At 73.2% G+C, this 55,055-nt stretch carries 54 protein-coding genes and 1 other RNA gene (1 of these 55 running past the window's edge); 24 read left to right on the forward strand and 31 right to left on the reverse strand.

Annotated features, from left to right (window positions below; translation table 11 throughout):
• Positions 1-248: 248 nt before the first annotated feature.
• The 6 genes from npdG to AB0E02_RS05180 all read right to left on the reverse strand — a co-directional run bounded on the left by npdG (position 249) and on the right by AB0E02_RS05180 (position 5,961).
• Entirely contained in the window at positions 249-980 is a 732-nt protein-coding gene (gene npdG, locus AB0E02_RS05155; protein WP_362136153.1) for an NADPH-dependent F420 reductase, read from the reverse strand.
• 78 nt (positions 981-1,058) lie between these two features.
• Entirely contained in the window at positions 1,059-1,934 is an 876-nt protein-coding gene (locus AB0E02_RS05160) for a carbohydrate ABC transporter permease (RefSeq protein ID WP_362136155.1), read from the reverse strand.
• Positions 1,931-2,791, reverse strand: coding sequence for a sugar ABC transporter permease (locus tag AB0E02_RS05165; RefSeq protein ID WP_362136775.1), 861 nt, complete (start codon positions 2,789-2,791; stop codon positions 1,931-1,933). The genes AB0E02_RS05160 and AB0E02_RS05165 overlap by 4 nt, the downstream gene beginning before the upstream one ends.
• Before the next feature lie 122 nt (positions 2,792-2,913).
• Complete coding sequence (locus AB0E02_RS05170; RefSeq protein WP_362136157.1) at positions 2,914-4,266, reverse strand: sugar ABC transporter substrate-binding protein; 1,353 nt, start codon at positions 4,264-4,266, stop codon at positions 2,914-2,916.
• Positions 4,263-5,060, reverse strand: coding sequence for a sialidase family protein (locus tag AB0E02_RS05175; protein WP_362136159.1), 798 nt, complete (start codon positions 5,058-5,060; stop codon positions 4,263-4,265). The genes AB0E02_RS05170 and AB0E02_RS05175 overlap by 4 nt, the downstream gene beginning before the upstream one ends.
• Positions 5,061-5,277: 217 nt before the next feature.
• Positions 5,278-5,961 (reverse strand): FadR/GntR family transcriptional regulator, encoded by a 684-nt coding sequence (locus AB0E02_RS05180; RefSeq protein WP_362136161.1) that lies wholly within the window; start codon positions 5,959-5,961, stop codon positions 5,278-5,280.
• Between the two features lie 212 nt (positions 5,962-6,173).
• Here AB0E02_RS05180 and AB0E02_RS05185 point away from each other — a divergent pair, with 212 nt between their 5' ends.
• The 3 genes from AB0E02_RS05185 to AB0E02_RS05195 all read left to right on the forward strand — a co-directional run bounded on the left by AB0E02_RS05185 (position 6,174) and on the right by AB0E02_RS05195 (position 9,404).
• Positions 6,174-7,199, forward strand: coding sequence for a dihydrodipicolinate synthase family protein (locus AB0E02_RS05185; protein ID WP_362136163.1), 1,026 nt, complete (start codon positions 6,174-6,176; stop codon positions 7,197-7,199).
• A 42-nt stretch (positions 7,200-7,241) separates the two neighbouring features.
• The gene (locus tag AB0E02_RS05190; protein ID WP_362136165.1) at positions 7,242-7,937 is read left to right on the forward strand and encodes a hypothetical protein; all 696 of its coding nucleotides are present in this window, start codon (positions 7,242-7,244) and stop codon (positions 7,935-7,937) included.
• Positions 7,938-8,165: 228 nt separating this feature from the next.
• Complete coding sequence (locus tag AB0E02_RS05195; RefSeq protein ID WP_362136777.1) at positions 8,166-9,404, forward strand: MFS transporter; 1,239 nt, start codon at positions 8,166-8,168, stop codon at positions 9,402-9,404.
• 21 nt (positions 9,405-9,425) lie between these two features.
• Here AB0E02_RS05195 and AB0E02_RS05200 read toward each other — a convergent pair whose 3' ends face one another.
• Positions 9,426-9,659 (reverse strand): hypothetical protein, encoded by a 234-nt coding sequence (locus AB0E02_RS05200; RefSeq protein ID WP_362136167.1) that lies wholly within the window; start codon positions 9,657-9,659, stop codon positions 9,426-9,428.
• Positions 9,660-9,725: 66 nt separating this feature from the next.
• Between AB0E02_RS05200 and map the strand changes: the two genes are divergently transcribed.
• Complete coding sequence (gene map, locus AB0E02_RS05205; protein ID WP_362136169.1) at positions 9,726-10,583, forward strand: type I methionyl aminopeptidase; 858 nt, start codon at positions 9,726-9,728, stop codon at positions 10,581-10,583.
• A 171-nt stretch (positions 10,584-10,754) separates the two neighbouring features.
• The gene (locus tag AB0E02_RS05210; RefSeq protein ID WP_362136171.1) at positions 10,755-11,462 is read left to right on the forward strand and encodes a biliverdin-producing heme oxygenase; all 708 of its coding nucleotides are present in this window, start codon (positions 10,755-10,757) and stop codon (positions 11,460-11,462) included.
• Between the two features lie 30 nt (positions 11,463-11,492).
• Here the strand turns inward: AB0E02_RS05210 and AB0E02_RS05215 are convergent, their stop codons facing one another.
• A complete protein-coding gene (locus AB0E02_RS05215) occupies positions 11,493-12,158 on the reverse strand; it encodes a PhzF family phenazine biosynthesis protein (RefSeq protein ID WP_362136173.1) in 666 nt (221 codons plus the stop codon).
• Positions 12,159-12,590: 432 nt separating this feature from the next.
• On the opposite strand from AB0E02_RS05215, the gene efeO reads away from it, so the two are divergent.
• From efeO to AB0E02_RS05235, 4 genes are all read left to right on the forward strand, one after another.
• On the forward strand, positions 12,591-13,742 hold the full coding sequence (gene efeO, locus AB0E02_RS05220) for an iron uptake system protein EfeO (RefSeq protein ID WP_362136175.1): 1,152 nt from the start codon (positions 12,591-12,593) through the stop codon (positions 13,740-13,742).
• Positions 13,743-13,788: 46 nt separating this feature from the next.
• Entirely contained in the window at positions 13,789-15,114 is a 1,326-nt protein-coding gene (efeB, locus tag AB0E02_RS05225) for an iron uptake transporter deferrochelatase/peroxidase subunit (protein ID WP_362136779.1), read from the forward strand.
• 64 nt (positions 15,115-15,178) lie between these two features.
• Positions 15,179-16,171 (forward strand): iron uptake transporter permease EfeU, encoded by a 993-nt coding sequence (gene efeU / locus AB0E02_RS05230; RefSeq protein ID WP_362136177.1) that lies wholly within the window; start codon positions 15,179-15,181, stop codon positions 16,169-16,171.
• Positions 16,158-17,033, forward strand: coding sequence for a hypothetical protein (locus AB0E02_RS05235; RefSeq protein ID WP_362136179.1), 876 nt, complete (start codon positions 16,158-16,160; stop codon positions 17,031-17,033). The genes efeU and AB0E02_RS05235 overlap by 14 nt, the downstream gene beginning before the upstream one ends.
• Before the next feature lie 122 nt (positions 17,034-17,155).
• On the opposite strand, the gene AB0E02_RS05240 is transcribed toward AB0E02_RS05235, so the two are convergent.
• Both AB0E02_RS05240 and AB0E02_RS05245 read right to left on the reverse strand, forming a co-directional pair.
• Entirely contained in the window at positions 17,156-17,908 is a 753-nt protein-coding gene (locus AB0E02_RS05240) for a bifunctional DNA primase/polymerase (RefSeq protein WP_362136181.1), read from the reverse strand.
• A 163-nt stretch (positions 17,909-18,071) separates the two neighbouring features.
• The gene (locus AB0E02_RS05245) at positions 18,072-18,701 is read right to left on the reverse strand and encodes a TetR/AcrR family transcriptional regulator (protein WP_362136183.1); all 630 of its coding nucleotides are present in this window, start codon (positions 18,699-18,701) and stop codon (positions 18,072-18,074) included.
• Between the two features lie 125 nt (positions 18,702-18,826).
• Between AB0E02_RS05245 and AB0E02_RS05250 the strand changes: the two genes are divergently transcribed.
• Positions 18,827-19,006 carry a DUF6243 family protein gene (locus tag AB0E02_RS05250; RefSeq protein ID WP_362136185.1) on the forward strand — a complete coding sequence of 60 codons (180 nt, stop codon included), beginning with the start codon at positions 18,827-18,829 and terminating at the stop codon, positions 19,004-19,006.
• Positions 19,007-19,027: 21 nt separating this feature from the next.
• On the opposite strand, the gene AB0E02_RS05255 is transcribed toward AB0E02_RS05250, so the two are convergent.
• From AB0E02_RS05255 to AB0E02_RS05270, 4 genes are all read right to left on the reverse strand, one after another.
• Complete coding sequence (locus AB0E02_RS05255) at positions 19,028-19,984, reverse strand: small ribosomal subunit Rsm22 family protein (RefSeq protein WP_362136187.1); 957 nt, start codon at positions 19,982-19,984, stop codon at positions 19,028-19,030.
• 283 nt (positions 19,985-20,267) lie between these two features.
• Positions 20,268-21,350 (reverse strand): serine hydrolase domain-containing protein, encoded by a 1,083-nt coding sequence (locus AB0E02_RS05260; RefSeq protein ID WP_362136781.1) that lies wholly within the window; start codon positions 21,348-21,350, stop codon positions 20,268-20,270.
• A 41-nt stretch (positions 21,351-21,391) separates the two neighbouring features.
• Complete coding sequence (locus tag AB0E02_RS05265) at positions 21,392-22,711, reverse strand: multidrug effflux MFS transporter (RefSeq protein WP_362136189.1); 1,320 nt, start codon at positions 22,709-22,711, stop codon at positions 21,392-21,394.
• Positions 22,712-22,815: 104 nt separating this feature from the next.
• Entirely contained in the window at positions 22,816-24,447 is a 1,632-nt protein-coding gene (locus tag AB0E02_RS05270; protein ID WP_362136191.1) for an alkaline phosphatase D family protein, read from the reverse strand.
• A 175-nt stretch (positions 24,448-24,622) separates the two neighbouring features.
• Between AB0E02_RS05270 and AB0E02_RS05275 the strand changes: the two genes are divergently transcribed.
• The 3 genes from AB0E02_RS05275 (at position 24,623) to AB0E02_RS05285 (ending at position 27,810) form a co-directional block, all read left to right on the forward strand.
• Entirely contained in the window at positions 24,623-25,561 is a 939-nt protein-coding gene (locus AB0E02_RS05275; protein ID WP_362136193.1) for a DUF4429 domain-containing protein, read from the forward strand.
• A gap of 52 nt (positions 25,562-25,613) precedes the next feature.
• Complete coding sequence (locus AB0E02_RS05280) at positions 25,614-26,549, forward strand: SDR family oxidoreductase (RefSeq protein WP_201807941.1); 936 nt, start codon at positions 25,614-25,616, stop codon at positions 26,547-26,549.
• Between the two features lie 220 nt (positions 26,550-26,769).
• Complete coding sequence (locus AB0E02_RS05285; protein ID WP_362136196.1) at positions 26,770-27,810, forward strand: peptidase; 1,041 nt, start codon at positions 26,770-26,772, stop codon at positions 27,808-27,810.
• A gap of 19 nt (positions 27,811-27,829) precedes the next feature.
• On the opposite strand, the gene AB0E02_RS05290 is transcribed toward AB0E02_RS05285, so the two are convergent.
• Complete coding sequence (locus AB0E02_RS05290; RefSeq protein WP_362136198.1) at positions 27,830-28,108, reverse strand: hypothetical protein; 279 nt, start codon at positions 28,106-28,108, stop codon at positions 27,830-27,832.
• A gap of 147 nt (positions 28,109-28,255) precedes the next feature.
• Positions 28,256-29,830 (reverse strand): S53 family peptidase, encoded by a 1,575-nt coding sequence (locus AB0E02_RS05295; protein WP_362136200.1) that lies wholly within the window; start codon positions 29,828-29,830, stop codon positions 28,256-28,258.
• A gap of 149 nt (positions 29,831-29,979) precedes the next feature.
• Between AB0E02_RS05295 and AB0E02_RS05300 the strand changes: the two genes are divergently transcribed.
• The gene (locus tag AB0E02_RS05300) at positions 29,980-30,558 is read left to right on the forward strand and encodes a dihydrofolate reductase family protein (RefSeq protein WP_362136202.1); all 579 of its coding nucleotides are present in this window, start codon (positions 29,980-29,982) and stop codon (positions 30,556-30,558) included.
• Positions 30,559-30,579: 21 nt separating this feature from the next.
• On the opposite strand, the gene AB0E02_RS05305 is transcribed toward AB0E02_RS05300, so the two are convergent.
• The 6 genes from AB0E02_RS05305 to rnpB all read right to left on the reverse strand — a co-directional run bounded on the left by AB0E02_RS05305 (position 30,580) and on the right by rnpB (position 34,871).
• Positions 30,580-31,335: a transporter substrate-binding domain-containing protein gene (locus AB0E02_RS05305; protein WP_362136204.1), complete on the reverse strand. Its 756-nt coding sequence runs from the start codon at positions 31,333-31,335 to the stop codon at positions 30,580-30,582.
• Between the two features lie 347 nt (positions 31,336-31,682).
• A complete protein-coding gene (locus AB0E02_RS05310) occupies positions 31,683-32,411 on the reverse strand; it encodes a hypothetical protein (RefSeq protein WP_362136206.1) in 729 nt (242 codons plus the stop codon).
• On the reverse strand, positions 32,408-32,902 hold the full coding sequence (locus AB0E02_RS05315) for a hypothetical protein (protein ID WP_362136208.1): 495 nt from the start codon (positions 32,900-32,902) through the stop codon (positions 32,408-32,410). Before AB0E02_RS05315 ends, AB0E02_RS05310 begins: the two co-directional genes overlap by 4 nt.
• Positions 32,903-33,038: 136 nt before the next feature.
• Positions 33,039-33,728 carry a DUF429 domain-containing protein gene (locus tag AB0E02_RS05320; protein ID WP_362136210.1) on the reverse strand — a complete coding sequence of 230 codons (690 nt, stop codon included), beginning with the start codon at positions 33,726-33,728 and terminating at the stop codon, positions 33,039-33,041.
• A gap of 1 nt (position 33,729) precedes the next feature.
• Positions 33,730-34,422 carry a protein-L-isoaspartate O-methyltransferase gene (locus AB0E02_RS05325; RefSeq protein WP_362136212.1) on the reverse strand — a complete coding sequence of 231 codons (693 nt, stop codon included), beginning with the start codon at positions 34,420-34,422 and terminating at the stop codon, positions 33,730-33,732.
• A gap of 46 nt (positions 34,423-34,468) precedes the next feature.
• Positions 34,469-34,871: RNase P RNA component class A (gene rnpB / locus AB0E02_RS05330), an RNA gene on the reverse strand.
• A gap of 199 nt (positions 34,872-35,070) precedes the next feature.
• Between rnpB and AB0E02_RS05335 the strand changes: the two genes are divergently transcribed.
• Positions 35,071-35,880, forward strand: coding sequence for a MerR family transcriptional regulator (locus AB0E02_RS05335; RefSeq protein WP_362136214.1), 810 nt, complete (start codon positions 35,071-35,073; stop codon positions 35,878-35,880).
• Positions 35,881-35,912: 32 nt separating this feature from the next.
• Positions 35,913-36,572, forward strand: a complete 660-nt coding sequence (locus AB0E02_RS05340; protein ID WP_362136216.1) for a hypothetical protein — start codon at positions 35,913-35,915, stop codon at positions 36,570-36,572.
• Between the two features lie 109 nt (positions 36,573-36,681).
• Here AB0E02_RS05340 and AB0E02_RS05345 read toward each other — a convergent pair whose 3' ends face one another.
• Entirely contained in the window at positions 36,682-38,163 is a 1,482-nt protein-coding gene (locus tag AB0E02_RS05345; RefSeq protein ID WP_362136218.1) for an RNB domain-containing ribonuclease, read from the reverse strand.
• Positions 38,164-38,611: 448 nt separating this feature from the next.
• Here AB0E02_RS05345 and yaaA point away from each other — a divergent pair, with 448 nt between their 5' ends.
• Positions 38,612-39,409, forward strand: coding sequence for a peroxide stress protein YaaA (gene yaaA / locus AB0E02_RS05350; RefSeq protein WP_362136220.1), 798 nt, complete (start codon positions 38,612-38,614; stop codon positions 39,407-39,409).
• Between the two features lie 155 nt (positions 39,410-39,564).
• Entirely contained in the window at positions 39,565-40,221 is a 657-nt protein-coding gene (gene eda, locus AB0E02_RS05355; protein ID WP_362136783.1) for a bifunctional 4-hydroxy-2-oxoglutarate aldolase/2-dehydro-3-deoxy-phosphogluconate aldolase, read from the forward strand.
• A 132-nt stretch (positions 40,222-40,353) separates the two neighbouring features.
• Here eda and AB0E02_RS05360 read toward each other — a convergent pair whose 3' ends face one another.
• The 3 genes from AB0E02_RS05360 to AB0E02_RS05370 are packed head-to-tail and all read right to left on the reverse strand — an operon-like array spanning position 40,354 to position 43,220.
• Entirely contained in the window at positions 40,354-41,598 is a 1,245-nt protein-coding gene (locus AB0E02_RS05360; RefSeq protein WP_362136222.1) for a bifunctional RNase H/acid phosphatase, read from the reverse strand.
• A gap of 3 nt (positions 41,599-41,601) precedes the next feature.
• Positions 41,602-42,345 carry a C4-type zinc ribbon domain-containing protein gene (locus AB0E02_RS05365; protein ID WP_199816404.1) on the reverse strand — a complete coding sequence of 248 codons (744 nt, stop codon included), beginning with the start codon at positions 42,343-42,345 and terminating at the stop codon, positions 41,602-41,604.
• Positions 42,342-43,220, reverse strand: coding sequence for a Nif3-like dinuclear metal center hexameric protein (locus AB0E02_RS05370; protein ID WP_362136224.1), 879 nt, complete (start codon positions 43,218-43,220; stop codon positions 42,342-42,344). Before AB0E02_RS05370 ends, AB0E02_RS05365 begins: the two co-directional genes overlap by 4 nt.
• 231 nt (positions 43,221-43,451) lie before the next feature.
• Here AB0E02_RS05370 and AB0E02_RS05375 point away from each other — a divergent pair, with 231 nt between their 5' ends.
• Together AB0E02_RS05375 and AB0E02_RS05380 are read left to right on the forward strand one after the other, a co-directional pair.
• Positions 43,452-44,879, forward strand: a complete 1,428-nt coding sequence (locus tag AB0E02_RS05375) for a hypothetical protein (RefSeq protein ID WP_362136226.1) — start codon at positions 43,452-43,454, stop codon at positions 44,877-44,879.
• 161 nt (positions 44,880-45,040) lie between these two features.
• Positions 45,041-45,208, forward strand: coding sequence for a hypothetical protein (locus AB0E02_RS05380; protein ID WP_362136228.1), 168 nt, complete (start codon positions 45,041-45,043; stop codon positions 45,206-45,208).
• A gap of 87 nt (positions 45,209-45,295) precedes the next feature.
• On the opposite strand, the gene AB0E02_RS05385 is transcribed toward AB0E02_RS05380, so the two are convergent.
• From AB0E02_RS05385 to AB0E02_RS05395, 3 genes are all read right to left on the reverse strand, one after another.
• Positions 45,296-46,279: a 3-oxoacyl-ACP reductase gene (locus tag AB0E02_RS05385; protein WP_362136230.1), complete on the reverse strand. Its 984-nt coding sequence runs from the start codon at positions 46,277-46,279 to the stop codon at positions 45,296-45,298.
• Positions 46,280-46,383: 104 nt separating this feature from the next.
• Positions 46,384-47,460: a Zn-dependent alcohol dehydrogenase gene (locus AB0E02_RS05390; RefSeq protein ID WP_362136232.1), complete on the reverse strand. Its 1,077-nt coding sequence runs from the start codon at positions 47,458-47,460 to the stop codon at positions 46,384-46,386.
• Between the two features lie 195 nt (positions 47,461-47,655).
• A complete protein-coding gene (locus AB0E02_RS05395; protein WP_362136234.1) occupies positions 47,656-48,531 on the reverse strand; it encodes a MaoC/PaaZ C-terminal domain-containing protein in 876 nt (291 codons plus the stop codon).
• 716 nt (positions 48,532-49,247) lie between these two features.
• Here AB0E02_RS05395 and AB0E02_RS05400 point away from each other — a divergent pair.
• The 4 genes from AB0E02_RS05400 to AB0E02_RS05415 are packed head-to-tail and all read left to right on the forward strand — an operon-like array spanning position 49,248 to position 53,012.
• A complete protein-coding gene (locus AB0E02_RS05400) occupies positions 49,248-50,210 on the forward strand; it encodes an ABC transporter ATP-binding protein (RefSeq protein WP_362136786.1) in 963 nt (320 codons plus the stop codon).
• Complete coding sequence (locus AB0E02_RS05405; protein WP_362136236.1) at positions 50,210-50,938, forward strand: ABC transporter permease; 729 nt, start codon at positions 50,210-50,212, stop codon at positions 50,936-50,938. Before AB0E02_RS05400 ends, AB0E02_RS05405 begins: the two co-directional genes overlap by 1 nt.
• Before the next feature lie 38 nt (positions 50,939-50,976).
• On the forward strand, positions 50,977-52,410 hold the full coding sequence (locus AB0E02_RS05410) for a histidine kinase (protein ID WP_362136238.1): 1,434 nt from the start codon (positions 50,977-50,979) through the stop codon (positions 52,408-52,410).
• The gene (locus AB0E02_RS05415) at positions 52,407-53,012 is read left to right on the forward strand and encodes a response regulator transcription factor (RefSeq protein WP_362136240.1); all 606 of its coding nucleotides are present in this window, start codon (positions 52,407-52,409) and stop codon (positions 53,010-53,012) included. The genes AB0E02_RS05410 and AB0E02_RS05415 overlap by 4 nt, the downstream gene beginning before the upstream one ends.
• Positions 53,013-53,053: 41 nt before the next feature.
• On the opposite strand, the gene AB0E02_RS05420 is transcribed toward AB0E02_RS05415, so the two are convergent.
• Both AB0E02_RS05420 and AB0E02_RS05425 read right to left on the reverse strand, forming a co-directional pair.
• Positions 53,054-53,449 carry a hypothetical protein gene (locus AB0E02_RS05420; RefSeq protein ID WP_362136242.1) on the reverse strand — a complete coding sequence of 132 codons (396 nt, stop codon included), beginning with the start codon at positions 53,447-53,449 and terminating at the stop codon, positions 53,054-53,056.
• Between the two features lie 238 nt (positions 53,450-53,687).
• Positions 53,688-55,055 carry the 3' portion of an MFS transporter gene (locus tag AB0E02_RS05425; protein ID WP_362136244.1) on the reverse strand. The gene runs 81 nt beyond the window's last position, so 1,368 of the gene's 1,449 nt are visible here — the last part of the coding sequence; its start codon lies off the right edge, out of view; the stop codon is at positions 53,688-53,690.

Raw genomic sequence — 55,055 nt, forward strand, 5'->3', positions numbered from 1 at the left:
GTGTGGACGTAAAGCGTCAGCAGTCCACACAACCGGCCCCGGAGGCCCGTCACCGCACCCGAAACACCACCCGCCCGCCGCAGGCGCAACGGCGATCAAGCCCCGCGGCGAGAAGGATGGGTACGTGCGGGGCGCCGCAAAGCGCAACGGCGAGAAGCCCCGCGGCGTCGCAGACGGCTACGTGCGCGGCGCCGCAAAGCGCAACGGCGAGCAACCCCCGCGGCGCCGCAGCCAACCACGTGGGGGGATCAAACGTCCGTAAGACGGACCCCCGCATGCGCCTTGTAGCGGCGGTTTACCGAGATCAGGTTCGCCACCAGTGACTCCACCTGGTGCGCATTGCGCAGGCGGCCCGCGAAGACGCCGCGCATGCCGGGGATGCGGGCGGCCAGGGCCTGGACCAGGTCCGTGTCGGCGCGGGACTCGCCGAGGACCATCACGTCGGTGTCGATCTGTTCGACCTCGGGGTCCTGGAGCAGCACCGCGGACAGGTGGTGGAAGGCCGCGGTGACCCGGGAGTCGGGCAGCAGCGCGGCGGCCTGCTCGGCCGCGCTGCCTTCCTCCGGCTTCAGCGCGTAGGCGCCCTTCTTGTCGAAGCCCAGCGGGTTGACGCAGTCGATCACGAGCTTGCCGGCCAGCGGCTCGCGCAGGGCCTGGAGCGTCTTGGCGTGGCCCTCCCACGGCACGGCGACGATCAGGACGTCGCTGCGGCGCGCGCACTCCGCGTTCTCCGCGCCCTCGATGCCGAGGCCGAGTTCCGAGGCGGCGGTCTGGGCGCGCTCGGCGGCCCGGGAGCCGATGATCACCTTCTGGCCGGCCCGGCCGAGCCGGTAGGCCAGGCCGCGGCCCTGGTCACCGGTGCCGCCGAGGACACCGACCACGAGACCGGACACGTCCGGGAGGTCCCACGGGTCGCGCCGGAGAGCGGCCTTGGCGCGGGTCGCGGCGTTCGGGGACTGGGCATCGTCAGGAGTAGTCATGACAGCGATCCTGTCACGCGGGTGCGGCCGGGCGCGGGCCGGTGAGCGGGTGATGCCGCGGTCGCCGGCCCGCCGGGATCACGCCTTGACGCTGCCCTCCGTCAGCCCCGTGCGCCAGTACCGCTGCAGGACGGTCATCAGCACCATCAGCGGCACCACGGAGAGGAACGCGCCGCCCACCGTGTACTGGTAGAGCACCGGCTGCCGGTCCGCGTAGCCGGTCCAGCTGGTCAGGCCCAGCTGGATGGGGTAGAGGTCGGAGTCGGAGAGCATGACCAGCGGCAGGAAGTAGTTGTTCCAGATGTGGACGAACTGGAAGAGGAAGACGGTGACCAGTGCCGGGGTCATCAGCCGCAGGCCCACGCCCGCGAAGATCCGGGCCTCTCCCGCACCGTCGATCCGGGCCGCCTCCAGCAGCGAGTCGGGGACCGCGGCGGTCGCGTAGATCCGGCAGAGGTAGACGCCGAAGGGGCTGACCACGCTCGGGATCAGCACCGCCCAGTAGGTGTTGGCCAGGCCCATCGCGCTGAAGAGGAAGTAGAGCGGGAGGGCGAGCGCGGTGCCGGGGATGAGGACGCCGGCGAGGACGAGGTTGAAGACCGCCTCCCGGCCGGGGAAGGGGAATTTGGCCAGCGCGTAACCGGCCGCGGCGGACAGCAGGGTGGCGCAGACCGCGCCGATCCCGGCGTAGAGCAGGGAGTTGGCGAACCAGCGGGCGTAGATGCCGTGGTCGTAGGTGAGGACGTCGGCGAGGTGGCCGAGGGGGTCGGGGTGGCCGGCGAACCAGAAGCCGAAGGTGCCGAAGAGTTCGGCGCTGTTCTTGGTGGTGGAGACGACCAGCCAGTAGACGGGCACCAGGAAGTACAGCGCGGCGACGGTCAGCAGGGAGGCGGTGATGATCCGGTAGCGGACCGGCGGCAGGGTCGTGCGGGGGCGGGCGGTGGGTCGGTTCATCGGCGTCGCTCCTTCGCCCGCCCGCCGACCAGCCGCAGGAAGCCGAACGACAGCACGCACGCCACCAGCGCGAGCAGCACCGCCTCGGCCGCCGCCACGTGCGGGTCGTTGCCGACGAACGCCTCGCTGTAGGCGTGCAGGTTGGGGGTGAAGCCGGAGTCGATGGACGAGGCGAGCGGGCGCAGCACCATCGGCTCGGCGAACAGCTGGAGGGTGCCGATGATGCTGAAGACGGTGGTGAGGACGAGCGCGGGCCGGATGAGCGGGAGCTTGACGTGCCGGGCGACCTGCCAGGCGGAGGCGCCGTCGATCCGGGCCGCCTCGTACAGCTCGCCGGGTACGGACTTCAGCTGGGCGATCAGCACCAGCATGTTGTAGCCGGTGAACTGCCAGGTGACGATGTTGGCGATGGACCACAGGACGGTGCTGCGGGAGAGGAAGTCGACGTCCCAGCCGGCCGCGTCGGCGATCTTCACCAGCGGGCTGATGCCGGGGACGTAGAGGAAGCCCCAGAGGATCGAGGCGATCACACCGGGCACGCCGTAGGGCAGGAAGAAGGCGCTGCGGAAGAAGGCGATGCCGCGGGCGCTCGCGCTCTCCAGGAGCAGTGCGAGGGCGGTGGCGAGCGCGATCATCAGCGGGATCTGTACGGCGCCGAAGAGCAGCACCCGGCCGAAGCCGGCCAGGAACCGCTCGTCGGCGAGGGCGTGCGCGTAGTTGGCGAGGCCGGCGAACGCCTCGTGTTCGTGGCCGCCGAGGCCGAGCGGGCCGGTGCGTTCGGTGCGGTGCAGGCTCTGCTGGACGGCGTATCCGATGGGCGCGAGGAAGCAGAGGCCGAAGAGGGCGAGGAAGGGCAGGACGAAGCCGGCGGCGGCGCGGGCGTTGCGGGCCTCGGTGCGGGAGACCCGGCGCCGGCGGCGGCCGGGTGGGTGCGGCCGCCGGGTGGTGTCCGGCGCGGTGCGGCCGAGGGTGTCCCGGCTCACCCGCCGCTCTCCACCTTCAGGCCCTTGCCCTGGAGGTCGGACAGCGTCTGGCGCTGCACCTTGGTGAGGGCCGCGCGGAACGAGCTGCCGTCGGCGAGGGCGTCGGTGAAGGCGTCGCCGAGCCGCTGGTAGAGGGTGTCCACGCCGGGGCCCCACCGCCAGCTGGTGTCGACGTGCGCACCGGCGTCGGCGAAGACCTTGCTGTACGCCTGGCCGCCGAAGAAGGTCTTGTCGGCGTCGAGGGCGTCGGTGGCGTAGCCGTGCTTGGCGCTGGGGAAGCCGTAGCCGCCGGCGATCAGGAGGGCGATCGATGCGGGGTCGGTGTTGAGCCAGACGGCGAAGTCGAGGGCGTCCTTGGGGTAGCTCGCCTTGGCGAAGACGGCGGTGGTGGAGCCGCCCCAGTTGGCGAAGACCCGGTCGCCGGCCTTCCACTGGGGCAGCGGCGCGGCCCGCCATTTACCCTTGGTGCCCGGTGCGTTGCCGACCAGCAGGGCATCGCCCCAACTGGCGCCCACCCAGGCGGTGATGGCGCCGGTCTGGAGGTCCTTGTACCAGGCGTTCTGGCGGTCCGGGATGGTCTTGACGAGCTTCTGCTTGACCAGGGATTCCCAGTAGTCGGCGACCCGGCGGGTGGGTTCGTCGTCGATGTGCACGATCCAGGTGTCGCCGTGGGTCGCGTACCACTTGGCGCCGGCCTGCCAGGCGAGGCCGGCGAAGCGGTTGCCGTTGGTGGGGGCGAAGGTCTCGATCCAGGCGCCCTTCTTGCGGATCACCTTGGCGGCGGCCTCGTACTCGTCCCACGTCCCGGGAGCCTTCAGGCCCCACGTGTCGAAGAGGTCCTGGCGGACGAAGAGTCCCATCGGGCCGGAGGCCTGCGGGATGGCGTAGATGCCCTTGCCGAAGACGGACTGCTGCCACTGCCAGCCGAAGAACTTGTCCTTATGGCGGGCGGCGCCGAGCGGGGCGAGGTCGAGCAGCCCGTTGTCGAGGAGGAAGCTGGGGACGACGGGGAACTCGATCTGGCCGAGGTCGGGCGGGTTGCCGGCCTTGATGGCGGCGTGCATCTTGGCGTACTGCTCGCCGTTGACGGCCGACACCTTCTCGACCTTGACCTGGACGTCGGGGTTCTTGCGGTTCCACAGGTCGACGGGTTTGTCGATGCCCGGCACCCAGGACCAGAAGGTCAGCGTGATCTTCTGGCCCTTCTTGCGCTCCCGGGGCGCGTCGGCGTCGCCGTCCCCGCCGTCGCCGCAGCCGGCGAGCGCGAGGCCGGCGGCGAGCGCGGCCGCCCCGCCGAGGACCGTTCTGCGGGGCGTACGGGGCAGATGGGGCACGGGGTTGCGGGTCATGCCGGCTCCTCCACGGGGATGCGGCGGAAGGTGATCGTCGAGTACGCGCTGAAGTCGCCGGTCCCGTAGCGGAGTCCGACGGTGTCGCGGTCGAGGCGGCCGGCCGCGCGGCTGAGCCGAGCTGCGGCGAAGCGGGTCAGGCCGGCGAACGGGGTGAGCAGGGTCTCGCCGCCGTCCGCCGGCACGGTGCCGGCGCGGTGCCGGGCGGCGGCCGCCTCGCTGCGGCGGTTCAAGTGAACGGTGCCGTAGGGGAGTTCGGCGGCGGTGGTCTCGTCGGGGGCGACGGTGGGGTGGGGGTCGCCGTCGACGACACCGGTCCGCCAGGTCGCGTCGTCGTCGCTGTGCCGGGGGTGGACTCCGTTGTAGCGGGGCTCGATACCGGTGTCCGCAGGGTTGCCGGCGTACGGGCCGTGGCGCAGCCGCGGGGCGTGGCCGGGGCCGGTGGCGTACCAGCGCCGGTCCGGCTGTTCGACCTGGTCGGTGAGGTCGTGGGGCGGGCTCCAGGTCGCGCCGTCGTCGTCGCTGTGCCGGAGCGGTAAGCGGCGGCCGTCGGCGGGCGGGAGCTCGCCGGTGGTGCCGTTGCGGGCGGCGGCCTGGAGCGGGTCCCCGGTGCGGCTGCCGTAGGTGGGCCGCTTGAGGACGGTGTCGAGGTCGCTGGAGTCGGCGGGCGAGGAGACCCGGTCCTCGGTGAAGGCCGGCGCCGCCCCGGAGCGCGCGCGGGCCACGGCGGGGATCCGGAGGCTGGTGTGCCGCTCGGTCCCGGCCCGGTACGGCGCCGAGCTCTCGTACGCCATGGGTCACCCCCAGGGGGCAAGGACGTAGGATGTCCCTTGTCCTGGGGACCATAGGGAGCGCCCAACTGACCGTCAAGGCAGCGCACATGACGCATTCCCCGTGCCGGCGACGGGACGGCTGACGGGGCGTGACATCGCGGTGAACGGGCGGGCCCGGGACGGGGTCCTGCGTCGCCCGCCCGCACCACCGGGGCCGGGGCCGGGCCCGCGCCCTGCGCTATTCGGCCAGCCGGCGCCGGATGCCGTCGAAGTGCCGGTGCATGGCCTCCACGGCGCGGTCGCCGTCGCCGGCCTCCAGCGCGTCGACGATCTCCTTGTGCTGGCGGTAGGTCAGCTCCGGGTCCGGGCGGTCGTCGGAGAGGTCCTCGCGCACCCGGCGCAGCGCCGCCCAGAAGGCGTCCAGCACCTCGCTCAGCAGGTGGTTGCCCATCGAGCGGTACAGGGCGAGGTGGAAGGCCCGGTCGGTGGCGCTCTGCACCATGCCGCCGCGCGCCTCCTCCGCCATCCGTTGCACCAGGCCCTTGAGGACGGTGAGGTCCTCGGCGGGCAGCCGGCGGGCGACGGCGGCGATCAGGCCGGCCTCCAGCGCCTCGCGGACCTCCATCAGTTCGTACAGGCTCGGCTCGCCCTGGTGGTGGCGGACCGCGGCGCGGAAGGCGACGCCCTCGACGAACGGCTCCAGGGTGAGCGGGCCGACGTAGGTGCCGAAGCCGTGCCGGATCTCGACGATGCGCATGGCCTGCAGCGCCTTGAGCGCCTCGCGCACCGAGTTGCGGCTGACGTCGAGCAGGTCGACCAGTTCGGCCTCGGTGGGCAGCGGATCGCCCGGGACCAGTCTGCGGCGCAGGATCAACTGCTTGATCCGGCCCTGCACTTCCTCGGCCATCGTCCCTCGTGCCATGGCGTTCTCCCTCTCCCGCACGCACCACTGCCGCGCCGCCGACCCTCTGCCGCGCCGCCGGCCCTCCCCCAAGCTCTTGGGGAGCAGGGGGCTCCCGTCCCGCCCGCCCGCGCCGGGGCCGCGGATCCTTCCGACCGCTTGTGAACAGGTCTATTGTGCTCTGACATAGGACATCCCATGTCCTATGTGTTCACGACCACCCGGAGCCCGCCATGGCCCAGCCCACCCCCCTCCGCGGCCCTCTCCAAAGCCCTCTCCCCAGCACTCTTCGCGGCCCTTTGCGCGGCGTGATCCCCCCGGTCTGCACCCCGCTCGACCCGCGGGGCGAGGTCGACACCGCCTCCCTGACGCGCCTGGTGCACCACCTCCTCGCCGCCGGGGTGCACGGACTCTTCGCCCTCGGCTCCACCGGCGAGGTCGCCTACCTCACCGACGACCGACGGGCCACCGCCCTGGAGACCGTCATCAAGGCTGCGGACGGCCGGGTCCCGGTCCTCGCCGGCGTCATCGACACGACCACCCCCCGGGTCCTGGACCACGCCCGCGCCGCCGCCACGCTCGGTGCCGACGCCCTGGTCGCCACCGCGCCCTTCTACACCCGCACCCACCCCCGGGAGATCGCCGCCCACTTCCGCCATCTGCGCGCGGCCGTGGACCGCCCGCTGTTCGCCTACGACATCCCGATGGCCGTGCCCAGCAGGCTCACCCCCACCGTGGTGCGCGAGCTGGCCGAGGACGGCACGCTGGCCGGGCTGAAGGACAGCAGCGGCGACGAGGGCGCACTGCGCCGGCTGCTCGTCGCACTCGGCGGCCGCGCCGGCCGGCGTACCGGCCCGGCCCCCGGCTTCACCGTCCTCACCGGCTCCGAACTGACCGTGGACGGCGCCCTGTTGGCGGGCGCCGACGGCGTCGTCCCGGGGCTCGGCAACGTCGATCCGGCCGGTTACGTACGCCTCTACGAGGCGGCGCGGGCCGGCGACTGGGAGCGCGCGGCCGCCGAACAGGAGCGCCTGGTCGCGCTGTTCGGGATGATCGACGCCGGCCCGGAGGCCGAGATGGGGCGCAGCTCCTCGGCGCTCGGCGCCTTCAAGGCGGCGCTGCGGCTCCTGGGCGTCATCGAGCACGGCACCACCGCCTTCCCCCAGCTGCCGCTGAGCGAGGAGTCGCTCCGGGAGGTGGGACGTCGGCTGACGGCCGCCGGTCTGGCTCCGGTGGCCCGTACGGGTGACATCGGTTGAAAGGACAATCAGGTAGCGGGGCGCTGGGGCAGGATCCGGGCCATGGATGCCGTACGGGTCGCCCTGCTGCGTGAGGTGCTCGCCGGGACCGAGTGGATCCAGGCCACCCGGCGGTTCGCGGGGTCGCTGCGCACCGCCGTCGCCCCGCACGGCGGCGGACTGCTGCTGGTCGGCGGCGCCGGGTACGAGCCCTGGCATCTGGCCGCCCATCTGGACGACGAGGCCGCCTGGTCGGGGCTGCCGGAGCTGTCGCCGACCCTGGTGCGGCAGCGCGTTCCTCCCGGTGCCCCGGCCCATCTGGCCGTCGGGCCGGGCCGGCTGGCCGCGGCCGGGCGGGGCGAGACGCTGCTGGTCGTCGCGCCGGAGCAGCCGGGCGCCGAGCTGCTGGAACGGGTGCACGACGCCCGCCGCAACGGCGCCACGGTGCTCGCCCTGGACGGCGGCGACCGCGATCTGCACGCACTCGCGCACGACGCCCTGACCGCGTCGGCGCCCCTGCCCGGCGGCTGCTCCGGCGGCAGCCCGGACGACACCCCCGGCACCGCCCCCGGCACCGGCCCCGGCCCCGATCCCGAGGACGTCGCCTCCCACGGCCTCGACCTCGATACGGTCCAGCACCTGGTGAGTGCGGCCGCCGGCGAGAACAGCCTGCCCGCGCCCCGCGGCCGTCGCCGCTTCCGCGACCGCCTGGCCCGGCTCGCCGACGAGCTGACCGCTCCTCCGCCGCCGCGCTGGTAGCCGGGCGGGGACGAGGGGCGCCCTCCGCCCTCCGCGGGCCGGCCGCGTCGCCCACCCCACCCGGCTCCGCCGCCGAAAATCCTTTGCGGGCCCGCTTCCCGCGCCGCACGATGAACCCTCGTGACCACCGAGGATCCTCCACTCCCGCCCGCGCCGGCCTCCCGGCGGCGGCTCGCCTCCCTGCTGCCGGACCTGGCCCCCTGGCGGTCCTCGCGCGACTTCCGGCTGATGTGGTGCGCCGGCGCGATCACGGTCTTCGGCAGCTTCCTGACGTTCGTGGCACTGCCGCTCCAGCTCAAGCAGCTGACCGGTTCCACCGTCGCGGTCGGGGCGCTGGGCGCGGTGGAGCTGGTCCCGCTGATCGTCTTCGGGCTCTACGGCGGTGCGCTGGCCGACGCCGTGGACCGCCGCCGGCTGATCGTGTGGAGCGAGGCCGCGCTGGGCCTGATCGCGGTGGGACTGCTGGGCAACAGCCTGCTGCCGCATCCGGCGGTCTGGCCGCTCTATGTCAGCGCGGCGGCGTCCAGCGCGCTGACGGGTCTGCAGCGGCCCGCGCTGGACGCGATCGTGCCGCGGATCGTCGGGCACGACCAGCTCGCCGCGGCCGCCGCGCTCAACTCGCTGCGCTGGCAGGTCGGCGCGATCGCCGGCCCGGCGCTGGCCGGCGGGTTGCTCGCCTGGGCCGGCCCGTCCTGGGCGTACGGCGTCGACGCGGCCACCTTCGCCGGCTCGCTGCTGCTTTCCGTGCGGCTGGCCCCGTCGCCCGCCGCGCACGACGCCGAGAAGCCGTCGCTGCGCGCGATCGCCGAGGGCGCGCGCTACGCCTGGTCCCGCAAGGAGCTGCCGGGCACCTACGCGATCGACCTCACCGCGATGCTCTTCGCCTTCCCGTTGGCGATCTTCCCGTTCCTCGCCGACGAGCTGCGCGCGCCCTGGGCGCTGGGCCTGATGTACGCGGCGCTGCCGGCCGGCTCCTGTCTGGTCAGCCTGACCAGCGGCTGGACCTCGCGGATCCACCGGCAGGGGCGGGCGATCGCGCTGGCGGCGGCCGGCTGGGCGCTGGCCGTCGCGGTGGCCGGGCAGCTGCGCAACGTCTGGCTGGTGCTGCTGTGCCTCACGCTGGCCGGCTCCTGCGACATGATCAGCGGCATCTTCCGTTCGGCGCTGTGGAACCAGACCATCCCCGACGAGCTGCGCGGCCGGCTGGCCGGTATCGAGGTGCTGTCGTACTCGGCGGGCCCCCAGCTGGGCCAGGTAAGGGTCGGTGGGATGGCGGCCCTGACCGGCGTGCGGGCCTCGGTGTCACTGGGCGGTCTGCTGTGCTTCGCCGGGGTCGGGCTGCTCGCGCTGGGCCTGCCGAAGCTGATGGCGTACGACGCGCGGACCGACGAGCACGCCCGCCGCATGCGGGAGCGCCGGGCCGCCGCCCCGGCCGCCGCCGACACCGGCGACGCCCTCACCGCCTAGCGGCTCACCCAGGAGGACCGGCTAGTCCTCCTCGCGGTCCCCGCCCTTGGCCGCGTCGTGCCATTTGGGGTCGGTCTCCCACTCCAGGTTCCGCTCGCGGGCGGTCTCCATGGCGTGCGCGGCCTCCTCGCGGGTGTCGTAGGGGCCGAAGCGGTCGGCGGCGCGGCACTGGGGGCCCTCCTCGACCGTGCCGTGCTTGAGGCAGTAGAACCACTCGCCCGGCTTTCCGACCGTCCGCTTCTTGAAGAGCGCCATCGCCGCCTCCTGTGGGGTGCTCCGTGCCACCATCCTGCCCGACGGGCCGCGGATACACTCGCTGGCATGTCTGGCCAGTCGCTTCTTGTCCCGGGGAAGATCTCCCCCACCCGCCCCGTCCCCGCCTCGATCCCGCGCCCCGAGTACGTCGGGAAGGACGCGCCCACGCCCTACACCGGGCCCGAGGTGCAGGACGCCGAAACGATCGAGAAGATGCGGATCGCCGGCCGGATCGCCGCCCAGGCGATGGCGGAGGCCGCCAAGCACATCCAGCCCGGTGTGACGACCGACGAACTGGACCGGGTGGCCCACGAGTTCATGTGCGACCACGGCGCCTACCCGTCCACGCTCGGCTACCGCGGTTTCCCCAAGTCGCTGTGCTCCTCGCTCAACGAGGTCATCTGCCACGGCATCCCGGACTCCACCGTCCTCAAGGACGGCGACATCGTGAACCTGGACGTGACCGCGTACATCCACGGTGTGCACGGCGACAACAACGCCACGTATCTGTGCGGTGAGGTGGACGAGGAGTCCCGGCTGCTGGTCGAGCGCACGCAGGAGGCGCTGCACCGCGCGATCAAGGCGGTCAAGCCGGGGCGTCAGATCAACATCATCGGCCGGGTCATCGAGTCCTACGCCAAGCGTTTCGGCTACGGCGTGGTCCGTGACTTCACCGGTCACGGCATCAACTCGTCGTTCCACTCCGGCCTGATCGTTCCGCACTACGACAGCCCGCACCACACCACCGACATCAAGCCCGGCATGACGTTCACCATCGAGCCGATGCTGACGCTGGGCACGCACGAGTACGACATGTGGGCGGACGGCTGGACCGTGGTCACCAAGGACCGCAAGCGGACCGCGCAGTTCGAGCACACCCTGGTGGTCACGGAGACCGGCACGGAGATCCTCACCCTTCCCTGACCGCGGGCCCGCGGGCGGGGCGGCCCCGGCCTGGTGGCCGCCTCGCGCCCGGGGCGTCGGCCTGGCAGAATTTTTACCGACAGTGCGTCGGAAACGCCCCTACACTGCTTTACCGACACCGAGTCGGTAAAGCTGCCGGCCGTTCGCGCCCCTCGGCCCCGGAGGTCCGTCATGGAACCGTCCAGCCCGGCCCCGCACCCCTCTCCCGTCGCGCCCGCCCCGCGCGCTCCGTCCGCCCCGTTCTCGACGGTGATCCGGACCGCGTCCCACGCACAGCACACCGAGGCCGAGAACTCCTCGTTCATGAGCGACCTGCTCGGCGGCAGGCTCGGCGTCACGGCGTACCGGCGCTACACCGAGCAGCTGTGGTTCGTCTACCGCGCCCTGGAGGACGCCACCGGGGTGCTCGCCGGCGACCCGGTGGCGGGCCCGTTCCTCCGTCCCGAACTGGCCCGCACCCCCGAGCTGGAACGCGATCTCGCCCACCTCGGCGGCCCGTCCTGGCGCACCGGCCTGCGGCCGCTGCCGGCCACCGCCGCCTACGCCGCCCGCGTCACGGAATGCGCCCGCACCTGGCCGGCCGGCTATGTGGCGCACCACTACACCCGCTACCTCGGCGACCTCTCCGGCGGCCAGATCATCCGCGGCACCGCCGAGAAGACCTGGGGCTTCGCGCGCAAGGGCGACGGCGTCCGCTTCTACGTCTTCGAGGGCATCGCCAACCCGGCGGCCTTCAAGCGCAGTTACCGCGCCCTGCTGGACGCCCTGCCGGTGGACGAGGTCGAGAAGCAGCGCGTGGTCGAGGAGTGCCGTCGCGCCTTCCGCCTGAACAGCGCGGTCTTCCAGGCCCTGGGTGAGGAGTTCCCGCTCAGCGCGTAGCAGGAGCAACGCGCGGGCGGTGGCCCGTAGTTACGCCGCCAGGCGCCGCACCCGGCCGCCGACGGCGATGGTGCCGTCCGGGTGGACCCGGGTGAAGATCTGCGAGGCCGCGCCCTGATGGAACGTCAACGGCCGGGCGAGTTGGTGGGTGAGGAGCAGGGCGGCGGCGCCGGTGGCCTCGTCCTCGGCGATGTCGTCGCCGCGGCGCGGGAAGCCGCGGGCGCGGACCACGCCGGCGGGTTCGTCCTGCCAGGCCCAGGCGTAGAGCCAGCCCTCCCCCGGCGGCGGGGCGGGCAGGGCGTCGACCTCGGCGGCCGAGGCGAGGCGTTCGGTGCGGCGCGGCGGCACCCATTCCGGGCGGCCGCGGACCCAGGTGAGGTCGCCCTCGAAGCGCACCGCGACCTCGCCAGCCGGCGGGCGGAGGGTGCGCGGCGGCCGGCCCTGTGCGCGCAGGAGCCAGGCCAGACCGACGAGCGGATGGCCGGCGAACGGGAGCCGGACGCTCGGGGTGTGGATGTCGACGGTGCCCCGGTCGGGGTCGTCGAGGAAGACGGTTTCGCTGAAGCCGAGCCGGGCGGCGAGGGCGGCGCGTTCGGCGGGGCCGGGGAGCGCCGCCCCGTCCCGCACCACCGCCAGTTCATTGCCCCCGGTGCCGTCCGGTCCGCAGAACACCCGGAGTACGTCGTATGCGGTCATCGGGACAGTGAACCGCGGGACCGGGCGAGACCGCGCGGACCAGGGTCCGGCGCAGTCCGGCGCAGAGCACGCGGGCGCGGGTCACGGTCGGCGGGAACGGCGTCATGGAGCACCCCCAGAGATGAGTAGTTAGGTAAGGCTAACCTAACTAATGCGTGAAGAGATCTTCGCCCCGTGGGCATCGGGGGCCAAAAGCCCCGGTCACAGGCCGTCTCGACAGTGGTCCCTTACCTTGACCGGCGCATGACCGTTCCGTGATGTGCGGCGGGCCAATCCGTGATGGGGCCGTTGCGTATGAGAGCGGGATCACTGGACAGGGCGGGCAGAAATAGGTAAGCCTCAGATAAGTTAGGGCCGCCTTAGTGGTGGCTCCGGCCATTGTTTACCGTTCCTGTGCACAGTTTCTTCGTCCTAGCCCGCTTGGAGCCCCGTATGCGAGCCCTTCGCTCCTCCGCCGTCGCCGCCCTCGCCGCGGCCACGGCCGTCACCGCCGTCGCCGGCTGCGCCGCGAAGAACGACGGCAAGGGAGGCGGCAAGGGCGCGGTCAAGGTGACCGCGACCGACTCCAGCTGTGAGCTGTCGACCAAGGAGTTCCCGGCCGGGCACGTGCAGTTCTCGGTGGAGAACAAGGGCTCCAAGGTCACCGAGGTCTACGTCTACGCCCCGGGCGACCGGATCGTGACCGAGCGGGAGAACATCGGCCCCGGCACCAACGCCGAGATCACCGCGGAGATCAAGGCCGGTTCGTACGAAATAGCCTGCAAGCCGGGCATGAAGGGCAAGGGCATCCGGCAGAAGGTGACGGTCAGTGGCAAGAGCGCGGCCGCCAAGCGCGACCCCAAGCTGGACGCCGCGGTCGCCGCGTACCGCCGTTACGTGCAGGAGCAGGCGGACCAGACCCTGCCGAAGGCCCAGAAGTTCGCCGACGCCGTCAAGGCCGGCGACGTGGAGGCCGCGAAGAAGGCCTATGCGCTGTCCCGGATCGGCTGGGAGCGCACCGAGCCGGTCGCCGAGTCGTTCGGCGACATCGACCCCAAGGTCGACGTGCGGGCCGACGGCCTCACCGGCGGCCAGAAGTGGACCGGCTGGCACAAGCTGGAGAAGTCCCTGTGGGAGGAGAAGAAGATCTCCGGGGACGACAAGAAGCTGGCCGACCAGCTGATCACCGACCTCAAGGACTGGCAGAAGCGGGTCGGCAAGGCCGAGATCACCCCGACCAGCATGGCCAACGGCGCCAAGGAACTGCTCGACGAGGTCGCCACCGGCAAGGTCACCGGTGAGGAAGAGCGCTACAGCCACACCGACCTGGTCGACTTCCAGGGCAACGTCGAGGGCGCCGAGAAGGCGTACCAGCTGCTCAAGCCGGTCGTCGCCAAGAACGAGCCGGCGCTGGCCAAGGAGCTGGACAAGCAGTTCGCGGCGATCCGCGCGCTGCTCGACGACCACCGTGACGACAAGTCCACCGACGGTTTCGTCTCGTACGACACGGTCGGCAAGGGCGACCGCAAGAAGCTCTCGGACGGCGTCAACGCGCTGGCCGAGCCGCTGTCGAAGCTGGCCGCAGCCGTGGCCACCGCCAAGTAGTCCGCCGCCGGGGCAGGGGATCAGGATGACGCAGGACGAGGACGGTATGGCAGACAAGACGGACGGGGCGACCGAGGCGGCCGCCGGGGCCCCCGCTGATGGGCAGGCCGCCGGCGGGCGGGCGCCGTCCCGGCGTTCGCTGCTCGGCTGGGGCGGTGCGGGGCTGGCGCTCGGCGCGGTGGCGGCCGGCGGTACGGCCGCGGCGCTGCGGGCCGGCAACGACGTCCAGCCGGCCGGCGCGGACGCCACCGCGGGCGCCGCGGTGGCCTTCCACGGCCCGCACCAGGCGGGTATCGCCACCGCCGTCCAGGACCGGCTGCACTTCGCCGCGTTCGACGTCACCACCGACGACCGTGACGAGCTGATCGCCCTGCTCAAGGAGTGGACGAAGGCCGCCGCCCGGATGACGGCCGGTGACGCGGTCGGTGACGGCGCGGTCGGCGGGCTGGCGGAGGCGCCGCCGGACGACACCGGTGAGGCGCTCGGTCTGCCGCCGTCCCGGCTCACCCTCACCTTCGGCATCGGCCCGTCGCTGTTCGAGAAGGACGGCAAGGACCGGTTCGGCATCAAGGACCGGCGGCCCGCGGCGCTGATCGACCTGCCGCAGTTCCCCGGCGACAACCTCGACAAGTCCCGCAGCGGCGGCGACCTGTGCGTCCAGGCGTGCGCGGACGACCCGCAGGTGGCGGTGCACGCCATCCGCAACCTCGCCCGGATCGGCTTCGGCAAGATAGCCATCCGCTGGTCGCAGCTCGGCTTCGGCAAGACGTCCTCGACGACGCCGGACGCCCAGACCCCGCGCAACATGATGGGCTTCAAGGACGGCACCCGGAACATCGCGGGCACCGACACCGCCGCGCTGGACAAGCACGTGTGGGTCAGCGACGGGGACGAGAAGGGCAAGGCCGGCTGGATGGCGGGCGGTTCGTACCTCGTCGCGCGCCGCATACGGATGCACATCGAGACCTGGGACCGCACCTCGCTCAAGGAGCAGGAGGACATCTTCGGCCGCAACAAGGGCGAGGGCGCCCCGGTCGGCCGAAAGAACGAGCGTGACGAGCCGCACCTGAAGTCGATGCTGCCGACCGCGCACGTCCGGCTCGCACACCCCGAGTCCAACTCCGGGATCCGCATCCTGCGCCGCGGCTACTCCTTCACCGACGGGACGGACGGACTGGGCCGGCTGGACGCCGGGCTGTTCTTCCTCGCCTACCAGCGCGACGTACGGCACGGTTTCGTGCCGCTGCAGCAGAAGCTGTCGCAGAACGACGCGCTCAACGAGTACATCCAGCACGTGGGCTCCGCGGTCTTCGCGGTCCCGCCGGGCGTCCGGAAGGCGGACGACTGGTGGGGCCGGGAGCTGTTCGCCTGACACCGCCACCGAAGAGATCGCCGTCCACAACGGGCGGCCGTATGAAGGAAGGGAAGGGACCGGCGTGTTCGGCAACTACCTGATCGGACTGCGCGAGGGGCTGGAGGCCAGCCTCGTCGTGTGCATCCTCATCGCCTACCTGGTCAAGACCGGCCGGCGGGAGGCGTTGCGCCCGGTCTGGCTCGGCATCTCGCTGGCCGTGGTGCTGTCGTTCGCGTTCGGTGCGGCGCTGCAGTTCGGCTCGCAGACCCTGACGTTCAAGGCGCAGGAGGCGCTCGGCGGTTCGCTGTCGATCATCGCGGTGGGTCTGGTGACGTGGATGGTCTTCTGGATGCGGCGCACCGCGCGGCACCTGAAGAAGGAGCTGCACGGCAAGCTGGACGCGGCGCTCCAGATGGGGACCGTGGCCCTGGTGGTCACCGCGTTCCTGTCGGTGGGCCGTGAGGGCCTGGAGACCGCGCTGTTCATCTGGACCGCCGCGCAGTCCGCCAACGACGGCGTACGGCCGCTGGTCGGGGCGCTGCTGGGGCTGGCGACCGCGGTGGTGCTGGGCTGGCTGTTCTACCGCGGTGCGGTGCGGATCAACCTCGCGAAGTTCTTCACCTGGACCGGCGGGATGCTGGTCGTGGTCGCGGCGGGCGTGCTGGCGTACGGCTTCCACGACCTGCAGGAGGCGGCCGTGCTGCCCGGGCTGGGCTCGCAGGCGTTCGACATCAGCGCGCAGATCCCGGCCGACAGCTGGTACGGCACCCTGCTGAAGGGTGTCTTCAACTTCCAGCCGGACCCGACCGTCCTCCAGGTCACGGTGTGGGCTCTGTATCTGATCCCCACGCTCGGCCTCTTCCTCGCCCCCGGTAGGGTGGCGCCGAATCGTGCCACCCCGGCGGCCACCCGGCCCGCCCCGGTCGCCCCGAAGGAGCCCGAGCACCATGACACGCAGGTCGCCGTTCCGGGTGCCCGCAACAGTGACGTCGGCAGCGACGGCGCTGGTGATACTGAGCGGCTGCATGACGGTGCACGGCGAGCGGGAGATGCTGCCGGCGGTGACGAAGGCTGACGGCGCCAAGGCGCTGCAGCGCTTCACGGCCGGCTTCAACAAGGCCAAGCGGCAGCTCGATCCGGAGCTCAACCCCTCGTTCGAGGGCGGCGCACTGCTCGCCCTGGACCAGGCGGGGATAAAGGCGGCGCACGCGCTGAAGCCGCAGGGCGACCCGGCCTACCCCGCCCTGGCGTTCAAGGACGCGCACTTCACGATCCCCAAGCAGGCGGGCTGGCCGAAGTACTTCATCGCCGACGCGGCCAGCAACCGCAAGGCGGCCGACGGTTCGGCCAGCCGCTGGTTCCTGGTGTTCAGCCGCAACGGCATCAAGGAGAAGTGGCGGGCGGTCTACCTGGCGGAGTTCGCCGGCAACAAGGCGCCGGAGCTGAAGACGGACCAGGACGGCTTCGCCGAGGCGGTGCCGGCCGGTGCGAAGTCCGGGCTGACGGTCGATCCGGGCAAGCTGAGCCGGACGTACGCCGACTACCTCAACACCGGCAAGGGCAGCACCTTCGCGTCCGGCCCGAACACCGACGGCTGGCGGGCCCGCCGCGCGCGGGACACCAACCAGCCGGGCGCCCGCATCCTGTGGGAGGACACCGCGGCCGACTACCCGCCGGTGGCGCTGCGGACCACGGACGGCGGCGCGCTGGTGTTCTTCTCGACCTTCTACCACCAGCAGAAGACGGTCTCCACGGGGTCGGTGATCACGGTGCCGGCCCAGTTGCAGGGCCTGATGGACGGGCCGACGAAGAAGACCAACCGGATGGCCTTCACCACCGTCTCCGCGCAGGCGGTGACGGTGCCGGCGAAGGGCTCCGGGGGCAAGGTCACGGTGCTGAACCGGCGCGAGGCCAAGACGTCGGTCAAGCCGCTGTAGGCCGGCCGGGAGCCGGCCGACGGACCCGCGTGCACGCGATACGGACAAGGGGCCGCCGGGGTGTTTCCGGCGGCCCCTTGTCCGTACGGCGGGGGTCGTGAGGGGGCGCGGGGGCGCGGCGGTCAGCGGCCGATCGGCCAGGCCGCGGTCTCGTGATAGTGCTCGCGGTCGGCGCGCTCGTTGAACTCCGCGCAGGCGTCGGTGAGCGATTCCAGCAGCGTCAGCGGGTCGGGCAGCGGGAGTTCCGGGCCGCGCAGCCAGGTCACCGCGGGCTGGTCGCCGGGGAGGGTCGAGGGCGGCAGGAGGACGTAGCTGCCGCGGCAGTGCCAGCGCAGGCCGGGATGCTCGTCCATGGTCTCGGGGTGGCAGTCCAGCTCACAGGGCCACCACTCGTCCTCGTCGTCCGGGGTGCCGCGGGTGGCGGTGAAGAACAGCATCCGGCCGTCGCCGAAGCCGCCGCCGCTGAGGGTGATCGGGCCGACCTCGATGCCGGCCGCCTCCAGTCGTCCGAGGGCGCTGCGGCCGGCCTCGACGGGCACGTCCAGGACGTCGTGGGCGATGCCGGTGGCGGTGATGAAGTTGGCCTGCGGGAGGGTCCGGACCCAGGCGGCGACCTTGTCGCGGTCGGTGGTGGCGACGGTCTGCCAGCCGAAGGAGATGGGGTGGCGTCCGGGGGTGGGACAGCCGATGCGCTCACAGGAACAGCCGTAGCCGGAGGGGTGCGCCGCCGGGGCGATCGGGAGGCCCGCATCGGCCGCGGCCAGCAGCAGGTCCTCGCGGCCGCGCGCGGCAACCGATCCCGTGTCCGTATCGCCGCCGTCCGATCCGCTCTTCGGCCGGCGCAGCCACTGGGAGAACCTGCTCTTGCGTTCCATCTATCCCCTCACTTCGAGCGGTGGTCTGGGATCAATGCTGCCACCATCCTGCGCCCGGGGTGACCGGTGTGCGGATCCGGGGTGAACGGAAGGGGTGCGAATACCGGCATTTCCGGCCATCACCGGCAGGTCGCCGCGTTCGCCGGGCGCTCGGCCGGCCGGGTCAGTCCCGCGGCCGCAGACCACGCAATGCCTGGTCGACGAGGGTGTCGACGAAGGCGTGGGTCAATTCGCCGGTGCGCATCAGCCAGCGCTGTGAGAAGGGACTCAGCACCATCTCGGCGGCCACCCGTACGTCGATGTCCGCGGCCACCTCGCCGGCCTCCTGGGCCCGCCGCAGCCGGTCGACGTAGAGCAGGATGCCGGGCTCCAACAGCCGGGTGACGAAGGTGCGGGAGAGTTCCTCGTCGCTCGCGCCGGCCGCGGCGAGGGCGCGGTAGGGGGCCTGCCAGGCGTGGTCGTTGAATTCGTCGGCGGTCGCGCGGAGCACGGTCTTGAGGTCGGCGGCGAGATCACCGGTGTCCGGGAGGCCCTTCTCGTAGTCCTCGTCGGCGCCGGCGGTGAAGGCGTCCAGGAGGACCGCGGCCTTGGAGGGCCACCAGCGGTAGATGGTCTGTTTGCCGACCCCGGCGCGGGAGGCGATGCCCTCGATCGTGAGCTTGTCGTAGCCGACCTCGCCGACCAGCGTGAGCGCGGCGTCGAAGATCGCCTGCCGGGAGCGCTCACTGCGGCGGGAGGAGTCGGGGGTCTTGGCGCCGGAGGCGCCGGCGGAGGGGGCTGAGGTGGGGGCCATGCGGTGAGTGTAGCGACAGCTAGGCGAGACGTATCGTCTTGACGAGACGATACGTCTCGTGCATCCTGGAACCCGTTACGCGAGACGAAGCGTCTCGCTACATCGGTGCAACAGAGGAGGAACCCATGAGCAAGGGCAACGGAGACGGCATGCTCGGCGTCGGCGGCACCCGCAGCAAGCTGTCGCGCGGAGCGCTGCGCGGCGGCGCGGGCGGCGGCCGGGGCGGTACGGACCGCGCCCGGACGCAGGCCCAACGGCAGGAACTGTTGCGCAAGTTCCAGGAACGAGCGGCCGGAAAAGGATGAGACCGCCCGGGCCCGGCGTGCTCAGGCGCCGGGCCAGGTGTCGCCCCAGGCGGCGTCCCGGGCCTCGCGGTACTGCGTGCCGTGCCGCTTGGTGACGGTGGTGCGCCGCAGCCCCTCGTCCGTGGTGCACAGGTCGAGGAGGACCTGTCCCTTGCGGAGCTGCGGTTTGCGGACGATCCGGGCGGGGGCGGGCTCGGCCGGCAGGACGGTCGCGGCGACGTAGGAGAACTTCTCGTCCTCGTACGGCAGCGCTCCGCCCTTGACCTGGCGATGGAGGGAGGAGCGGCTGACCCGGGCGGAGAAGTGGCACCAGTCTTCGCCGACGACGATGGGGCAGGTCCCGGCGTGCGGGCAGGGGGCGACGATCCGCAGGCCGGCCTCGATGAGCTGGTCGCGGGCCTCGCGGATGCGGAGGTAGCCGTCGGGGGTGCCCGGTTCGATCAGGACGACGGCGGTGGCGGTGGCGGCCGCGGCGACCACCGCGCGGCGGTCCTCGGGGCGGAGCTCGCCGAGCACGTAGGAGACGGTGACCAGGTCCGTGCCCTCGGGGACGGTCAGTCCCGCGCCGATGGTGCCGCGCCGCCAGGTGGTCTCCGGCAGGACGCCGGCGGCGAGTTCGGCGCCGAGGTCCAGGGCCGGCTGGGCCCAGTCCAGGACGGTGCTGTGGTGGCCCCGCCAGAGGGCGGCGGTGGCCCAGGTCGCGGCCCCGGTGCCGCCGCCGATGTCGAGGTGGGTGGCCGGGGACCAGTCCGGAACGCGGACGGCGAACGCGGTCAGCGCGGCACGGACCGCCTCGAAGGTGGCCGGCATCCGGTAGGCGGCGTAGGCGGCCACGTCCGCGCGGTCCCGCAGGACCGGGGCGTCGGTGGGGGTACGCCCCCGATAGTTGGCGATCAGCCGCTCCACGGCCTGCGCGGCCTGCTTGGGCGGCAGACCGTCGAGCAGACCGGCCAGTGCGGCGCGCAGTTCGTCGTGCATCGACGAAATTCTACGTACGTTTCCGGCTGGTCCGCCGTGGGGGTTGCTGTTCTTCCGCCTTCGGCGGGCGTGGGGGTTGGGCCGGGGGGCGCTCGGTTTCGTCGGGGTTCCGGGTGCGGTCCTCCGGGGGCGGGTTTTCGGACTGCTTCGCTTTACGCTCCGCTGGCGCTCCGCCTTCGCTCCTTATTGGGCCCTTGGAAGCGAAGCCCGAAAACCCACCCCGCCGAAGGCGGGAAAAGACAGCAACCCTCACGGCGGGCCAGCCGACAACGTGCGGCGAGCGTCAGCCGACCGCTCGCGCCAGGCACGTGGCGGCAGTGGCCCGCGGGCCACTGCCGCTGGTGCGGCGCCGTGGGTGGACCGTGTTGGCGAGCAGGATCAGGAACGTGTCGGTGGCGCGGTCCAGGACCAGGCTCGTACCGGTGAAGCCGGTGTGGCCGGCCGCGCCGCGGCCCGCCAGCTCGCCCATGAAGTACGGCTGGTCCACGACGAAGCCGAGACCCGGCGGGTCGAGCAGGGCGTCGACCGCGGCGGGCCCGAGGATCCGGGTGGTGCCGTACGCGCCGCCGTTGAGCAGGGTGCGGCACAGCACGGCCAGGTCCTGGGCGGTGGAGAACAGGCCCGCGTGGCCGGCCACCCCGCCCAGCGCCCAGGCGTTCTCGTCGTGCACCTCGCCGCGGAGCATGCCGCGGTTCGCCTTGGCCCAGGGCCGCCGCTGGTCCTCGGTCGCCGCCACGCCGTGCGCCGGCAGCGGACCGTAGCGGGTCGAGGTCATGCCGAGCGGGCCGGTGATCTGCTCGCGGACCAGCGCGTCCAGGCGGCGCCCGGTGCAGCGCTCCAGGATCAGCGCCAGGGCGATGAGGTTGAGGTCCGAGTAGCGGTGGCCGGCACCGGTGCCGCCGCTGGGGGCGGCCGCCTCCCGCCACAGCAGCGCCAGTTGGGCGGCCCGGTCGGGGTGGTCGTAGAAGGGGAGCTCGGGGGCGAGCCCGGAGGTATGGGTGAGCAGCTGCCGGACGGTGCGCCCGGGGGCGAAGGCCGGCAGATGGGCCCGGACCTCGTCGTCGAGGGAGAGGCGGCCGCGTTCGGCCAGCTGGACCGCGGCGATCGCGGTGAAGAGCTTGGTGAGCGAGGCCAGGTCGAAGACGGTGCCGGTGCGCATCGGCTCCCACAGGTCGCGGGGCAGGTCCAGGCCACGGTCCCGCCCGGGGTCGTACGCCCGGTAGCGGTGCGCCCAGCCGGCGGCCTCCTCGGCGGCCACGACCGGGCCGCGGCCGGCCAGCACCACGACCCCGGGGCTCCACGGCGGCCGGCCCTCGGGCAGCTCCCGCACCCCGTGCACCAGCCGCTCGACCCAGGCGGGGTCCAGTCCCGCCCGGGCCGGGGTGCCAGAGGTGAGTCGCGGTGCGTTCAGAGTGCGGTCCTCCCGCCGGAGCTGCTCTCCCCCTTACGCTGCCACGGACGGCACAGTCCCAGGAAGCTCCCGAGCGCCAAAACGGCGCAGGAGAGCTGGACGAGTGCCATCGGCACGGCCGTCCGCTCGCCCGCGATGCCCACCAGCGGCGAGGCGATCGAGCCGAGGAGGAAGGTCGAGGTGCCCAGCAGGGCGGAGGCGGAACCGGCCGCGTGCGGGGTGCGCAGCAGCGCCAGGGTGTTGGTGCTCGGCATGACCAGGCCCATGGCGGCCATCAGCACGAACAGTCCGGCGGCCATCGGGAACAGCCCGACGTGTCCGAAGACGCCGGAGGACATCAGCAGCAGCGCGCCCGCGGCGAGCGCGATCACGGTCAGGCCGGCGCCCAGCACCTTGTCCAGGGCGACCCGGCCGACCAGCACCTTGCCGTTGAGCTGGCCGACCGCCACCAGGCCCACGGAGTTGATGCCGAACAGCAGGCTGAAGACCTGGGGCGAGGCGCCGTAGATCTCCTGGACGACGAACGGCGAGGCCGAGATGTACGCGAAGAGGGCGGCGAAGGCGAAGGCGCCGACGAGCAGGTAGCCGGAGAAGACCCGGTCGGCGAGGAGGTCGCGCATGGTGCGCAGGGCCTCGCCGATGCCGCCGGGGTGCCGCCGGGCGGGCGGCAGGGTCTCCGCCAGGCAGCGCCAGACCAGGAGGGTGAGGGCGAGGCCGACGGCGGTGAGGACGACGAAGACGCCGCGCCAGTCGGTGACCTGCAGGATCTGTCCGCCGATGAGCGGGGCGACGACCGGCGCCACCCCGGAGATCAGCATCAGGGTGGAGAAGAACCGCGCCATCGCCACCCCGTCGTAGAGGTCGCGCACCACGGCGCGGGCGATGACGATGCCGGCGGCGCCCGCCAGGCCCTGCAACAGCCGGAAGGCGATGAGGAGTTCGGCGTTGGTGGCGATCACGCACAGGGCGGTGGCCAGGACGTAGACGACCATGCCGGCCAGCAGCGGGCGGCGGCGTCCCCACTTGTCGCTCATCGGGCCGACGATCATCTGGCCCAGCGCCATGCCGGCGAGGCAGGTGGTGAGGGTGAGCTGGACGGTGGCGGCCGGGCTGTGCAGTGCGGCGGTGACCTGCGGTAGGGCCGGCAGGTACATGTCCATGGAGAGCGGCGGGACCGCGGTGAGTCCGCCGAGGACGAGGGTGACGAGGAGGCCGGTGCGGCGGGACGCGGCGGGAGGTGGTGCTGTTGCCGCGTCCCGCCCGGCTATCGCGGGGGTGTCCGAGGTGTCGGCCGGACTGGTGCCGGGCTCCGTCATGTGCGTCTCCATGGGTACGTGGTGAGTGCAACCATGGTGTCATGCCCGGAGCGGCTCCGGACCCCTTACCGGATATGCCATTGGACCTAGGTCCGAAGGTCCCCTCAGGCCGGCTTGAGGCCCGGGTCGCCTGCCTCGGTGACGAAGGACGCGGCCGTCCGCACCGGCGCGCCCGGGGTGGTGACGGCGGAGACCGTCCGGTAGTCGCCGCGGGCGGTGTCCCGGTCCAGGGTGACCGTCACATAGCCGCGGCGGCCGTTGTAGAACTTCAGGTGCGGGTTGGCGGCCATGTACGTGGCCCAGTTGGCGGGCTTGTCCGCGCCGTCCTTGCCGCTGGCGATGGAGGTGGTGACGAACTCCACGCCCGCGGTGCGCGATCGGGGGTCCGCGAAGTCCTTCTTGATGTCGAAGGCGTAGTGGACGTGCACATCGCCGGTGAGCACGACGAGGTTGTCCGCGCCGGCCGACTCGGCGCCCGCCAGCACCCGTGCGCGGGAGGCCGGGTAACCGTCCCAGGCGTCCATGCTGACCTGGTAGCCGGGGCCGGTGGCGTTGCGCCGCTCGGAGAACGCGACCTGCTGCGGCAGCACGTTCCAGCGGGCGGTGGACTGCCGCCAGCCGTCGATCAGCCAGCGCTCCTGGGTGGCGCCGGTCAGGGTCCGCTTCGGGTCCGTGGACTCCGGGCCCGGTGCGTGCCAGCCGTCGCCGTAGGCCTGGTCGGAGCGGTACTGGCGGGTGTCGAGGATGTCGAACTGGGCGAGCTGACCGTAGTGGAGGCGGCGGTAGAGCCGGGCGTCCGGGCCGTGCGGCCGCTGCGGGCGGCGCAGCGGCTGGTTCTCCCAGTACGCGCGGTAGGCGGCGGCCCGGCGGACCAGGAACTCGGCGGGCGGGAGGTCGTCCTCGCTGATGTCGGAGGCGTAGTTGTTCTCCACCTCGTGGTCGTCCCAGGTGACGATGAAGGGGTGGGCGGCGTGCGCGGCCTGGAGGTCCGGGTCGGACTTGTACAGGGCGTAGCGCAGCCGGTAGTCCTCCAGCGTGACCGTCTCGCGGTGGAAGCGGTCGGGCAGCGTGCGGTCGGTGTACCTGCGGGCGCCGCCGGCCGCGTCGACCGGGTACTCGTAGAGGTAGTCGCCGAGGTGGAAGACGACGTCGAGGTCCTCCTCGGCCAGGTGCCGGTAGGCGGTGAAGTAGCCGTCGTGGTAGGCCTGGCAGGAGACCGCGGCGAGCTTCAGCCGGGAGAGGTGGGCGCCGCGGGCCGGCGCGGTGCGGGTGCGGCCGACCGGGCTGATCCAGCTGCCGGCCCGGAAGCGGTAGTAGTAGACCCGGTCCGGGGCCAGGCCGGTGGGCTCGATGTGCACGGAGTGGTTGAACTCGGGGTGGGCGTCGGCCCGGCCGTGACCGGCGAGCCGCGCGAAGCGTTCGTCGTAGGCGACCTCCCAGCGGACCGTGACTCTTGCGTTCGGCATGCCGTTGCCCGGCTCGTACGGGCGCGGGGCAAGGCGGGTCCACAGCACGACCGAGCCGGGCTGGGGGTCGCCGGAGGCGACGCCGAGGGTGAAGGGGTTCTCGGTGAGCTTGCGGGCGTCGGCCTCGGCGGCGTGCGCGGCGCCCGCGGCCGGGAGGTTGGTGGTGAACGCGAGCGCGGCGGCGGCCCCGGTGACGGTGAGGAAGCGGCGCCGGCCCACGTGTGCTGCGGCGGCCCTGATCTCCTGCTCGTACGGTGCGGTGGGTGTCATCTGGCCCTCCCCTGGCGGCGGTTGCTGCCGACGATTGGAGGGCCGCGGGACGGCGGGCCGCTGACCCGGGTACGACGCAGGCATGACAGCTCGATGATGGTTGGTCCGGCACCGGACGTCGTCGGACAATCACGGCACGCGGCACGCACCACCGGCTCTCCGTAGGATTCGGGACATGGCTGAACTGATGGTGCGCGACGGCACGTGGAGCTTCGACGGAGAGGGCATACGCATCGTGCCGGGGAGCGAGCGCGGGGTCCACAAACTCCGCCAGGACCTGGGCGAGTTGGCGGTCCCGCTGGTCGCGCTGGCCGGCATCGCCCACGAACCGGGCCGCAAGGGCGGCCGGCTCCGGCTGCGGCTGCGGGACGGCGCCGACCCGCTGCTCCAGGTCACCGGCGGCGGGCTGCCGGACGATGCCAATCCGTATCAGCTCGCCGTGGACGCCGCGCGGGTGGACGTCGCCGAGTACTTCGTGGACGCGGTCCGGCAGGCGCTGCTGCTGGAGCAGGTGCCGGACGGGCCCTGCGACCGCTATCTGCTGCCCGGTCCGCCGGTACCGCTGACGGCCTCCGGGATCGACGGCGTCGCCACCTTCGACGGGGAACGGGTGCGCCTGGAGTGGCGCTGGAACACCAGTGAGACCAAGCGGCAGTGGGGTCCGCAGGACTACGACCTGACCGGCCTCGAAGCGGTGGAGTGGCGCCCGCCGGTCGGCCTGGAGTCCGGCTTCCTGCGCTTCCGTCCGCGCGGCGCGAAGGAACGGCTCAAGCCGGAGCACGACCCGAACTCCATCGAGCTGTGGGGCTTCAAGAAGGAGAGCGGCACCACCGCGCTGCTGGCGGCCGCGGTCACCGCCCGGCTGCCGCACCCCTCGGCGCCCGCCGCCCAGGCCCTGCCCGCGGCCGCTCCGGCCGTATCCGCGGTGGCGGCCGCACCGCCCGCGGGCGGGCCCCCGCCTGCCGCCCTGGCCGCCGCCCCCGCCGACGACCACGACGCGCTGCTGCGCCGGCTGCGCGAACTGGGCGAGCTGCACCGCGACGGCATCCTGACCGACGAGGAGTTCGCCGCCACGAAGGCGGCGGTGCTGCGGCGCTTCGACACCGGCGGCTGAGTCGCCGCGGCGGGCGCCCGGTTCGCTCCCCGCCGCCGTTTACGCTGCCGCCATGGCACAGAACACACAGCGGGCAGGGGCAGCACAGGCGACGCCGGTGGCGCGGGCCGGGCACGTGGGCGGCACGGCGACCGCGCCCCGGCCCACCCTGCCGGCACCGGCCACCCGGGGCGGGCCGACCCCGCAGACCGCGGCGGCGGCCCAGGAGGCACGGGAGGGCGGCGCGGCGCCCCGTAAGGTCGCGGTGGTCACCGGCGCCGGATCCGGCATCGGGCGGGCGGTCGCCCAGGCGCTGATGCGCGCCAACTGGTCGGTGGCGCTGGCCGGCCGGCGCGCCGAGGCACTGGCGGAGACCGCCCGCCTGGCCGGCCTGACCGAGCCGACCAGCCCCGCGGTCGTGACCGTGCCGACCGACGTCACCCGCCCGGAACAGGTCGACGCGCTGTTCGCGGCGGTCCGCGACCGGTTCGGCCGGCTCGACCTGCTCTTCAACAACGCCGGCACCTTCGGCAAGGCGGTGCCGCTCACCGAGCTCTCGTACGACGACTGGCGCGCGGTGGTCGAGGTCAACCTCACCGGTGCGTTCCTCTGCGCCCAGGCCGCGTTCCGCACCATGCAGGAGCAGGAACCGCAGGGCGGCCGGATCATCAACAACGGTTCGATCTCCGCGCACGTCCCGCGGCCGCACTCCGTCGCGTACACCGCCACCAAGCACGCGATCACCGGGCTGACCAAGTCGCTGTCCCTGGACGGCCGTCCGTACCGCATCGCCTGCGGCCAGATCGACATCGGCAACGCGGCCACCGAGATGACCGGCCGGATGGAGACCGGGATCCTCCAGGCGAACGGGCAGACGGCGGTGGAGCCGGTGATGGACGCCGCGGACGTCGCCCGGACGGTGGTGCACATGGCGGAGCTGCCGCTGGAGGCCAATGTGCAGTTCGCGACGGTGATGGCCACCACCATGCCCTACATCGGCCGGGGCTGACCGGCCGTCGGCCCGGCGGCCGCCACACCGCCTCCACCGGACCGTTTCCGTCCGACCCCTGCCCTCCGGTCGCTTCCGGTGGCACGCTTACCTCTCACCGCACCACTCGTCTGCCGGACCGCCGCCTGCGGCGGTCCTCCCCCGCGCTCCGAAGGAGCAGGGGGATCCCCACCCGCGGCCGCGCGCCCGGCGTGCGCGGCCCCCGCAGAAGGAGTTACGCGTGAGACGAAACGACCGTGGCGGAACGGCAGTTGACGGCATAGCGGCGCGGCGTCCGGCGCGCGGGTCCCGGGCCGTCCTCGGCACCCTGACCGCCGCCGGTACGCTGCTGGCCCTGCTGCTCCCCACCGGCCCGGCCGGCGCCGCCACCCCGCAGAACTCCCACCGCTCCGCCACCCCGCAGCGCACCGCCGCCGCCTTCTGGACCGCGGCGCGGATGCGGTCCGCCACCCCGCTCGACCTCGCCGCACCGGCGCGGCAGCACCGCACCGCGGTCCCGCGCAGCGCCCCGCTCACCGTACGGCCGACACTCCCCCGGTTGCCCGGCCTGCCGTCCCTCCCCGTCCTGCGGCCCACCGCCGCGGCCCAGCCGGGCGGGCCGTGGGCCGGCGGCGGCGCCGTCACCAAGACCGCCGGCCGGGTGTTCTTCACCTACCAGGGCCGTACCGCCTCCTGCTCCGGTGACGCGGTGACCAGCGCGAACAAGAGCACCGTGGTCACCGCCGGGCACTGCGTGAAGCTGCAGGGCGCCTGGCACACCAACTGGGTCTTCGTGCCCGGCTACCACGACGGCCAGGCCCCGTACGGCAAGTGGTCGGCCGCCAAGACGCTCTCCACCCCGCAGTGGACGGCGAGCGAGGACATCAACTACGACGTCGGCGCGGCGGTCGTCGCCCCGCTCGACGGCAAGAAGCTCACCGACGTCGTCGGCGGGCAGGGCCTGTCCTTCAACTCCGGCTACAACAAGACGATGTACGCCTTCGGCTATCCGGCGGCGGCCCCGTACGACGGCACCAAGCTGATCTACTGCAGCGGCACCACCATGAAGGACCCGCTGTTCTCCAACGACCACGGTCTGTCCTGCAACATGACCGGCGGTTCCAGCGGCGGCCCGTGGTTCACCTCGTTCGACGAGAAGACCGGCACCGGGCTGCAGTCCTCGGTGAACAGCTTCGGCTACCAGTTCCTGCCCAACACCATGTTCGGCCCGTACTTCGGCGACGACGCCAAGAACCTGTACAACACGGCGCAGTCGTCCTGACCGGCGGGGCGGGCGGGGTCTACTCCCCGTCCGCCACTCCGGTCGTCACCGCCCGGCCGACCTCCTCGTAGCCGCCGGCGACCAGCGCCGAGGCCATCACGACGAGTGCTACCAGGGCACCGAAGATCAGGAACGGGCGGGCCCGGTAAAGGAGTTGGCGGCCGCGCCCGGATCCCCGCCCGGTGCGCGGCTGCGGCCGCCGCGGTCCCAGGGCCCCTGGGCCCATACCGCGCCGCCACCCCAGGGACCGGCTGATCCGCCGCTTCCAATAGACCAGCCGGTAGTAGTGCTTGAGCACCGCAGCCCCCACCCGTACAAACACCCGTTCCGTACACCCATTCGAGGGAAATCCCCCCGAGAGTACCGGCCGCGGAACCGCTCCACCGCACGATCGGGCAAGGCGGTGGAGCGGCCCGGCGGGCCAGTGGGTCCGCGGGTCAGTGGGTCAGTGGGTCACCATCTCCCGCAGGGAGGCGAGGAGTTCGACGCCGTTCGGGACACCCAGACCGGTGCAGGGGTCCCAGCCGGGGGTGGCGTCGAAGTCACCGTTGGTGCCGTCGGTGACGTCACGGAAGCCGCGGGCGGTGTGCCCGGGGGTCGCACCGGCGTACAGCAGCGGGTGCAGCATGCCGAGCGGGCGGCCGAGCGCCTGGACCAGCCGGCAGGTCAGCGCCGCCCAGAGCGGGGCGACGGCACTGGTGCCGCCGATCACCGAGCGGTGGCCGTCCACCAGTACCTCGTAGCCGGTGGCCGGGTCGGCGACACCGGAGACGTCCGGCAGGCCGCGGCCCGGACCGCTGCCGTTGTGCGGCACACCGGCCGTGGTCTGCCAGGACGGCAGCGGGAACGCCTCGCTGACGCCGCCCCCGGTGGCGCCCCCGCCGTCGCCGCCCCACACCACTTCGCTGCGCACCAGACCGGAGTCCGGGTCGGCGTCCAGCCGGGTGCCGCCGCAGGCCAGGGCGTGCGGGCTGGAGGCCGGGAAGTCGGTGTGCGGCAGGCCGTCACCGACGCCGTCACCGCTGCCGTCGTCGCCGGCCGCGGCACACACCGTCACACCCAGCGCCGCCGCGTCCGCCAGCGCCTCGTCGAAGACGGCGCGGGCCTGGTCGGTCCAGAACGGCTCCGCGGCGCCCCAGCTGATGCTCAGCGCGGCCGGGGTCGGGGTGTCGTGGACGGCCTGGGTCACCGCGTTGACGAAGCCCTGGTCGGTGTTGTGCGCGAAGTACACCTTCTGCTCGGCGCCGGGCGCCAGCGCACCGGCGACCTCGATGTCCAGCAGCACCTCGCCGTCGGCACCGTGCGGATCCCCGGTCGGCCGGTTCTGGGCGGTGCCGACGCTGACCGCCGTCACCTTGGGCATCTTCGGCAGCCCGAGGGACCGGAAGTACTCCTCCAGCTCGTCCTGGGTGAACCCGCCGCCGAGTTCGACGATCGCCAGCGTCTGCCCGCTGCCGTCGGTGTCCGGCGGGAACTGGTACACGCCGGCCAGCTGCGAGGGCTTGTACGAGGTGTGGCGGGCCCGGGCCCGGGCGTGCCGGATGTGGGGCCGCGCCTGCGGGCGGTCGTCCAGGCCGAGCACCGCCACGACCACACCGTCCAGCTCGGCGGGCAGTTGCAGCGGGCCCTCACGGTGCCGGTGCTCGACGAGCTCGCCGTGGGTGGGGTCAGGGCTGGCCACCCGGGACAGCTGGGTGCCGAACGCGGCGGCCATCTGGTCCGCGGTGCCGGACACCTTCATGCGTCTCGATGCCAGGTCGACCTCGTTCACGTCGACGCCGTGGCGGCCCAGCACCTCGCGTACGCGGTCGGCGTCGGCCTGGTCGGCGCCGTACCGCTGCGCCAGCTCGGCCTGCGAGATGGTGTCCGGCCCGGTGATCAGATCCCGGGGGACCTCGGCCCGCCGGCGCAGCATGATCGTCGCGTGCACGGGGGTGGAACCGTCGAGCGAACCGGCGGGGCGCGCCTTGGGCGCGGCAGCCCGCTCACTGCCAGGAATGGGTACAAATCGTTCATTCATAGCACAAAGTATCGACCCGATCACGCTACGTTCGCATGTCGAACGGGGGCGGGCCCGGTCGGGTGGCGCGGGCCCGGTCGGGCGCCACGCGCGGCGGGTCGGATCCCCGGCTGCCGGGCGGGCGTAGGGTGCCGCCCGGGAGGACCGCCATGCGAAAGATCGTCCTGATGATGTCGATGTCCCTCGACGGCTTCATCGAGGGGCCGGACCACGACATCTCCTGGCACGTCGTCGACGACGAGCTGCACCAGCACTTCAACGACGAGCTCAGGACGATGGGCGGCCTCCTGGCCGGCCGCGTCACCCATGAGCTGATGGCCGGTTACTGGCCGACCGCCGACGCCGATCCGGACGTCGGCGGGCCGGAGGCGGAGTTCGCCGGGATCTGGCGGGAGATGCCCAAGTTCGTGTTCTCCCGGACGCTGGAGCGGGCCGACTGGAACACCACGATCGTGCGGGACGTCACGGTCGAACGGATCAGGGAGCTGACCGCGCAGCCGGGCGGGGACCTGGCGCTCGGCGGCGCACACCTCGCCGCGTCCTTCCTGCGGCTCGATCTGGTCGACGCGTACCACCTCTGCATCCACCCGGTCCTCATCGGCCGCGGCACCCCGCTCTTCCCCGACCCGGACATCAGGACCCGCCTCGAACTCACCGGGACCCGGACCTTCGGCAACGGCGTCGTACTGCTCCGGTACGCCCGGAACGGCAGGCCCGAGGATGCCTGAGGGGCACCGGCTCCTACGCGATCAGGTTCGCGGACGGTCCCGGCACGACAGGGCGTCGATGGTCTCGGCGCGCGGCTTGTAGTCGGTTTCCCAGGTCGGGTCCGCCTTCGTGACGGCCCACAGCGACGTCGAGAAGTCGTGGCTCCAGTTGTTGCTGTTGACGTAGTCCCGCAGCGCGTCGCGCAGCCGCAGACAGTCCTCGCGGTGCCCCTTGGCCATCGCGATGCCGTAGTGGTTGACGGCTCCGTAGGTGATGTCCGGGACGACCTTGAGATCCGGGTTCTCCTGCGTGAAGCCGTACAGGATCATCTGGTCGGTCGAGACCGCGTCGGCCACCTTCTTGACCTTGAGGTCGGTGAGGCAACTCGACGCGTCCGGCCGCTCGTAGACCGCGACCCGGGCGTACTCCGGCCCCTCCAGCGTGGTGGCGGACGTCGTCCCGGGCCAGGTGCAGACGCGCTTGCCGAAGAGGTCCTCGGGCTTGCGGATCCGCTTGTCGTTCTTGCGGACCATGATGCCCTGGTACGTGGACGCGTACGGGCCCGCGAAGTCCAGCGCCTTCATCCGGTCGACGGTGATCGAGAACGTCGCCACGACCAGGTCCTTCTTCTTCTCGGTGAGCACCGCGCTGCGGTCCTCCGACGGCACGATCCCGAAGTCCGGCTCGGCGCCGACCGCCTTGAGGACCTGCTGGGCGACGGTGATGTCGAAACCGGAGAACTTGTAGGTGTGGACGACGCCGGTACCGGGCTGGTCGTTCTTGGCCCCGACCGACACCTTGCCACCCGCAAAGAGCGAGGGCACCTCCGAGGGCCCACAGGCCGTCGCCACGAGCGCGACGAACGCGAGCACTACTACGCTCGCGGTCCGTGTCGTGCTGGCGGTCCGTGTCGTGGTGGTGGATCGTGTGGCGCTCGTGGCTCGTGTGCCGCTCGCGGGTCGTGTGCCGCTCGCTGCTCGTGTCGTGCTCACGGTTCCTGTCGTGTGCGTGCTTCGTGCGATCCTCATCGGTCTCCCCCGTTCCGACGGCCCCTGCTCCTTACGCGTTACGCGTTACGCGATCTACGCCACTCCCTGCGCGGTCAGTGTCACTCCATCCCGAACCGCAGCCATTTGACGACCCGTCACCCATCGTGCAACACCGCACTCACCGTCCGTACGTCCATCCGGCAGCCGCGGCCGGTGTGCAGCCGGACGCCGATCGTCACCGTGGTGGTCCGGGCCCCGAGGGCGAAGTCGGCGGTGCCGCCGGGCCGGAGGTCCGCCGTCCGGTCCGCGGCACCCGCGGTGAGCAGCGAGAGCGTGGCGTGGGTGTCCGGCAGGCAGGTCGGGCCGGCCGGGTCGTGATCGGAGATGGCCAGCGTCAGTCGCAGCGCGTTCCGCGGCTCCGCCAGCGCACGGGCGTCGAGCCGGAGGGTGAGCGTGCGGTGCGCGGTGTCGTCCAGCGGCTGGCTGCCCACCGCACGGACCTGCCCGGTCACATCGATCTCGCCGTGCGTCCGGACGCTCTGGAAGGCCAGCCAGCCACCGACCGTGGCCAATACGGAGACCAGGGACAGCACACCGGCCAGCCGGGCGTCGCGCGGGCTGCGGTCGAGGACGCGGGCCGCGGCGGTGAGCACCGACAGGCCGGTGAGCAGGCCCCAGAGGGTGTACTGGCGGGCCGGCCCGTCCGGCCAGTCGGTGCCGGCGATCACCACGGCGGCGCAGGCCAGCAGCAGCGGCAGCCAGCGGGCGCTGGGGTGCATCACCCACTTGATGAAGATGTTCCTGATGTCGTGGGCCGCGATGGAGTGATCGCCGTGCGAGGTCGTGCTGTGGTGGACGTCGCCACGGTCCGCCGGGCTGCTCATGAACCGTTCCGGGTGTCCGCGCTGCCTCCCATGTGGATGTCGCCGTGGATCTCGCCGGCCGCGATCGAGCCCTGGCCGGTCGCGGTGACGTGGTGGTGGACGGTGCGGCCGCCCGCGGGCGCGGCGAGCCGGTCGATCTGCCGCAGGAGGTGCGGCCCGTCCCGCCGGTCGGCGGGCTCCGCCAGCCAGACGGCCACCGCCTCGGCCAGCAACCGCCGCTCGTCGTCGTCGAGGGCCGCCAGCTGCCGGTCGAGGGCATCCGCCCGCTCCTCGTCCAGAAGCACCCGCCCGCCCCCGCCGACCGGCCCTCCGGCGGCTCCGTCCACCCCGCCTCCGCGGCGCAGCAGCCGACGGAAGAAGCCTTCCCCGGCCGTCACGGTGCGCTCGGCGATCCGCTGCTGGGCAGCGCTGATCACGGACGTACCGAGGCTGTTGGCCGCCATGGTCAGATAGGGCGCAATTTCGGCCGAAACGGTCGCCAGGTCGGACATCCGACTCTCCCCCCACTCAGAAGTCACGACCCCCCGCCGCAACACCCCTTACGGGAAAGGGGTGTTACCCATGTGAGCGCTGGTCCACACCCATACGGATGAGGGACCTGCGCGGGTACGGCTGCGGGCGAGCACCTCAGTACCAGATGGCGATGGGGCGCCCGTCGGCGTCGCGCTCGGGCGGGTCCGGGAGGGAGTGCGCACGGCCGTGGGCGATCCGGTGGGCCGTCCATGCGGCCGCGGCCGCGTCCAGCACGTCGTCCGGCGGGGTGCGCCCCGCGGCCCCCAGGTCGTCCGGGAGGACGATGCCGGCCGTGGCGAGGAGCGAGCGCCGCGCCATCTGCCCCGCCCAGCTCTTCTTACGGGCAAGCAGCGACGTGCCGCCCGCCAGGGCCCGGAACGACACCTCAGGGTGCACCTCGAAGAGCCGCTCTCCCCCAGGTTCCGCCAAGCAGGCGTTCGCCTCACGGAGTTTGGCCGCGAGCCCCCAGCTCTGGCGGCTCAGCCCGGCCCCGGTCAGTTCGCGGCACCGGCCCCGCGCCTCGTCGTACGTCTCCTCCTGCCACACCGCCCGCGGCGGCACCCGGAAAACGCTCCCCCTGAGCGGTCCCAACAAGGCCGCCGCCTCGCCGTCCGCCCGCCGCCAGCCGGCTTCGAGAAGCCCCAGCGGCATGTCCACAGCCACGACCGCGACCCCACCGGCCGCGGCAACGGGCAACAGGGAGCGCAGGGTTGTCACGGCCCACGCCTCGGCGAAGCGGCCGTCGTGGAGCTCGACCGCCAGCCAACCGCCCGGACAGGCGTCGGCACCGAGGACGTTCACCATGTCAGCGAGTCTCCCCGAACGGGCCCCGCGGGGAATACCCGTACTCGCCGTAGAGGCGGACGAAATGAGCGGGAACGACGGTCCGGCGGCGCACGAGGCCCTCACGCGCCCGCTCGTACAGCTCGACCAGCTCCAGGCCGCCGGGCCCGATCGGCTGCACCAGGCGGCCACCGACCCGCAGCTGTGCGGCCAGCGGCGGCGGCACCTCCGGGAAGGCGGCGGACACCACGATCGCATCGAACGGAGCCCGGTCCGGCGCGCCCAAGGTGCCGTCACCGACGACGATCTCGGCGTTCCCCATGTCCTGCCCGGCGAGGTTGGCCCGGGCCCGCTCGGCCAGGTCCGCCCACCGCTCCACGCCGACGACGTCCGCCGCGAGACGGGCCAGCAGCGCGGTCTGAAAACCGAGCCCGCTGCCGACCTCCAACACGTGCTCGTCTCCCGTGAGGCCGAGTGCGGCGACCATCATCGCCACGAGGGAGGGCTGCGTCGTCACCTGACCGTGCGCGATCGGAACCGGTGCGTCCACGTACGCCGACGCACGGTGGGAGTCCGGGACGAAGGCCACCCGCGGGGTCCCCCGGAGGGCACGCAGCAGGCGCCCGTCCGTCACACCAGCGGCCCGGGCAGCTTCGACCAGCTTCTCGGGGCCCGACTTCTCAGGGTCCCGGCCGCGGCGGGGACGGGGCATCATGACTGCCTCCCGACCAGGGCATTCCCCCTGGCCAGAGCCGTAATGGCGGACGAGTCGGCCTGTACGCCGGGTTCTGTCGCCCCCGGTCCTTGCGGGCCGGGGGGAGACGGCCATCCATCTAGGGCTGCCGTTGCCGACAGCCTCGTGCGGTCTACCCGCGGACTCGGGCGGGCAGCCCTCGGTCGTCCGCGCAGGGGCATCGCCGATGCCCCCTCTTGACCTTGCTCCGGGTGGGGTTTACCTAGCCCTCCGAGTCACCTCGGAGGCTGGTGGTCTCTTACACCACCGTTTCACCCTTACCGGAGGCCGAAGCCTCCGGCGGTTTGCTTTCTGTGGCACTGTCCCGCGGGTCACCCCGGGTGGGTGTTACCCACCACCCTGCCCTGTGGAGCCCGGACGTTCCTCGGGAGGATCGTTGCCGATCCCCACGCGGCCGTCCGGCCGGCTCGTCCGCCGTGGCGACCATGCTACCCGGCGCGGAACCGGCCCCGCGTCCCGGCACCGTTCGCTTGAGAAGGCGCCCCTTCCCGTGAGAAGGCGTCCCTTCCCGTGAGAGTGCGCTCGGTCCACGGAGAATGTGCTCGGCCGCCGAGCATGCGCCCGTTACGCGCTTGACCTTGTCGCAGCGGCAACGTTTCTACTGGCGGCATGAGAATCGGTGAGCTCGCAGGTCTCGTCGGCGTCAGCACTCGTGCCGTCCGCCATTACCACCACCTCGGACTGCTGCCCGAGCCGGAACGCCGGGCCAACGGCTACCGGGAGTACGGGCTGCGGGACGCGGTCGCGCTCGCCCGGCTGCGCCGGCTGACGGAGCTGGGGCTCGGGCTGGAGGAGGTCCGGGACGTCCTCGCCGACGACTCCGGGCGCGAGCTGCACGAGGTACTGGCCGACCTGGACGCCGACCTGGCGCGCCAGGAGGAGGAGATCCGGGCGCGGCGGGCCCGGCTGGCCGCGCTGCGGCAGCAGGCGGAGGAGCACGGCGGACTGCCGGCGGAGGGTCCGGTGTCGGACGAACTGGCCGCGATGTTCCGGGAGATGGCCCGCACCTCGGCGACGCTCCCCGGTCCTGAGCCCGCGATGGCGGCGAAGGAACGGGAGGTGCTGGCGCTGCTGGAGTCGGCGGGCGACCGGGCGGGCGAGCGGGTCGCCGGCCTGCTCGGGGACTTCACCGCGGCGCCGGGGGCGATGGAGCGGGCGTACGAGGTGTACGGGCTGCTGGACGCGCTGGCGACGGTCGCGCCGGACGATCCGCAGGTGGAACGGGTCGCGCAGGCGGTCGCCGACTGCATTCCGGACTCCCTGGTCGCCGAGGTCGACGGGGAGCAGTGGGCGCAGGCGGCCGAGGCGGGCCGGGAGACGGACGGCGGCTTCATGGCGGCGTACTACGCGCACTTCCCGCCCGCGCAGGCCGAGGCCATGCGGCGGGCGATCCGGCTGGTCGCGGAGCGTGCCTGGTGAGGCGGGGCGAGCCAGGCCGGAAGAGCGGGACGGTGCGGCGGCTGCTGGCGCATGAGGGGCGGTGGCTGGCGAGTCTGGTGGGGTGGGTGGCGCGGCGGCGGTTCGGGGTGGCGGCGGGCGAGCGGGCCCTGCCGTACGCGGCGGCGCAGTCGGCGCTCGTCTACGGGCTGACGTTCGTGTGTGTGGTGGAGACGTTCGGGGTGCATGCGATGCTCGCCGGCGTTCCGGTGGCGCGGGTGGTGATGCTGGTCGTCGATGTCTACACGGTGCTGATGCTGCTGGGTTTCCAGGCGGCCGCGGTCACCCGTCCGCATGTGCTCGGCGCGGACCATCTGCTGCTCCGGGACGGCGCCCGGCGGGAGATCCGCGTTCCGCTGGACCGGATCGCCTCCATCCGGTACGATCTCCGCTTCCCCAGGGATGGGAAGGACGGGGAGGACAGGAAGGCGACGGGCGGCGGTGGGGTGTGGGCGCTGGGCGTGGGTGGGCAGACGTCGGTGACCGTTGAGCTGACCGTTCCGGTCGTCGGGGTACGGCTGTCGGGGCGCCGTGACGAGGTGCGGACGGTGCGGTTCCATGCCGACGACGCACGGGGCGCGGTGGCGGCCGTACAGGCGGCGAGAGCGGCGAGGACGGCGGTGGATGGGCAGCCTCCGGCGGTGGACGGGCGGCCGGTCGCGGGGGCCGCGTAGCAGCCGCGTGGAGGGTCGTAAACGGGTGCGGATCCAGGTCCGGGTCCGGGTCCGGGGCCGGGGCCGGGCCGGGAAAGGCGTCAGACCGGCACGGCGAACGCGGACGGCGTCACACCGGCGTGAAGCGGACCGGTTCGAGGCCCGGGTCGGCCTCGGCGAGGCGGACCTGGATGTGCTGGCCGAGGGGCAGCGCGGGGCCCTCGGGGGCGGCCTCGACGGGGCCGATGACGGCCGGTTCGTAGAGGTGGACGGTGCCCCGGGTGGGGTCCTGCTCCTGGATGTCGACGACCAGGGCCTCGAAGGTCTCGCCGACCCGGTCGCGCAGCAGCGCGGCCTCGACGAGGTCGACGCAGGCCCGCTCGACCTGGTGGGCGCGCTGGGAGCCGGTCTCCATCTCGTGCGGCAGCGCGGCCAGCGCACTGCGCACCCAGTCCGCGGGCTCGTGGCCGGCGAACGCGGCCAGGCACAGCTCGGAGGTGTAACGGTCGACGAGCCGGCGCAGCGGTGCGGTGGCGTGCGCGTACGGGGCGGCGACCGCGGCGTGCAGCGCTTCGGACGCGCTGGGCGGGGTGCCGTCGAAGGCGGTGTAACCGGCGCCGCGCAGCAGGGCCGTGCACTCCTGGAGGAACGCGGCGTGCCGGGCGCAGTGCGGATCGAGACTGCGGATCAGCGCGGAGTACGAGGTGTGGTGCGGCCAGTCGACGCCGAGCGCCCGGGCGGTCAGCCGCAGCCGGGCGACCGAGCCGTCCGGGGCGGTAGGCAGGGTCCGCAGGATGCCGGTGCCGGCGGCCAGCATCAGTTCGGCCGCGGCCATTCCGGTGAGCAGGGAGATCTGCGCGTTCCAGCCGTACGCCGGCAGGGGTGCGCGGTACTCCAGCTGGTAGCGGCCGTTCCGCTCGACGATCTCCTGCTCGGGGACGTGCAGCGAGATCGCGCCCCGGGCGACCTCCAGCTCCTCGCGCAGCAGGCCGATCTCCCGGAGCAGGTCGAGCGGCTCCTCGGCCGTCCCCTCGTCGATGGCCCGCTGGACGCCCGCGTAGTCGAGGCGGGCGCGGGAACGGACCAGGGCGCGGCGGACGGAGGTGGCGACCAGGACGCCCTCGGGGTCGAGGTCGAGCTGCCAGAGGACGGCCGGGCGGTCCTGGTCGGGCAGCAGGCTGGCTGCGCCCTCGCTCAGCGCGTACGGGTAGAGCGGGATCCGCTCGTCGGGGAAGTACAGCGTGGTCACGCGGTGGTGGGCCTCGGCGTCCAGCGCACCGCCCGGCGTCACGAAGGAGGCGACGTCGGCGATCGCGTAGTGGACGCGGAAGCCGCCGTCGGGGCGGCGGGAGAGGAACATCGCCTGGTCGAGGTCGCGGGAACCGGGCGGGTCGATGGTGAAGAGGGGCAGGTCGGTGGCGTCCAGGGCGTGTTCGGTCGCCACCGCGCCGTCGGCGGCCGGGATCCGCGGGGCCCGGGCGGCGCTGTCCGCCTCGGCCTGGGCCGTCGGCGGGAAGTGGTCCGGGACCTCCAGGTCGATCCGCAGCTCCCGCAGCGCGGCGCGCAGCGGGGCCTCGGCTGCGTCGGTCACATGCATATGGCGACGGGGCATGAAACCGAGCGTATGACCGGATGGCGGAGGTGGCGCGCGGGGCGATCGGGGCGGGGAGTGCAGCTGGCGGGGGTGGCGTGCGGGGCGATCGGGGCGGGGAGTGCAGCTGGCGGGGGTGGCGTGCGGGGCGATCCGGGCGGGGAGGCAGCTGGCGGGGGGTGACGTGCGGGGCGGTCGGGGCGGGGAGGCGCCCGGCGGGTGCGGCGGGCGTGCCTCGCGGCGGGCCGCGGCCGCAGGGGCGCCGCGGTTCTCTGGTCCTGGCCGCGGGGGCACTCAGGTCCTGGCCGCGGTTCTCAGGTCCTGGCCTCGGGGGCTCAGGCCCTGGCCGCGGCTCTCAGGCCCTGACCGCGGTTCTCACCTCCCGGCCGCGGTTCTCGGGGCGGCCGCCGCAGGCCATACGCTTTCCGGGGGCCGCACCCCCGCTCGTACCGCCGTGAAGGAGAACACCGTGCTCGTGCTGTTGCCGCCGTCCGAAGGCAAGGCGCCGGGAGCGGCCGGGGCGCCGCTGGACACCGGCGCGCTGTCGCTGCCCGGACTGACCGCCGCGCGTGAGGCGGTCCTCGGCGAGCTCACCGAACTGTGCGCGGCGGACGAGACCAAGGCCCAGGAGGTGCTCGGGCTCAGCGACGGCCTCAAGGGCGAGATCGCCAAGAACACGGGGCTGCGGACGGCCGGGACGCGGCCGGCCGGCGAGATCTACACCGGTGTGCTCTACGACGCGCTGGGCCTCGCGTCCCTGGACGCCCCGGCCCGGGAGCTGGCCGAGCGGTCGCTGCTGGTGTTCTCCGGGCTGTGGGGCGCTGTCCGCATCACCGACCGGATTCCGTCGTACCGCTGCTCGATGGGTGTGAAGCTGCCGGGGCTCGGCGCGCTGGGCGCTCACTGGCGGGCGCCGATGGCGGAGGTGCTGCCGGCGGCGGCCGGTACGGGTCTGGTGCTCGACCTGCGGTCGGCGGCGTACGCGACGGCGTGGAAGCCCAAGGGCGAGGTGGCCGGGCGGACCGCGTCGGTGCGGGTGCTCCAGTCGAAGACCGTGAACGGCGTGGAGAAGCGCACGGTGGTCAGCCACTTCAACAAGGCGACCAAGGGCCGGCTGGTCCGCGATCTGCTGTCGGCGGGCCGGACGCCGCAGGGCCCGGCGGAGCTGGTGGAGGCGCTGCGCGACCTGGGGTACGCGGTGGAGACCGAGGCCCCGGCGAAGGACGGCAAGCCGTGGGCGCTCGATGTGATCGTGACGGAGCTATGAAACCGGTAAGGCCGGTACGGCAACAGTTGAGGGGCTGATTGCACCCTGCGCAACGGTCGTTGCGCAGGGTGGGCAGGGCGCGCAGTATGGGCGGCGTGACCAGCGCCGCCTCCTCTCCCGCGTCCGGTTCCTCCCCCGCGTCCGGCTCCTCCCCCCTGTCTGCCTCCGGTCCCGCGTCCGCCTCCGGTTCCTCGGTCCCGTCCGTGCTCGGGCTCGCCCCCGTCATCCCGGTCGTCGTGCTGGAGGACGCCGCTGACGCGGTCCCGCTGGCCCGGGCGCTGGTCGCCGGCGGGCTGTCGGCGATCGAGGTGACCCTGCGGACGCCCGCCGCGCTGGACGCCATCCGGGCGATCGCAGACGAGGTCCCGGACGCGGTGGTCGGCGCGGGCACACTGCTCAACCCGGAGCAGGTCGCCGCGGCCCGCGCGGCCGGCGCCCGTTTCCTGGTCAGCCCCGGCTGGTCGTCGCGGCTGCTGGGCGGGCTGCGGGACTCCGGCCTGCCCTTCCTGCCGGGCGTCTCGACGCCCTCGGAGGTGGTGACCCTGCTGGACGAGGGCGTCACCGAGCTGAAGTTCTTCCCGGCGGAGGCGGCCGGCGGGGCGGCCTGGCTGAAGTCGCTGGCCGCCCCGCTGCCCCAGGCCCGTTTCTGCCCGACCGGCGGAATCACCCTGGCGTCCGCGCCCAAGTACCTCGCGCTGCCCAACGTCGGCTGTGTGGGCGGAACCTGGATGCTGCCGGCCGACGCACTGGCCACCAAGGACTGGGCGCGGATCGAGCGGCTGGCCCATGAGGCGGCGGCGCTCCGCGACTGACCCTCGGGGCACCCCGACGCCCGTCAGCCGCGCTCCCGATCGAACACCGCACACCGCACACCGCACACCACAGCGCCGGTCGCGCCGTGCAGCCCACGCCGCGGCGTCAGCCGTAGCGCCTGGGCGCACCGCTCAGCGCAGGTGCGACGTGTCGTTCAGCAGCCGCAGGGAGGCGTTGCCGTCGGAGTAGTACGCGACCGCGGACAACGAGGCGGCGGAGAGCTCCATCCGGAACAGCGACTCCGGCGGGGCGCCCAGCGCCAGCCGGACCAGGGTCTTGATCGGCGTGACGTGGGTGACCAGCAGGACCGTCCGGCCGGCGTACCGGGCCAGCAGCTTGTCGCGGGTGACCGCGGTCCGGCGGGCGACCGACGCGAAGGACTCGCCGCCCCCGGTGGGCGCCGCCTTCGAGGAGTGCAGCCAGGCGTCGAGGTCCTCGGGGTAGCGCTCGCGCACCTCGGCGAAGGTCAGCCCCTCCCAGGCCCCGAAGTCGGTCTCGCGCAGGCCCTCTTCGACCCGTACGTCCAGGCCGAGCCGGTCGGCGACCGCCTGGGCGGTCTCCCGGCAGCGCCGCAGCGGTGAGCTGACCACGGCCTGGATCGTGCCGCGGGCGGCCAGCGCGGCCGCGGTGGCCTGGGCCTGGCGGTGGCCGGCGGCGGAGAGTTCGGGGTCGGTGCCGCCGCTGCCGGAGAACCGCTTCTCGGGGGTCAGCGCCGTCTCGCCGTGCCGCAGCAGCACGAACGTGGCGGGCACGCCGAGGTCCGGGGCGCCCCAGCCGACCGGCGGGGCGGCCACCGCCTCGGGGGCCGCTGCTGAGTCCGCCCGCTCCGCTCCGGCCGCTGGGCGCTCCGCTTCGGTCTCCGCGCGTTCCGCGGCCTCGTCGGCGGCCCGGGCGGCGGCGCTGCGGGCGGGTGCGGCGGCGGTGGCCAGTGCGGCCCGGGAGTCCCCCGGCTCCCACTGCTTGCCGATCTTCCCGGCGTCCATCGCCTCGTTGGCGAGCCGGTCGGCGTGCTTGTTCTTGGCGCGCGGGATCCACTCGTAGCTGACCCGGTCGGCCGGGAAGACCGACCTGGCCTCGGCGGCCAGCGGCTTCATGCCGGGGTGCTTGATCTGCCAGCGCCCGGACATCTGCTCGACGACCAGCTTGGAGTCCATCCGGACCTGGATGCGGGCCTCCGGGTCCAGCGCGTGCGCGGCCCGCAGCCCGGCCACCAGGCCCTTGTACTCGGCGACGTTGTTGGTCGCGGTGCCGATGAACTCGGCGGCCTCGGCGAGCGCCTCGCCCGTTTCCGGGTCGAGGACGACCGCGCCGTAGCCGGCCGGTCCCGGGTTGCCCCGGGACCCGCCGTCCGCCTCGACGATCAGCGTGCGCGGCACGGCCTACAGGCCCGAGTCCGGCGTGCGGACCAGGATCCGGCCGCAGTTCTCGCAGCGCAGGACGGCGTCGGCGGCGGCCGCCCGGACGTCGTTCAGCTCGGTGATGTTCAGCTCCAGGCGGCAGCCCTCGCAGCGGCGCTGGTAGAGGCGGGCCGCGCCGACGCCGCCCTCCTTGGTGCGGATGCGGTCGTAGAGCTTCAGCAGGTCGGCCGGGATGTCGGCGACGGTCAGCTCGCGCTCCTTGGTGACCGCGGCGACCTCGGCGTCGATCTCGCTGCTGGCGGCGTTGCGGCGGGCCACGGCGTCGTCGACCTTGGCCTGGATGGCCTCGACCCGGGAGGTCAGCTCGGCGACCCGCTCCTGGGCGGCCTCGCGGCGCTCCATGACCTCCAGGACGACGTCCTCCAGGTCGCCCTGGCGCTTGGCGAGCGAGGCGATCTCGTGCTGGAGGTTCTCCAGGTCCTTGGGGGAGGTGACGGCGCCGGAGTCCAGCCGCTTCTGGTCGCGGGCGGCACGCTGGCGCACCTGGTCCACGTCCTGCTCGGCCTTGGTCTGCTCGCGGCTGGTGTCGCTCTCCTCGGTCTGTGCGGCGACGAGCAGGTCGCGCTGCTGGGTGAGGTCGGCCTCCAGGGTCTGCAGCTCGGCCAGCTCGGGGAGGTTCTTGCGCCGGTGCGCGAGCTGGGTGAGCCGGACGTCGAGGCCCTGGACGTCGAGAAGGCGGATCTGGTCGGCGGGCGCGGCGTTCAGCGGGGGGCTCCTGTGGTGTGCGTCGGGGTGAAGATCGGGGTGGACGCCGCGTGGGCGGTCCAGGGGTCGGTGACCGTACGGGAGACGTGCGTGCGCAGTCCCCAGTCGTGCCGGTCGGAGACCGCGTCGAGCTGGGCCGCGGCCTGCTCGCACCACGGCCATTCGGTGGCCCAGTGGGCCGCGTCGAGCAGCGCCGGCGGGTTGGTCCGTCCGGTGGTCTGGGTGGCCTCGGACGCCGGGTGGTGGCGCAGGTCGGCGGTGAGGAAGGCATCCACACCGGCCGCCCGGACGTCGTCGAAGAGGCTGTCGCCGGAGCCACCGGAGACCGCGACCGTGCGGATCTCGCGGTCCGGGTCGCCGGCCGCCCGGATGCCCTGCGCGGTGGCCGGCAGGTGCGCGGCCGCGTACGCGGCGAACTCGGCCAGCGGCATCGGGTGCGTCAGCTCGCAGATCCGGCCCAGGCCGCGTCGGCCCGCCGGGTCGCTCGGGTCCGGCACCAACGGGCCGAGGACGCGCAGGTCCAGGGCGCCGGCCAGGGCGTCGGAGACGCCGGGGTCGGCGGTGTCGGCGTTGGTGTGCGCGACGTGCAGGGCGATGTCGTGCTTGATGAGCGTGTGCACGACCTTGCCCTTGAACGTCGAGGCCGCGACCGTCGTCGTCCCGCGCAGGTAGAGCGGGTGATGGGTGACGAGCAGGTCGGCGCCGAGCCGTACCGCCTCGTCGGCGATCTCCTGGACCGGATCGACGGCGAACAGCACGCGGCTGACCTCGGCGTCCGGGTCTCCGCAGACCGTGCCGACGGCGTCCCACCCTTCGGCCCGCTCGGGGGGCCAGAGGGCGTCGAGCGCGGTGAGGACTTCAGACAGTACGGGCACGGGTGGAAGGTTACCTCCCGGGCGGGAACCCGCACCGCCGCCGCCCGCGCGCGGGCGCACCGGGGAACCCCGCCCGGGGCGGCCCGCCGGGGAAGCAGGAAGCACAACCACCCCATCCGGTACCGGCGAACCGGACATCCGCCACCCTTATGCGTGAAGTGCCGCAACTCGCGGTGATCGGCCGGAAGTGCGAAAACTAGCGTCGGTCTGCCGACTGGAGGTGACCACTTCATGACGATCTGCGCCACTGAGGACGCCACGGCACTCGCCGGCCCGCACCGCGCGGCCCTGACGATCGCCGCCGACGGCTCGTACGCCGCCCGGCTCGCCCGGCACGACGACGCCGACCGGAGCTGGTACCCGGAGCGCTGGACGCTGAGCGGCCCGGAGCCGTACGCGGTGCCGCTGCCCGGCAGCCAGCCGGAGGAGCCGGACAGTGAACTGCTGCCGCTCGCGGACGGCCGGGTGCTGATCCTGCGCCGGGTCGCCGACCGCTTCGCCCTCTCCCTGCTCTACCCGACCGACCCCGGGACCGGCGAACTCCTGTTGGGCACCGTGGAAGCGGCGGAACTGACCCTGCTCCCGCCGACGCCGGGCGGCACCGACGCGTACGCCCTGGCTCCGGCGGGCGGGCACACCGCGCTGTGGCGGGTGCCCGGCGATGCGGGCGGGCCCGAGCGGATCGTGGAGATTCCCGGGCGCTGTACGGGCGGCGCGTGGCTGGACCGTGGTGGGCGGCTGCTCGCCCTGGACCGGGAGCTGCACGGCCGGACGAAGACCGTGCTGGTCGATCTGGAGCGGGGCGGCGAGACCGGGCCGCTGCTGCAGATCACCGAGGAGAGCAACGACCGGCTGCTGCTGGCCGATCCGGACAGCGGGCTGCTGCTGGTCCGCTCGGACGCGCCGGGCCACGACCGGCTGGGCTGGGGCGTGCTGGGCAGCAGGCTGCCGGTGCGGTTCCCGGAGTGCCTGCGGCCGGCCGATGCCGCGGTGACGCCGTTCGCCGTGCAGCCGGGGCAGATGCTGGCGCCGGAGAGCTGCGCGGTGGCGTTCCGGGTGGACGCGGCACACGGCACCCGGCTGGGGATCTGGCGCCCCTGGGGCCGGCGGCTGCGGCAACTGCCCGTACCGGACGGGTGGCTGGCGGGGACCGGACTGTGGACGGCCGACGGCGAACTGCTGCTGCCGTGCGCCACGGACGCGGAGCCGTGCGGGCTGGCGAGGATGGCCATACCGCTGGAGCCGGTGGGATCGGTGGAACCCAGGATGTCCGTGGGATCTGCGAGATCTGGGGGATCCGTGGGGCGAGCAGGGTCGGTGGGATCGGTGGAGCGAGCAGGGTCGGTGAGCTCGGTGGGCCGAGCAGGGTCGGTGGGATCGGTGGAGCGAGCGGGGTTGGTGGATCCGACGGGTTCACCGAGGCCGGTGGGGTCGGCGAGGCCGATGGCGTCGGAGAGGCCGGTGGGGGTCGTACGGGCGGTGGCGGACGGGGCGGCCGTACGCGGCGGGGGGATTGTCCCGGATGCAGGGGATGCCACCAACCACTCCACAGCATCTGCACAACCGAAGGCCGCCGTCGCGGAACCGCGGCGCTCCCCCGCACATCCCCATATGTGCAGGCCAGTTCCGCTGCAACAGGCGCCTCTGGGGTCCCGCTAGGTCCGGTGGAGCGTGATTTCCCGCCCCGTTAAACTTTCGGGTGGGGGCTACGCAGCCGGTTGACCGGCCACCGATCACGCCGCTCGGGGTACGGCCCCTCGGCGGTCGGGCGGGGTCCCGACGCGTACAGCAGCAAGCGATCCGACGGAGTGACTCTTCCCATGTCCGAAGCCCGAACCGACACGACCCAGGCGCGCCCCCAGGAGGCATCCGCCCAGGCCGCCGAGGCTGCAAGCTCCGGCAAGCACCGTGGCCCGGCCGCCACGGAGGAGTCCAACTCCACCGCGCACGGCCGGCACCGCCGGGACAAGCAGCCGCAGGACGCATAGGGCGGCCGGTCCCAGGGGATCCGGGGCCGCGCCTCAAACCGCACCTCGGGAACCGCGCCCCAGAAGCCGTGCTTCAGGAGCCGTGCTTCAGGAGCCGTGCTTGAGGGCCAGCACCTCGCCCGCCGCGAACGTCTCGTGCGGCGGGCGCTGTGCGTAGTAGGGCGTCAGCAGTTCGTCCAGTTCCTCGAAGGTGAAGAGTTCCTTCGCGGTGTCGAACTTGGCGGCGATCCGGGGGCGTTCCGCGATCGCGACCATGCCGCCGTGGACGACGAGCAACTGGCCGTTGACCCGGGCCGCGGCCGGTGCGGCCAGATAGCCGACGAGCGGGGCGACGTGCTCGGGGGCCAGCGGGTCGAGCCGGCCGTCGGCCGGTTCTCCGAAGCCGGCGAAGACGTCCTCGGTCATCCGGGTGCGGGCGCGCGGGCAGATCGCGTTGGCCGTCACACCGTATTTGGCCAGCGCCAGCGCCGTGGAGGTGGTCAGGCCGACGATGCCCCCCTTGGCGGCGGCGTAGTTGGGCTGGCCGGCCGAGCCGGCGAGGAACGCCTCCGAGGAGGTGTTGATGATCCGGCCGTGCACCGGGCCGCCGGCCGCCTTGGACCGCTCGCGCCAGTGGGCCGCGGCGAAGCGGGTGGTGTTGAAGTGACCCTTGAGGTGCACCCGGATGACCGTGTCCCATTCGTCCTCGGTCATCGAGAACACCATCCGGTCCCGGAGGATGCCCGCGTTGTTGACCAGGATGTCGAGCCGGCCGTAGGTGTCGATGGCCAACTGGACCAGTTCGCCCGCCTGTTGGTGGTCGGCGACGTCACCGACGTGGGCCACCGCCCGGCCGCCCGCCGCGCGGATCTCGGCGGCGACGTCCTCCGCGGGGCCCGCGGAGGCGGCCCCCGAACCTCCCCCAAGCTCTCGGCTTCGCTCGAGCGAGGGGGGACCCCCAGCGACCGGGCCGCCGTAGTCGTTGACCACCACCTGCGCTCCCAGCCGGGCGAGTTCGAGGGCCTCGGCGCGGCCCAGTCCGCGGCCGGCCCCGGTGACGATCGCGGTCAGGCCCTCAAGTGGCTGTGCCATCTGGCGTTCCCGTCCTCTCGGTCTGCCGGCCGGATCGGGTCCCGTCACCGGCCGGGCGGATCTCTTGGCGGTCAGTTCTCTCGGCGGTCGGATCTCTTTGTTGGTCAGATCTCTATGCAGGTGCGCAGGGCCGTCCCGGAGCGCATCTGGTCGAGGGCGTCGTTGATCTCCGGGAGCCGGACGCGGTGCGTGATCAGCCCTTCGAGGTCGATCCGGCCGGCCCGCCACAGGGCGATGGCCCGCTCGTAGGAGCGCAGGACGTCCCCACCGCCGTAGAGGGAGGGCAGGATCCGCTTCTCGTCGAAGAACAGCTCGAACATGTTGACCCGGAAGGTGTCGTCCATGGCGCCGGCACCGACCACGCACAGGGTGCCGCCGCGCCGGGTCGTCTCGTACGCGGTGCGGGCGGTGGCGGACCTGCCGACCACCTCGAAGACGTAGTCGAAGCCCTCGCCCCCGGTGAACTCGGCCTTGGCGCCGTCGAGTTCCTCCGGGGCGACGGCCTCGGTGGCGCCGAAGCGCAGGGCCGCCTCCCGCCGTGCGGGCACCGGGTCGACGGCGACGATCCGGGCCGCGCCGCAGACCCGCGCGCCCTGGATGACGGAGATCCCGACGCCCCCACAGCCGATGACCGCGACCGAGGAGCCGGCCGCCACCTGTGCCGTGTTGAGGGCCGCGCCGAGCCCGGTGGTGACGCCGCAGCCGATCAGCGCGGCGATCTCGTACGGGACGTCGTCCGGGATGGGCACCGCGCAGTCGGCGGCGACCACGACCTCCTCGGCGAAGGTGCCGGTGCCGGCGAACCCGAAGACGTCGCCGCCGGGCCGCCGGAAGTTGGGCGTGCCGGCGTTCATGAACCCGGCCAGACAGAGGTGGGTCTGGCCGCGTTTGCAGGACGGACAGCTGCCGCAGGCGGGCAGCCAGCACATCAGCACCCGGTCGCCCGCCGCCAGGCCGGTGACGCCGTCGCCGACGTCGACGACCTCCCCGGCACCCTCGTGGCCGGGGACGAAGGGCGCGGGCTGCGGCAGCACCCCGTTCATCGCCGAGAGGTCGGAGTGGCACAGTCCGGTCGCCCGGATGCGGATCCTGACCTTGCCGGGCCCGAACCCCACCGCCTCGACGTCGTCGAGGACCTCCAGCTTGTCCTGCCCGGTCTCGTGCTGTACGGCTGCGCGCATCTCACGGCTCCCCTCGGAGACGACAACTCGGAGGCATCAATCGGCGGAACGGTCGGAGATGTCAGAGATATCGGCGACATCGGAGACATCGGAGACATCGACCCGGTGGCGACAAAGCGACATTGGAGCAACAGCGAGCGACGGCGGGCAACGGCGGACGCCTGCGGGGCGGCTGCAGGCGCCGGCGAGCAGCGACTAGTCGTGCTCGACGACGGTGTCCGCCAGCACCGCCGCGTCGTCCCGCTCCGGCGCCGTCACCGACGCCTGGATCCGGCCGGCTTCTCGCCAGAGCCGGATGCGCAGCGTCTCGCCCGGGAAGACCACCCCGGCGAAGCGCGTGCGGTACGACCGGACCCGGGAGACGTCACCGTCCAGCAGGGTGTCGACGACCGCCTTGAGCGTGACCCCGTAGGTGCACAGCCCGTGCAGGATCGGCCGGTCGAAGCCGGCGAGCTTGGCGAACTCCGGATCGGCGTGCAGCGGGTTCCAGTCGCCGGAGAGGCGGTAGAGCAGCGCCTGGTCGGCGCGGATCTGCCGTTCGGTGGTCAGGTCGGGGGCACGGTCGGGGAGTTCGAGGCGGGTGGCGGGGCCGCGGTCGCCGCCGAAGCCGCCCTCGCCGCGGACGAAGATCTGGGTGTCGCAGGTCCACAACGGCCCGTCGTCGTCGGCGATTTCGGAGCGCAGCACGATGACGGCGGCCTTGCCCTTGTCGTACACGGCCGGGACGGACGAGGTCTGGGTGGCGCGGCCGCGCACCGGCAGGGGTCGGTGCACGGTGACCGTCTGCCCGCCGTGCAGGACGGCGGCGAGGTCGACGTCGATGCCGGGGGCGGAGAGCCCGCCGGCCAGCGCCATGCCCCCGCCGGCGACGGTGGCGAAGCTGGGCAGGACGTGCAGCGCGCTCTCCAGGGTGTAGCGCAGTTCGTCCGGGTCGGTGGCGGCCTGCGGTTTCTCGGGGGTGGCCGCGCCGGCGCCGATGCCGAGGTGGTAGAGCTGGACGTCCTTGTGGTCCCAGGCGAGCTCGGTGGTCCGCGGTTCGGCGGAGGTGGCCTTGGCGACGTCGATGGGCATGGGGGCGGTTGCTCCTTCACCACGGTGGAGTTCGTCGAAAGACCCCGGCCCGGCCGTCCGCACCGTCGGCCCGGCCGGGGTCGTCTCTGGTCGGCGCGGACCGCGCGCGGGTCGGCGGTGCCGCACGGGACACCGGTCCGGGACGGACCGCGACCGGGCGACGGCGCCGCACGGGACACCGCCCGGCGCGCACCGCGCCGCACGACGTAACGCACGGGAAACCGCCCGGCTTCTAGAACGCGTTCTAGCCGATGGCCTTCATGTATAGCCGATCCGCCGGACACCGGGAAGACCTCTGACGGTTTGTCAGAAACGCGTCGCGGGGCCGGGGCCGGCCGTGAGTCGTTGCCGCGGTCCGCGCCGACGAGTCGTTGCCGGGGCCGCGCCCACGAAGCGTTTCCGGGCCCGCGCCGACGAGTCGATGCCGGGGCCGCGCCCACGAATCCTTTGCGGGTCCGCGCCGACGAGTCGTTGCCGCGGTGCGCGCCCATGACATTTGTCAGGGGTCATCACCCACATTCGCCCCTGCCCCGGGGTCGCCCACGCTCCGTAACGTCATGGACGGGAAACAACCGAAGGGGGCGGACATGGCACCGGACACGGCACCGGGTGTGGCGCCGGGCAGGACAACGGAGATGACGCCGGAGATGACACCGGGCAGGGCACGGACTACGGCGCAGGCACGGCCGGCGGGGCGGGACGGCGGCGGGACGGCCGTGGCGTTCTCCGGCGTCACCCGGAGTTACGGCGCGGTGCGGGCCGTGGACGGCATCGACCTGCGGATCGCGGCCGGCGAAACGGTGGCGCTGCTCGGCCGCAACGGCGCCGGCAAGTCCACCACCCTGAACATGCTGCTGGGCCTGCTGCCGCCCTCCTCGGGCACGGTGCGGCTGTTCGGCGGCGAGCCGGAGACCGCCGTACGGGCCGGCCGGGTCGGGGCGATGCTGCAGGACGGCAAGGCCATCCCCCGGGTCACCGTCCGCGAGCTGGTCGGCTTCGTGGCCGCCACCTACCCGCGGCCGATGGACGTCACCGAGGCGCTGGAGCTGGCGGGCCTGGCCGAGTTCGCCGGGCGGCGGGTGGACCGGCTCTCCGGCGGCCAGGCCCAGCGCGTCCGGTTCGCGGTGGCGCTGGCCGGCAACCCCGATCTGCTGGTCCTCGACGAGCCGACCGCGGCCCTGGACGTGGAGGCCCGCCGGACGTTCTGGCGCGCGATGCGGGCGTACGCCCGGCGCGGCAACACCATCGTCTTCTCCACCCACTACCTGGAGGAGGCGGACGACCACGCCGACCGGATCGTGGTGATCGACCGGGGCCGGGTGGTCGCCGACGGCAGCGGCGAGGCGATCAAGCGGCGGGCCGGCGGGTCGCTGGTCTCCTTCGACCTGGCGGGCGCGCCGACCGCGCCGCTGTCCACACTGCCCGGCGTGCACACCGTGGAGATCCGCGGCGACCGCGCCCTGCTGCGGACGGCGGACTCCGACGCCACGGTGCTGGCGCTGGCCGGACTGGGCCTGGTCCGCGGCCTGGAGGTCACCGCCGCGAGCCTGGAGGACGCCTTCCTCGCCCTCACCTCCCCCGACCGCGCGGACTCCGACGGCCCGAACTCCGACGCCCCGGGCCACGACGGCCCGAACCCCGACGCCCCGACCCGCGATGCCCTGAAGGAGACCTCGTGATGCTCGCCTACCTCCGTCTCGAGGTCCGCCGTACGCTGCGCGACCGCGGCTTCGTGATCTTCGGCATCGGGATGCCGGTGCTGATGTACGTCCTGATGACCAACATCGGCACCGGTCCCGGCGGCGCCGACATGGGCTGGCGGACCGCCTCGATGGTCGGGATGGCCGCGTACGGCGCGCTGGGCGCGGCGATCGGCACCGGCACCGGAGTCGCCGAGGACAAGCAACTGGGCTGGCTGCGGCAGCTGCGGATCACCCCGATGGGGCCGCTGCGGGCCGTGGTGGGCCGCGGGCTGACCGGGTCGGTGACGGTGCTGCCGGCCATCGCCGCGGTGCTGCTGGTGGGCGCGCTGGTCAACGGCGTCCGGATGCCGGCCTGGCAGTGGGCCGCGCTGGCGGGCCTGCTGTGGCTCGGCACCGCCCCGTTCACCCTGCTCGGGCTGGGCAACGGCTACCGCCTCTCGGCGCAGTCCACCGGTGTGGTCAACACGGGCTGCATGCTGCTGCTCTCGATCATCGGCGGACTGTGGTTCCCGGCCGAGCTGTTCCCCGGCTGGCTGCGCGCCCTGTCGGCCTGGACGCCCGGCAACCGCTTCGCCGAACTGGGCCGGAGCGTCACCGAGGGCGGCGCACCGAGCCTCGCGGCAGTGGCGGTGCTGGCCGCCTGGCTGGCAGTCTTCGGCGGTTACGCGGTGTACGCGTACCGGCGGGCCGCGCGGACGGTGTGACCCGCGATGGCGCACATGGCACAGATGGCGCAGCACAGATGGCACGGACCGGGGAAACGACAGTGCAGCGGACGAGAGAGCAGGACCCCGCCGGCGGGACGCCCGGCGGGGCGGCGGGGACGGACTGGGTGACAGGGACGGACGGAATGGCCGGGACCGACGGAGCGGCTGGGGTGGCCGGGGGCGACGGCTCGTCGTGTTCGTCGAAGTGGTCACCCGGCCGGAAGCCCGAAAAGGGCCCGGGCAAATGCTCCTTCCTGCCCTGGCTGCTGATGGGGCTCGGCGCCTTCTCCAACATCGTGCAGGGCAAGACCGGTAACCCCTGGCTGGCCGGCCTCGGGCTGCTGGCCTTCAACTCCTTCTACCTCACCGTCATCTGGTCGGCCTTCAGCCCCCGGCTCCGGGACACCCGCTACCCGGTCATGGCCCTGGGCGTGCTCACCGTCATCACGTTCGCCATCGCGCTCGGCTTCGGCGGCAGCTGGTTCCTGTTCTTCCCGTTGCTGTCGCTGGCCTCCGGTACGGTCCGCGCGCTGCGCGGCAGGAAGCTGGCACTGTGGCTGATCACGCTCAGCGGTACGGCCGGGTTCCTGTCCGGCTGGCATGCCGGCGACCCCAGCGACTCGTTCGGCGTCGGCTACGGCACGTTCCTCTCCGGCATGGTGACGTCCACGGTGCTGAGCCTGTTCGACACCATCCAGGAACTCCGGGCCACCCGGCAGGAACTGGCCCGCAGCGCCGTGGAGAAGGAGCGGCTGCGCTTCTCCCGTGACCTGCACGATCTGCTGGGGCACACGATGTCCCTGGTCGTGGTCAAGGCCGAGGCGGTGCGCCGGCTGGCGCCGCGCGATCTGGACGCGGCGCTCGCCCAGGCCTCGGACATCGAGGCGGTCGGCCGGCAGGCGCTGACCGAGATCCGCGAGGCGGTCACCGGCTACCGCGAGGGCAGCCTCAGCACCGAACTCGACCGGGCCCGGTCGGCATTGGAGGCGGCCGGCATCGAAGCCGTCGTCCGGCAGGCCGGGCCGCCGCTGCCCCCGCAGGCCGGTGCGCTGCTGGGCTGGGTGGTCCGCGAGGGCGTCACCAACGCGCTCCGGCACAGCGGCGCCACCCGCTGCGAGATCGCGGTGCACGCCGACGAGGAACGGGTCCGGCTGACGATCACGGACGACGGCCGGGGTCCCGTAAGCTCCGGTGCGGCGCCGACGGCCGGCCGGACCTGGTTCCGCGACCGCGTCCCCGGACGTGACGGCGACGCCGCCGCCGGTACGGACTCCGCGGACGGCGCCGCCACGCCACCCGGAACGCCGGGCCCGGTCGGCGGCACCGGCCTGAAGGGCCTGACCGAACGGCTGGCAGCGGCCGGCGGCACACTGAGCAGCGGCCCCGACGGCCGGCGCGGCTTCCGGGTGACGGCGGAACTGCCGGCCGGGACGGGGGAGATGACGGAGACGGAAGGGTTGACCAGGTGATCAAGGTCCTGCTCGCGGAGGACCAGGGCATGATGCGGGGCGCGTTGGCGCTGCTGCTCGGCCTGGAAGAGGACATGCAGGTCGTGGCGCAGGTCGGGGCGGGCGACCGGATCGTGGCGGCAGCTTTGGACGCCCGTCCCGACATCGCCCTCCTGGACATCGAACTCCCCGGCCGCAGCGGGCTGGACGCCGCGGCCGACCTGCGCACCGCGCTGCCGTCGTGCAAGGTCCTGATCGTCACGACCTTCGGGCGGCCCGGCTATCTGCGCCGCGCCATGGAGGCCGGGGCGTCCGGCTTCCTGGTGAAGGACGGCCCGGTGGAGGACCTGGCGGCGGCGATCCGCCGGGTCCTCGCCGGGGAACGGGTGATCGACCCCGGACTGGCCGCGGCGGCGCTCAGCGCCGGGCCCAATCCGCTGACCCAGCGGGAACGGGACGTGCTGACCGCCGCGGTGGACGGCGCCACCGTCTCCGACATCGCCGGCAAGCTCCACCTCTCCCAGGCCACCGTCCGCAACTACCTCTCCGCGGCGATCGGCAAGACCGGCACCCGCAACCGCATGGAGGCGGTCCGGGCGGCGCGGCAGAACGGGTGGCTGTAGGCGCCGGGGGGCCGGAGTCGCACCGGGCGGCCCGGACGTGCTCAGTGCCCGCCCGGGTGCGGGCGCGCGAGGCGTGGCAGTGGCTGACGCCAGTCGCCCAGCGTCGTGCGGAGAAACCGGCGGGCGACGGGACGCATGTCGTCCCACGCCGGGTCCGTGGCCAGGGCGTTGGCCCAGAGGCCGGCGCGGCGGGCAGGACCGATCTCGCCCAGGCGACGGCCGATGGCCTGAAGATCACGCAGATTCCTGGGTTCGAAGACTCCGCTCTCGGTGAGTCCTTCGCAGACGCGGCAGAGGAGCTCCCCCTCTTCGACGACGGACTCCGTCTCCAGCTCCCGCTCGCCCAGCCAGGCGAGTTGATCCTGGACGTCGGCTGCGAGGAGGGCCATGAATCGCAGCGTCAAGGTGCGCAGGTGCGCGTCGCCGAGATCGTTCATCCAGACAGGATCGCACCGTCCGCCAAGGCCCTATGCCCTGTCGTCAAACTCCCGCCTGCCTCGCGACGCCTGGCACGCACGCTCTCCCCCACGCCTGAACGGCGTGGGGGTACCCCCACCGTTGTCGGGCTCATCCCGGTACGCCCAGTACCGGGATGACCCTCCGCCTTGCGATCGCACGCACCAGACGCCGCGAGGCCCGCCCTCCGGGCGAACGGCGGGAGTTTGACGACAGGGCCTAGCCGTTGGCCACGTCCGGGCGGCGTCGCGGCAGAGCGAGCAGCATCAGCAGGATACTGGCCAGCAGCACTCCCGAGCCGACCTGGAAGGCCAGCCCGTAGCCGTCCGCCAGGGCCGCCTTCGCGCCGTGGCCCGCCTCGATGCGGGAGGCGGCGACGGTGGACAGGATCGACAGGCCCAGGGCGCCGCCCATCTGCCGGGAGGTGTTGATCAGACCGGAGACCAGACCCTGGTCGGCCGGGTCGGCGCCAGAGGTGGCGATGGCGGCGACCGGGGTGGCGGTCAGGCCCGCGCCCAGTGCCATCAGGATGCCGGGACCGAGGATCGTGCCGAGGTACGTCCCGTTGACGTCCATCGTGCCCTGCCAGACCATGCCGGACGCGGAGATCACCGCACCGGTGACGGCCAGGGTCTTGGCGCCCAGCCGGTTCATCAACCGCGGCCCGATCTTGGACCCCAGGACGATGGACAGCGAGTGCGGGATGAAGGAGAGCCCCGCCTGCAGCGGCTTGTAGTCGAGCACGTTCTGGACGTAGAGCGACAGGAAGTACCACATCGAGAACATCGCGGCGCCTGCCAGCACCATCGCCGCGTTCGCCGAGGACACCGGGCGCAGCCGGAACAGCCCCAGCGGCATCAGCGGCGCCTTGGCCCGCGCCTCGACGGCGAGGAAGGCCGCGATCACGACCAGCCCGGCGGCCAGCGGCAGCAGCGCGGACGCCGACGCCCAGCCGTCCGTCTCGGTCTGCACGATCCCGTACGCGACCAGCCCCAGACCGCCGGTCACCAGCAGCGCACCGGGCACGTCGAGCCGGCGGGCCGCGCCCTGCCGGCTCTCGGTGAGCCACAGCACCGCACCGGTCAGCACCAGCGCGCCGACCGGCACGTTGATCAGCAGCACCCAGCGCCACGACAGGTACTCGGTGAGCACCCCGCCGACCAGACCGCCCACCGCGCCCCCGCCGGCGCCGACCGCGGTCCAGGTGGCGATCGCGCGGGTCCGGGCCGGGCCGGCCGGGAACGACGTGGTGAGGATGGTGAGGGTGGCCGGCGAGAGCACGGCGGCGCCGACGCCCTGGACGGTACGCGCCGCGATCAGCTGCCAGGGCTGCTGCGCCAGGCCGCCGCCCAGGCTCGCGACGGTGAACAACGCCAGCCCGAGGACGAAGATCCGCTTACGGCCGAAGAGGTCGGCGGCCCGGCCGCCGAGCAGCATGAAGCCGGCGAAGGTGATCACGTAGGCGTTGACGATCCACTGCAGACCCAGCTCGCTCAGCCCCAGACCGGTCCGTACGGCGGGCAGCGCCACGTTCACCACGGAGACGTCCAGGACGACCAGGAACTGTCCGGCGCAGACCAGCAGCAT

Source organism: Streptomyces sp. NPDC048196, assembly GCF_040652715.1.
GTDB lineage: Bacteria > Actinomycetota > Actinomycetes > Streptomycetales > Streptomycetaceae > Streptomyces > Streptomyces siderophoricus.

Coding starts and splice junctions, on each gene's coding strand:
- AB0E02_RS05300 (WP_362136202.1), top strand. CDS start 29,980: ATGCGAAAGATCGTCCTGATGATGTCGATGTCCCTCGACGGCTTCATC.
- AB0E02_RS05380 (WP_362136228.1), top strand. CDS start 45,041: ATGTCCGAAGCCCGAACCGACACGACCCAGGCGCGCCCCCAGGAGGCA.
- AB0E02_RS05325 (WP_362136212.1), bottom strand. CDS start 34,422: ATGATGCCCCGTCCCCGCCGCGGCCGGGACCCTGAGAAGTCGGGCCCC.
- AB0E02_RS05245 (WP_362136183.1), bottom strand. CDS start 18,701: ATGGCCCCCACCTCAGCCCCCTCCGCCGGCGCCTCCGGCGCCAAGACC.
- map (WP_362136169.1), top strand. CDS start 9,726: ATGTCTGGCCAGTCGCTTCTTGTCCCGGGGAAGATCTCCCCCACCCGC.
- AB0E02_RS05405 (WP_362136236.1), top strand. CDS start 50,210: ATGCTCGCCTACCTCCGTCTCGAGGTCCGCCGTACGCTGCGCGACCGC.
- npdG (WP_362136153.1), bottom strand. CDS start 980: ATGACTACTCCTGACGATGCCCAGTCCCCGAACGCCGCGACCCGCGCC.
- AB0E02_RS05375 (WP_362136226.1), top strand. CDS start 43,452: ATGACGATCTGCGCCACTGAGGACGCCACGGCACTCGCCGGCCCGCAC.
- AB0E02_RS05190 (WP_362136165.1), top strand. CDS start 7,242: ATGGATGCCGTACGGGTCGCCCTGCTGCGTGAGGTGCTCGCCGGGACC.
- AB0E02_RS05385 (WP_362136230.1), bottom strand. CDS start 46,279: ATGGCACAGCCACTTGAGGGCCTGACCGCGATCGTCACCGGGGCCGGC.
- AB0E02_RS05295 (WP_362136200.1), bottom strand. CDS start 29,830: ATGAATGAACGATTTGTACCCATTCCTGGCAGTGAGCGGGCTGCCGCG.
- efeB (WP_362136779.1), top strand. CDS start 13,789: ATGGCAGACAAGACGGACGGGGCGACCGAGGCGGCCGCCGGGGCCCCC.
- efeO (WP_362136175.1), top strand. CDS start 12,591: ATGCGAGCCCTTCGCTCCTCCGCCGTCGCCGCCCTCGCCGCGGCCACG.
- AB0E02_RS05395 (WP_362136234.1), bottom strand. CDS start 48,531: ATGCCCATCGACGTCGCCAAGGCCACCTCCGCCGAACCGCGGACCACC.
- AB0E02_RS05265 (WP_362136189.1), bottom strand. CDS start 22,711: ATGACGGAGCCCGGCACCAGTCCGGCCGACACCTCGGACACCCCCGCG.
- AB0E02_RS05175 (WP_362136159.1), bottom strand. CDS start 5,060: ATGGCGTACGAGAGCTCGGCGCCGTACCGGGCCGGGACCGAGCGGCAC.
- AB0E02_RS05255 (WP_362136187.1), bottom strand. CDS start 19,984: ATGCACGACGAACTGCGCGCCGCACTGGCCGGTCTGCTCGACGGTCTG.
- AB0E02_RS05310 (WP_362136206.1), bottom strand. CDS start 32,411: ATGAGCAGCCCGGCGGACCGTGGCGACGTCCACCACAGCACGACCTCG.
- AB0E02_RS05240 (WP_362136181.1), bottom strand. CDS start 17,908: ATGGAACGCAAGAGCAGGTTCTCCCAGTGGCTGCGCCGGCCGAAGAGC.
- AB0E02_RS05335 (WP_362136214.1), top strand. CDS start 35,071: ATGAGAATCGGTGAGCTCGCAGGTCTCGTCGGCGTCAGCACTCGTGCC.
- AB0E02_RS05200 (WP_362136167.1), bottom strand. CDS start 9,659: ATGGCGCTCTTCAAGAAGCGGACGGTCGGAAAGCCGGGCGAGTGGTTC.
- AB0E02_RS05215 (WP_362136173.1), bottom strand. CDS start 12,158: ATGACCGCATACGACGTACTCCGGGTGTTCTGCGGACCGGACGGCACC.
- AB0E02_RS05410 (WP_362136238.1), top strand. CDS start 50,977: ATGGCACGGACCGGGGAAACGACAGTGCAGCGGACGAGAGAGCAGGAC.
- AB0E02_RS05320 (WP_362136210.1), bottom strand. CDS start 33,728: ATGGTGAACGTCCTCGGTGCCGACGCCTGTCCGGGCGGTTGGCTGGCG.
- AB0E02_RS05275 (WP_362136193.1), top strand. CDS start 24,623: ATGGCTGAACTGATGGTGCGCGACGGCACGTGGAGCTTCGACGGAGAG.
- AB0E02_RS05160 (WP_362136155.1), bottom strand. CDS start 1,934: ATGAACCGACCCACCGCCCGCCCCCGCACGACCCTGCCGCCGGTCCGC.
- AB0E02_RS05195 (WP_362136777.1), top strand. CDS start 8,166: ATGTGGTGCGCCGGCGCGATCACGGTCTTCGGCAGCTTCCTGACGTTC.
- AB0E02_RS05170 (WP_362136157.1), bottom strand. CDS start 4,266: ATGACCCGCAACCCCGTGCCCCATCTGCCCCGTACGCCCCGCAGAACG.
- AB0E02_RS05185 (WP_362136163.1), top strand. CDS start 6,174: ATGGCCCAGCCCACCCCCCTCCGCGGCCCTCTCCAAAGCCCTCTCCCC.
- AB0E02_RS05315 (WP_362136208.1), bottom strand. CDS start 32,902: ATGTCCGACCTGGCGACCGTTTCGGCCGAAATTGCGCCCTATCTGACC.
- AB0E02_RS05270 (WP_362136191.1), bottom strand. CDS start 24,447: ATGACACCCACCGCACCGTACGAGCAGGAGATCAGGGCCGCCGCAGCA.
- AB0E02_RS05345 (WP_362136218.1), bottom strand. CDS start 38,163: ATGCCCCGTCGCCATATGCATGTGACCGACGCAGCCGAGGCCCCGCTG.
- AB0E02_RS05280 (WP_201807941.1), top strand. CDS start 25,614: ATGGCACAGAACACACAGCGGGCAGGGGCAGCACAGGCGACGCCGGTG.
- AB0E02_RS05250 (WP_362136185.1), top strand. CDS start 18,827: ATGAGCAAGGGCAACGGAGACGGCATGCTCGGCGTCGGCGGCACCCGC.
- AB0E02_RS05210 (WP_362136171.1), top strand. CDS start 10,755: ATGGAACCGTCCAGCCCGGCCCCGCACCCCTCTCCCGTCGCGCCCGCC.
- AB0E02_RS05390 (WP_362136232.1), bottom strand. CDS start 47,460: ATGCGCGCAGCCGTACAGCACGAGACCGGGCAGGACAAGCTGGAGGTC.
- AB0E02_RS05180 (WP_362136161.1), bottom strand. CDS start 5,961: ATGGCACGAGGGACGATGGCCGAGGAAGTGCAGGGCCGGATCAAGCAG.
- AB0E02_RS05420 (WP_362136242.1), bottom strand. CDS start 53,449: ATGAACGATCTCGGCGACGCGCACCTGCGCACCTTGACGCTGCGATTC.